Raw genomic sequence first — 57,671 nt, forward strand, 5'->3', positions numbered from 1 at the left:
ACGCGAAGCACGCGGCCCGCATCGACGAGCTCATCGCCACCTACGCGGTCGGCTGGACGCTCGACCGTATGCCCGTCGTCGACCGCAACATCCTGCGGCTCGGCACGTACGAGCTGGTGTGGGTGGACGGGACTCCCGATGCGGTGGTGATCGACGAGGCGGTGCAGCTCGCCAAGGAGTTCTCCACGGACGACTCCCCGTCCTTCGTGAACGGCCTGCTGGGCCGCTTCAAGGACCTGAAGCCGAGCCTGCGTCGCGACGCCGACGCCGAGGCCTGAGCCCGGGCTCGGGCCTCGGCCACGGCACAGCCACGAAGGCCCGCAGCGCATGCGCTGCGGGCCTTCGTGGTACGTGCATCCCCGCAGCCGGGCGTCGTGCCCGTGCCTCGCCGCACCGAGTGTCCGTCCTCGGGCTCCGGGCGGACCTGAGGCGTGCTTCACATGACGAGCGGGCCGGTGTCCCCGTCGTCGAAGGGCGGACGCGCCGGCGCGGCCGCCGGTTGGGCGGGGTGGCCGGGCGGGGCCTCCCGCCTCCGAAACGGCCGCGGGCCAGGGGCAGCATCGCTTCCCCCGGCCCGGCGGCACGTTTCTGCTGGTGTGGTGTCAGCTCTCCTCGTGCGCGACCGCACGACGTGCGTCCGCGTCCAGCACGCCCCAGCTGATCAGCTGCTCGGTGAGGACCGAGGGCGACTGGTCGTAGATGACGGCGAGCGTGCGCAGGTCGTCCTGGCGGATCGAGAGCACCTTGCCGTTGTAGTCTCCGCGCTGGCTCTGGATCGTCGCCGCGTAACGCTGCAGCGGACCGGCCTTCTCCGCGGGGACATGGGCGAGGCGCTCCAGGTCCAGAACGAGCTTGGGCGGCGGCTCAGCGGCACCGCCGGGCGTGGTGCCCGGGAGCAGCTCCTGAACCGGGACCCCGTAGAAGTCGGCCAGCTCGGCGAGGCGCTGCACGGTCACGGCACGGTCCCCGCGCTCGTACGACCCGACGACGACGGCCTTCCAGCGGCCCTGGGACTTCTCCTCCACCCCGTGGAGCGAGAGCCCCTGCTGGGTACGGATGGCGCGGAGCTTGGCCCCGAGCTGTTTTGCGTATTCGCTGGACATATAGCTCCCCGGACACTCTATCGACGTGCGGCTCCGCCGCGCGGCTGGTCACTCACTGTGAGGTTACGCAGCGTTACTTGGCTGCGTCAAGCCGAATGGTCCGTACGACTCTCCCGAGGGTGTGGCCAGGGGCCGGGCGGGACCCTGGTACCGTTGACGGCGCAAATCCGACGTCCTTTAAGGTCCGTCCCGTGAGGCGGAGAAGGAGGTCCGTTTCATATGGACACGCACAGCCCCGATGTCGCACGCCCTGTCCTTGAGGGCCCCGACATCGCGCGGGTACTGACCCGCATCGCCCACGAGATCGTCGAGCGCGCGAAGGGCGCCGAGGACGTGGTGCTCCTCGGCATCCCGACACGCGGGGTCTATCTTGCCCGCAGGCTCGCCGACAAGCTCGCGGAGATCACCGGCCGCACGATCCCGGTCGGCTCCCTCGACATCACCATGTACCGCGACGACCTGCGGCTCCGTCCCGCCCGCGCCCTCGCGCGCACGGACATTCCGGCCGACGGCATCGACGGCCGTCTGGTCGTCCTCGTCGACGACGTGCTCTTCTCCGGCCGCACCATCCGCGCCGCACTCGACGCGCTGAACGACATCGGCCGCCCGCGCGCCGTCCAGCTCGCGGTCCTCGTCGACCGCGGCCATCGTGAACTGCCCATTCGCGCCGACTACGTCGGCAAGAACCTCCCCACGTCGTTGCGGGAGACGGTCAAGGTCCTGCTCGCCGAGGAGGACGGTCGCGACACCGTGCTGCTCGGTGCGCGCGAGACCGCCCCGGCCGGCGAGCAGTAGCACCCGTACGGCCTTCCGAGGCAAGGCCCCGACCGAAGCCGCGACGCCCACAGGCGGAGGGCGGAGCCGGAGCCGAAGCCGAGGCCCGAACCGAAGCCCTACGGGACCGTGCCTGCACGCCCGCATGCCCCGCAAACCGCCACACATCGGAGCACACCCAGATGAAGCGCCACCTCATCTCGGCCGCCGACCTCACCCGCGACGACGCCATCCTCATCCTCGACACCGCCGAGGAGATGGCCCGGGTCGCCGACCGGCCGATCAAGAAGCTGCCCACCCTGCGCGGCCGTACCGTCGTCAATCTCTTCTTCGAGGACTCCACCCGCACCCGGATCTCCTTCGAGGCCGCCGCCAAGCGCCTCTCCGCCGACGTCATCAACTTCTCGGCCAAGGGTTCGTCCGTCTCCAAGGGAGAGTCCCTCAAGGACACCGCGCTCACCCTTGAGGCGATGGGCGCCGACGCCGTCGTGATCCGCCACCACGCCTCCGGCGCGCCCTACCGGCTCGCGAACTCCGGCTGGATCGACGGAGCCGTCGTCAACGCGGGCGACGGGACCCACGAGCACCCCACCCAGGCCCTGCTCGACGCCTTCACCATGCGCCGCCGCCTCGTCGGCCGGGACGCCGGCACCGGGCGCGACCTCGAAGGGCGCCGCATCACGATCGTCGGCGACATCCTGCACAGCCGCGTCGCCCGGTCCAACGTCCATCTGCTCACCACGCTCGGCGCCCACGTCACCCTGGTGGCCCCGCCCACCCTGGTGCCGGTCGGCGTCGAGACCTGGCCGTGCGACGTGTCGTACGGCCTCGACGACGTGCTGCCGAAATCCGACGCCGTGATGATGCTGCGTGTGCAGCGGGAGCGGATGAACGCCGCCTTCTTCCCGACCGAGCGCGAGTACTCGCGCCGCTACGGCCTGGACGGCGAACGGATGGCCCGGATGCCGGAGCACGCCGTCGTGATGCACCCCGGCCCGATGAACCGCGGCATGGAGATCACCGCCGAGGTCGCCGACTCCGACCGCTGCACCGCCGTCGAGCAGGTCGCCAACGGCGTCAGCATCCGCATGGCCGTCCTCTACCTGCTGCTCGGCGGAAACGAACCCGCCGTCACCAACTCGCGCACCGAGGAGAACCAGTAAAGATGAGCAAGATCCTGATTCGTGGCGCGAAGGTGCTCGGCGGCGACCCGCAGGACGTCCTGATCGACGGAGAGACCATCGCCCAGGTGGGTGTAAATCTCGAGGCCGGCGACGCCACCGTCGTCGGGGCCGAGGGCAAGATCCTGCTCCCCGGCCTCGTCGACCTGCACACCCATCTGCGCGAGCCGGGCCGCGAGGACTCCGAGACCGTCCTCACCGGTACGCGCGCGGCCGCGAGCGGCGGCTACACGGCCGTGTTCGCCATGGCCAACACCTTCCCCGTGGCCGACACCGCCGGCGTCGTCGAGCAGGTCTGGCGCCTCGGCAAGGAGCACGGCTACTGCGACGTCCAGCCCATCGGCGCCGTCACCGTCGGCCTGGAGGGCAAGAAGCTCGCCGAGCTCGGGGCCATGCACGACTCGGCCGCCGGGGTCACCGTCTTCTCCGACGACGGCAAGTGCGTCGACGACGCGGTGATCATGCGCCGCGCGCTGGAGTACGTGAAGGCCTTCGGCGGCGTCGTTGCCCAGCACGCGCAGGAGCCGCGGCTGACCGAGGGCGCCCAGATGAACGAGGGCATCGTCTCCGCGGAGCTGGGCCTCGGCGGCTGGCCCGCCGTCGCCGAGGAGTCGATCATCGCCCGCGACGTCCTTCTCGCCGAGCACGTGGGCTCCCGCGTCCACATCTGCCACCTGTCGACCGCCGGGTCCGTCGAGATCGTCCGCTGGGCCAAGTCCCGCGGGATCGACGTCACCGCCGAGGTCACCCCGCACCACCTCCTCCTCACCGACGAGCTGGTCCGTACGTACAACCCGGTCTACAAGGTCAACCCGCCGCTGCGTACCGAGCGCGACGTCATGGCGCTGCGCGAGGCGCTCGCCGACGGCACGATCGACATCGTCGCCACCGACCACGCCCCGCACCCGCACGAGGACAAGGACTGCGAGTGGGCCGCGGCCGCCATGGGCATGGTCGGCCTGGAGACCGCACTGTCCGTCGTCCAGCGGACGATGGTCGAGACAGGCCTGCTGACCTGGGAGGGCGTCGCCGACCGCATGTCCTTCGCGCCCGCGCGGATCGGCCGGGCCGAGGGCCACGGCCGTCCCGTCTCGGCTGGTGAGCCCGCCAACCTCACCCTGGTCGATCCGGCATACCGTGGAACCGTGGACCCCGCGGGCTTCGCCTCCCGCAGCCGCAACACCCCCTACGAGGGCCGCGAGCTGCCGGGGCGCGTCACCCACACCTTCCTGCGGGGCCGGGCGACGCTCATGGACGGGAAGCTGGCGTGACACCTGCACTGATCAACCTAGCCGCCGAGGCCTCGGAGAAGCAGTCGGCGGAGGTGACCGACTGGGCCGCCCGCCTCGGCTGGGTGGCCGGGCTGCTGCTCTTCATCGCCCTCGTCTACTGGCTGATGCGCCAGGGCTGGAAGTGGCGCGGCGAGCTCCAGTCGGGCCTGCCCGAACTGCCGTCCCGCCCGTCTCCCACCACCACCCTCGACGAAGGCGGCAAGCCGCCGCTGCCTGGTATGCACGACGCGCCGGGCGAGCCGAAGCTGAGCCTCACCGGCCGCTACCACGGCTCGACGACCGCCGGGCAGTGGCTCGACCGCATCGTCGCCCACGGCCTCGGCACCCGCAGCCGCGTCGAGCTGACGCTCACCGACGCAGGAGTCGACGTCGTACGCCCCGGGGCCACCGACTTCTTCATCCCGGCAGCGGCCCTGCGCGAGGCCCGCCTCGACAAGGGCATCGCCGGAAAGGTCCTCGCCGAGGGCGGACTGCTGATCGTCACCTGGGCGCACGGCGACCGGGAGATCGACTCCGGCTTCCGCTCCGACCACGCGGCCGAGCACGCCGCCTGGGTCGAGACCATCAACTCCATGATCACGACCGACTCGACGGAAGGCGCCGCACGATGACGACCTCCACCCGGGGAACCCGCGTTCCCGCCGTACTCGTCCTGGAGGACGGCCGTACCTTCCGCGGCCGCGCCTACGGGGCCGTGGGGGTGACCTTCGGCGAGGCCGTGTTCTCCACCGGCATGACCGGCTACCAGGAGACGCTCACCGACCCGTCGTACCACCGCCAGGTCGTCGTGATGACCGCCCCGCACGTCGGCAACACCGGTGTCAACGACGAGGACCCCGAGTCCTCCCGTATCTGGGTGTCCGGTTATGTCGTCCGCGACCCCGCGCGCGTCCCGTCCAACTGGCGTGCGAAGCGCACGCTGGACGAGGAGCTGAGGCACCAGGGCGTCGTCGGCATCAGTGGCGTCGACACCCGCGCCCTCACCCGCCATCTGCGTGAGCGCGGCGCCATGCGCGTCGGCATCTTCTCCGGCAACGCGCTGCCCGACGAGGGCACGATGCTGGCCGAGGTGCGCCAGTCGCCCGAGATGCAGGGCGCGGACCTGTCGGCGGAGGTCGCCACCAAGGAGGCGTACGTCGTCCCGGCCATCGGTGAGAAGAAGTTCACCGTCGCGGCCGTCGACCTCGGCATCAAGGGCATGACCCCGCACCGGATGGCCGAGCGCGGCATCGAGGTGCACGTCCTGCCCGCGACCGCCACCGCCGACGACGTCTACGCCGTCGGTCCCGACGGGGTCTTCTTCTCCAACGGTCCGGGCGACCCGGCCACCGCCGACGGCCCCGTCGCCGTCATGCAGGCCGTCCTGGAGCGCGGCACGCCGCTGTTCGGCATCTGCTTCGGCAACCAGATCCTCGGCCGGGCGCTCGGCTTCGGCACGTACAAGCTCAAGTACGGCCACCGCGGCATCAACCAGCCCGTGCAGGACCGTACGACCGGCAAGGTCGAGGTCACCGCGCACAACCACGGCTTCGCCGTCGACGCCCCGCTCGACTCGGTCTCCGAGACCCCCTACGGCCGCGCCGAGGTCTCCCACGTGTGCCTGAACGACAACGTGGTGGAGGGCCTCCGGCTCCTCGACCGGCCGGCCTTCAGCGTCCAGTACCACCCGGAGGCGGCCGCGGGCCCGCACGACGCCGCGTACCTGTTCGACCGCTTCGTTTCCCTGATGGAGGGCCAGCGTGCCTAAGCGCACCGATATCCAGTCCGTCCTGGTCATCGGCTCCGGCCCGATCGTCATCGGCCAGGCCGCCGAGTTCGACTACTCCGGAACCCAGGCCTGCCGGGTCCTCAAGTCCGAGGGCCTGCGCGTCATCCTGGTGAACTCCAACCCGGCGACGATCATGACCGACCCGGAGATCGCCGACGCCACGTACGTCGAGCCGATCACCCCCGAGTTCGTCGAGAAGATCATCGCCAAGGAGCGGCCCGACGCGCTCCTGCCCACCCTCGGCGGCCAGACGGCGCTCAACACCGCCATCTCCATGCACGAGCAGGGTGTGCTGGAGAAGTACGGCGTCGAGCTCATCGGCGCCAATGTCGAGGCCATCAACAAGGGGGAGGACCGCGACCTCTTCAAGGAGGTCGTCGAGGCGGTACGCCAGAAGATCGGCCACGGCGAGTCCGCCCGCTCGGTCATCTGCCACTCCATGGACGACGTCATCAAGGGCGTCGGTACCCTCGGCGGCTACCCCGTCGTCGTCCGCCCCTCCTTCACCATGGGCGGCGCCGGCTCCGGCTTCGCGCACGACGAGGAGGAGCTGCGCCGTATCGCGGGGCAGGGCCTGACGCTCTCCCCGACCACCGAGGTGCTCCTGGAGGAGTCCATCCTCGGCTGGAAGGAGTACGAGCTGGAGCTGATGCGCGACAAGCACGACAACGTCGTGGTCGTCTGCTCCATCGAGAACTTCGACCCGATGGGCGTGCACACCGGTGACTCGATCACCGTCGCCCCGGCCATGACGCTCACCGACCGCGAGTACCAGCGGCTGCGTGACATCGGTATCGCGATCATCCGCGAGGTCGGCGTCGACACCGGCGGGTGCAACATCCAGTTCGCGGTCGACCCGGACGACGGCCGGATCATCGTCATCGAGATGAACCCGCGCGTCTCGCGCTCCTCCGCGCTGGCGTCGAAGGCCACCGGCTTCCCGATCGCGAAGATTGCCGCGAAACTCGCCGTCGGCTACACGCTGGACGAGATCCCCAATGACATCACCGAGAAGACGCCGGCCTCGTTCGAGCCGACGCTCGACTACGTGGTCGTGAAGGCCCCGCGCTTCGCCTTCGAGAAGTTCCCGTCCGCCGACAACACCCTCACCACCACGATGAAGTCGGTCGGCGAGGCCATGGCCATCGGCCGCAACTTCACCGAGGCGCTGCAGAAGGCCCTGCGCTCCCTGGAGAAGAAGGGCTCGCAGTTCGACTTCACCGGCCCGGTCGGCGACAGGGACGAGCTGCTGCGCGAGTCCGCCCGCCCCACCGACGGCCGGATCAACACCGTCATGCAGGCCGTCCGCGCCGGAGCCACCCAGGAGGAGGTCTTCGACGCCACGAAGATCGACCCGTGGTTCGTGGACCAGCTCTTCCTCATCAAGGAGATCGCCGACGATCTCGCCGCCGCCGAGAAGCTCGACCCCGAGCTGCTCGCCGAAGCCAAGCGACACGGCTTCTCCGACGCCCAGATCGCCGCGATCCGGGGCCTGCGCGAGGACGTCGTCCGCGAGGTCCGGCACGCCCTCGGCGTCCGCCCGGTCTACAAGACGGTCGACACCTGCGCCGCCGAGTTCGCCGCGAACACCCCGTACTTCTACTCCTCGTACGACGAGGAGAGCGAGGTCGCCCCGCGCGAGAAGCCCGCGGTCATCATCCTGGGCTCCGGCCCGAACCGGATCGGCCAGGGCATCGAGTTCGACTACTCCTGCGTCCACGCCTCCTTCGCGCTCAGCGACGCGGGCTACGAGACCGTGATGGTCAACTGCAACCCCGAGACCGTCTCGACCGACTACGACACCTCCGACCGCCTGTACTTCGAGCCGCTGACGCTCGAGGACGTGCTGGAGATCGTCCACGCCGAGACGCTCGCCGGCCCGGTCGCCGGTGTCGTCGTCCAGCTCGGCGGCCAGACACCGCTGGGCCTGTCGCAGGCGCTCAAGGACAACGGCGTCCCCGTCGTGGGCACATCCCCCGAGGCGATCCACGCCGCCGAGGACCGCGGCGCCTTCGGCCGCGTCCTCGCCGACGCAGGCCTCCCGGCGCCCAAGCACGGCACCGCGACCACCTTCGCCGAGGCCAAGGCCATCGCCGACGAGATCGGCTACCCCGTCCTCGTACGCCCGTCGTACGTGCTCGGCGGCCGCGGCATGGAGATCGTGTACGAGGAGACCCGGCTCCGGACGTACATCGCCGAGTCCACCGAGATCAGCCCCGACCGGCCCGTCCTCGTCGACCGCTTCCTCGACGACGCGATCGAGATCGACGTCGACGCTCTCTACGACGGCACCGAGCTCTACCTCGGCGGCGTCATGGAGCACATCGAGGAGGCCGGCATCCACTCCGGCGACTCGGCCTGCGCCCTGCCCCCGATCACGCTCGGCGGCTTCGACATCAAGCGGCTGCGCGCCTCGACCGAGGCCATCGCACACGGGGTCGGGGTCCGCGGACTGATCAACATCCAGTTCGCGATGGCCGGCGACATCCTGTACGTGCTGGAGGCCAACCCGCGCGCCTCCCGCACCGTGCCCTTCACCTCGAAGGCGACCGCCGTGCCGCTCGCGAAGGCCGCCGCCAGGATCTCGCTCGGCGCCACCATCGCGGAGTTGCGCGAGGAGGGCCTCCTGCCCGCGTCCGGCGACGGCGGCACGCTGCCCATGGACGCCCCGATCTCCGTCAAGGAGGCCGTGATGCCGTGGAGCCGCTTCCGCGACATCCACGGACGCGGTGTCGACACCGTCCTCGGCCCGGAGATGCGGTCGACCGGCGAGGTCATGGGCATCGACTCGGTCTTCGGCACCGCGTACGCCAAGTCGCAGGCGGGGGCCTACGGTCCGCTGCCCACCAAGGGCCGCGCCTTCATCTCCGTCGCCAACCGCGACAAGCGCTCGATGATCTTCCCGGCGCGCGAGCTGGTCGCCCACGGCTTCGAGCTGCTCGCCACCTCCGGCACGGCCGAGGTCCTCAAGCGCAACGGCATCAACGCCACCGTCGTGCGCAAGCAGTCCGAGGGCGAGGGCCCGAACGGCGAGAAGACCATCGTCCAGCTGATCCACGACGGCCAGGTCGACCTCATCGTCAACACCCCGTACGGCACCGGCGGCCGCCTCGACGGCTACGACATCCGCACGGCGGCGGTGGCGCGGAGCGTCCCGTGCCTGACGACGGTCCAGGCGCTCGCCGCCGCGGTCCAGGGCATCGACGCACTCAACCACGGCGGAGTGGGCGTGCGTTCGCTCCAGGAACACGCGGAACACCTGACCGCGGCCCGCGACTAGCAGCCCACGAGGGGGACACCGGGAACGGTGTCCCCCTCGTGGGTCTGGGGGCGTCCCCCAGAAAACACAGCATGAGGACACCCATATGTACAAACTCTTCTTCAACCTCGTCTTCAGGCACATGGACCCGGAAGAGGCCCACTACCTGGCCTTCCGCTGGATCCGCCTCGCGGTCCGCATCCCCGTGCTGCGCACGCTCGTCGCCGCCGTGCTCGCGCCCCGCCACAAGGAGCTGCGCACCGAGGCGCTCGGCCTGCGCATGCACGGCCCGTTCGGCCTCGCGGCCGGCTTCGACAAGAACGCCGTCGCCATCGACGGCATGGCGATGCTCGGCTTCGACCACGTCGAGATCGGTACGGTCACGGCGCAGCCGCAACCGGGCAACCCCAAGAAGCGGCTCTTCCGCCTCGTACCGGACCGTGCGCTGATCAACCGCATGGGATTCAACAACGAGGGCTCCGCCGCGGTCGCGGCCCGGCTCGGGGCCCGCCGCGAGATCTTCAGGACGGTCGTCGGCGTCAACATCGGCAAGACCAAGGTCGTCCCGGAGGAGGAGGCCGTCCGCGACTACGTGGCCTCGACCGAGCGGCTCGCCCGCCACGCCGACTACCTCGTCGTCAACGTCTCCTCGCCGAACACACCCGGGCTGCGGAACCTCCAGGCCACGGAGGCGCTGCGGCCGCTGCTCGCCGCCGTGCGCGAGGCAGCCGACCGCAGTGTGTCCGGTCGCCGCGTCCCGCTCCTCGTCAAGATCGCGCCGGACCTGGCCGACGAGGACGTCGACGCCGTCGCCGACCTGGCCGTCGAACTGGGCCTCGACGGCATCATCGCGACCAACACCACGATCGCCCGCGAAGGGCTCGGCCTGAAGTCCGACCCGACGCTGATCAAGGAGACCGGCGGACTGTCCGGCGCCCCCGTCAAGGCGCGCTCGCTGGAGGTGCTGCGCCGCCTGTACGGCCGCGTCGGCGACCGCATCACACTCGTCGGCGTCGGCGGCATCGAGAACGCCGAGGACGCCTGGCAGCGCATCCTCGCCGGAGCCACGCTCGTCCAGGGCTACAGCGCCTTCGTCTACGAGGGCCCCTTCTACGCCCGCGCGATCCACCAGGGCCTCGCCGCGCGCCTGGCAGCCGGCCCGTACGCCACCCTCGCCGAGGCCGTCGGCGCCGAGGCCCCGAAGCCCCGGGCATGAGCGCGAACATCCACGGAGGAAACCTCATGAGCGACACTCCCGAGCCCTTCGGCGCGCGGCTGCGCCACGCGATGGACACGCGCGGGCCGCTCTGCGTCGGCATCGACCCGCACGCGTCGCTGCTCACCGCGTGGGGCCTGGACGACGACGTCGCGGGCCTGGAGCGCTTCACACGCACGGTCGTGGAGGCGCTCGCCGACCGCGTCGCCGTCCTCAAGCCGCAGTCGGCCTTCTTCGAGCGCTTCGGTTCGCGCGGTATCGCGGTCCTGGAGCAGGCCGTCGCGGAGGCACGGGCCGCCGGCGCCCTGGTGCTGATGGACGCCAAACGGGGCGACATCGGCTCGACCATGGGCGCGTACGCCGCGACCTACCTCGACCCGCGCAGCCCGCTGTTCTCCGACGCCGTCACCGTCAGCCCCTACCTGGGCTTCGGCTCGCTTCGGCCCGCCCTGGACGCCGCCGTGCTGGGCGGCTGCGGGGTGTTCGTTCTCGCGCTCACCTCCAACCCCGAGGGCGCCGAGGTGCAGCGGTCCACCGCGGCCGGGGGTGTCTCGCTCGCGCAGCTCATGCTGAACCACATGGCCGACGAGAACGCGGGTGCCTCGCCGATGGGCTCGGTGGGCGCCGTCGTCGGTGCGACGCTCGGTGACGCGGGCGTCGACCTCGACATCAACGGTCCGCTCCTCGCCCCGGGCATCGGTGCCCAGGGCGCGACCCCGGCGGACCTGCCGGGCGTCTTCGGTGCGGCGGTCGGGAACGTCGTACCGAGCGTGAGCCGCGGCGTGCTGCGGCACGGCCCGGACGTCGCGGCGCTGCGGGAGGCCGCGACGCGCTTCGCCGACGACGTGCGGGTGGCGGTCGCGGGGGTCCGGGGCGTCTCGGGCTGACCCTTAGGAAGGGGGCCCGGGGCAACTACTTGGGCCTCACACGGAACTTTTCTTGACAGAAACCCGGTCGGTATGTCTGGAATATCCAGGTCGGCCGATGCTGACCAGGACTTTTCCGCTGTTCTCGCTGACTGAAGCGGTCTCGGCCGCTAGTCTCCGTCGAGAGTCACCGATGCAATGCGTTGCATCGTTGCTCGCCTGGTGTGGGGCGACTAGGTTCCGCACCGGTCCGTATCCGACAGTTCGACATCCGAGGTGACGTAGGCGTGGCTCTTCCGCCCCTTACCCCTGAACAGCGCGCAGCCGCGCTCGAAAAGGCCGCCGCGGCTCGCCGGGAGCGGGCCGAGGTCAAGAATCGACTCAAGCACTCCGGCGCCTCCCTCCACGAGGTGATCAAGCAGGGCCAGGAGAACGACGTCATCGGCAAGATGAAGGTCTCCGCCCTGCTCGAGTCCCTCCCCGGCGTGGGCAAGGTCCGCGCCAAGCAGATCATGGAGCGGCTCGGCATCTCCGAGAGCCGCCGCGTGCGAGGACTCGGCTCCAACCAGATCGCCTCTCTCGAGCGCGAGTTCGGCAGCACCGGCGCCTGAGTCCGGGGCACTGCCGAGAAACTGGAATAATCGCTGCATGGCAGCAGAGGTACGTCCGCGGCTGACCGTGCTCTCCGGCCCCTCCGGGGTGGGCAAGAGCACGGTCGTCGCCCATATGCGCAAGGTCCACCCCGAGGTCTGGCTCTCGGTGTCGGCCACCACCCGAAAGCCGCGCCCCGGCGAGCGTCACGGCGTCCAGTACTTCTTCGTCACCGACGAGGAGTTCGACAAGCTGGTCGCCAACGGTGAGCTCCTGGAATGGGCAGAATTCGCGGGCAATCGCTACGGCACTCCCCGCCGAGCGGTTCTGGAGCGACTCGAGGCCGGGGAGCCGGTGCTGCTGGAGATCGACCTCCAGGGCGCGCGGCAGGTCAAGGAGTCCATGCCGGAGTCCCAGCTCGTCTTCCTGGCACCACCCAGCTGGGACGAGCTGGTCCGCCGGCTCACCGGTCGCGGCACCGAGGCACCCGACGTCATCGAACGCCGCCTCGAGGCCGCCAAGGTCGAACTCGCCGCCGAATCGGAGTTCGACATCACCCTGGTCAACACCTCCGTCGAGGACGTAGCACGTGAGCTGCTAGCCTTGATGGAAGTTGTTTGATCTTTTTCCCACCTTTCGGAAGGTAGAGCGTGTCCTCTTCCATCACCGCGCCCGAGGGCATCATCAACCCGCCGATCGACGAGCTGCTCGAGGCCACGGACTCGAAGTACAGCCTCGTGATCTACGCGGCCAAGCGCGCGCGTCAGATCAACGCGTACTACTCGCAGCTCGGCGAGGGTCTGCTCGAGTACGTCGGTCCGCTCGTTGACACCCACGTCCACGAGAAGCCGCTCTCGATCGCCCTGCGCGAGATCAATGCGGGTCTGCTGACCTCCGAGGCCATCGAGGGCCCGGCGCAGTAGTCGCCACAGCACGTCAGTCCAGGCCCGGTGGAGCGTCCGCCGGGCCTGTGGTGTGTCATGGATACCGAGTCGAGTGCGGGAGTGGTCGTTCGTGGACAAGCCGAAGGTCGTTCTGGGGGTCAGCGGTGGTATCGCCGCGTACAAGGCGTGCGAGCTGCTGCGGCGGCTGACCGAGTCGGGCCATGACGTGCGCGTCGTGCCGACCGCGTCCGCGCTGCATTTCGTCGGCGCCCCGACCTGGTCCGCCCTGTCCGGGCACCCGGTGTCCACCGAGGTCTGGACGGACGTCCACGAGGTCCCGCACGTACGGATCGGACAGGGCGCCGATCTCGTCGTCGTCGCCCCGGCCACCGCAGACATGCTCGCCAAGGCCGCGCACGGCCTCGCCGACGACCTCCTCACCAACACCCTGCTCACCGCCCGCTGCCCGGTCGTCTTCGCGCCCGCGATGCACACCGAGATGTGGGAGCACCCGGCCACCCAGGAGAACGTCGCGACGCTGCGCCGGCGCGGCGCCGTCGTCATCGAGCCCGCCGTCGGCCGGCTCACGGGCGTCGACACCGGCAAGGGGCGGCTGCCCGACCCGGGCGAGATCTTCGAGGTCTGCCGTCGCGTGCTGGCCCGCGGCGCCGCCGTGCCCGACCTGGCCGGCCGCCATGTCGTGATCAGCGCGGGCGGCACCCGCGAGCCGCTCGACCCGGTCCGCTATCTGGGCAACCGCTCCTCCGGCAAGCAGGGCTACGCGCTGGCGCGTACGGCCGCGGCCCGCGGCGCCCGGGTGACGCTGATCGAGGCCAACACCGGCATGGCCGACCCCGCCGGGGTCGACGTGGTCCGCGTCGGCACCGCCGTGCAGCTGCGCGAGGCCGTGCTCAAGGCGGCATCCGACGCCGACGCGGTGGTCATGGCCGCGGCCGTCGCGGACTTCCGGCCGGCGACGTACGCCGAAGGCAAGATCAAGAAGAAGGACGGCCAGGAGCCCGCGCCGATCGTTCTGGTGCGCAACCCGGACATCCTTGCCGAGATCTCCGCCGACCGGGCCCAGCCGGGACAGGTGATCGTCGGCTTCGCCGCCGAGACCGACGACGTCCTCGCCAACGGCCGCGACAAGCTCCGCCGCAAGGGCTGCGACCTGCTTGTCGTCAACGAGGTGGGGGAGCGCAAGACCTTCGGCTCCGAGGAGAACGAGGCGGTGGTCCTCGGGGCGGACGGCAGCGAGACGCCCGTGCCGTACGGCCCGAAGGAAGCCCTCGCGGACACCGTGTGGGACCTGGTCGCCCCCCGGCTGGCCTGAGGCCCGGTCGCGGGTGCGGCCCTGACGCTGCCGGTCCCGGGTGTGACACTGCGCGCACACGACGAGCCGGTCGGCGTCCGGGTGAATTCAGGACGAATCTCTCATTCACCCCGATGATGCCGCCACAATCCGCGGGGAACCGGCCATCAGGCCGCACAGGCACGTCGATCGGCGTACAGTCGCACGCTGTTTGCGCGCCCGTATCACTCCCACGGAGCGAGACGCGTGGTCCGACGGACGGAAGCGCCCGATAAACTGTCCTCGGAACGACGCGGGGCGCAGCCCCCCGGCCGGTCCGCCAATGATCAGCCAGCAGCCGCTGCAACCCCAGGGAGCGTTGTGTCCCGTCGCCTGTTCACCTCGGAGTCCGTGACCGAGGGTCACCCCGACAAGATTGCTGACCAGATCAGCGACACCATTCTCGACGCACTGCTGCGCGAGGACCCCGCGTCCCGCGTCGCCGTGGAGACCCTGATCACCACCGGTCTCGTGCATGTGGCCGGCGAGGTCACCACCAAGGCGTGGGCCGACATTCCCACGCTGGTGCGCAACAAGATCCTCGAGATCGGTTACGACTCCTCGAAGAAGGGCTTCGACGGCGCCTCCTGCGGCGTTTCGGTGTCCATCGGCTCCCAGTCGCCCGACATCGCCCAGGGTGTCGACACGGCCTACGAGTCGCGGGTCGAGGGTGCCGCCGCAGGCAGGGAAACGGATGAGCTCGACAGGCAGGGCGCCGGCGACCAGGGCCTGATGTTCGGGTACGCGTGCGACGAGACGCCCGAGCTGATGCCGCTGCCGATCTACGTGGCGCACCAGCTCTCCCGCCGCCTCTCCGAGGTCCGCAAGAACGGGACCATCCCGTACCTGCGCCCGGACGGAAAGACCCAGGTCACCATCGAGTACGACGGCGACAAGGCCGTCCGCCTCGACACGGTCGTGGTCTCCTCGCAGCATGCCTCCGACATCGACCTGGACTCGCTGCTCGCGCCCGACATCCGTGAGTTCGTCGTCGAGCACGTGCTGAAGCAGCTCGTCGAGGACGGCATCAAGCTCGACACCGAGGGCTACCGCCTGCTGGTCAACCCGACCGGACGCTTCGAGATCGGCGGCCCGATGGGCGACGCCGGCCTCACCGGCCGCAAGATCATCATCGACACCTACGGCGGTATGGCCCGCCACGGAGGCGGCGCCTTCTCCGGCAAGGACCCGTCCAAGGTCGACCGCTCCGCCGCCTACGCCATGCGCTGGGTCGCCAAGAACGTCGTGGCCGCGGGCCTCGCCTCGCGCTGCGAGGTCCAGGTCGCGTACGCGATCGGCAAGGCCGAGCCGGTCGGTCTCTTCGTCGAGACGTTCGGTACCGCCGCGGTCGACACCGAGAAGATCGAGAACGCCATCGCCCAGGTCTTCGACCTCCGCCCGGCCGCGATCATCCGCGACCTCGACCTGCTCCGCCCGATCTACGCCCAGACCGCGGCCTACGGCCACTTCGGCCGGGCGCTCCCCGACTTCACCTGGGAGCGCACGGACCGCGTGGACGCGCTGCGTGCGGCCGCCGGCCTGTAAGCGAGCACTGCTGCGTTCGAGGGCCCCCGACCGTCTCGGTCAGGGGCCCTCGTTCGTGCCGGCACGGCCACCGCGGATGCCCGCGAATGGCGTGGCGCCCCGCGGGAGCTTACGCCGACGCCCTCCCGGTGCGGGTGACGGATACATCTGGAGCGGGGCGTGCCCCGCTGTGAAGGGAATCTCGACTCCGCCGCCGCTGTGCTCTCGGGAGTCCACGCGCCGGAGCGCCCGGTGCGAAGGCGACGGTTACTTCGGGTGCCGGCCCTGTCCTCAGGCTCCCCCGGATTTCTTCCGGGGGACCTCCGAGCGGGCTGACCCTCGCGGGTGCGCATCCCGCCACCGGTCCTGCACCCGTGTGGCCGAGCGGCCCTGGGCACAGTGCACACCGTCACCGCTCCTGATCTCAGGCGCCCTCCGCGCAGCCTTCACTGTCAGTCCCTTCTGATAGGAAGGTGGCTGTGAGCAGCGACAACGAACGTTCCGAGCGGCCCGGCGACGGCCCGCCGGAGCAGCTTGCGCTCATCCGGGAAACCGTGCGGCAGGCGAAGGTGCCGCGGGCGAAGCCCCGGACGTGGCGGGGGGCCGCACTGGCGAAGGAACTGCCGGTGGCGAGGGTCGCGGTGAACAAGGGGGTGCTGCACCTCGACCAGTTCTTCGACTACGCCGTGCCCGAGGAGCTCGACGCGGACGCACAGCCCGGCGTGCGGGTGCGCGTGCGCTTCGGGGCGGGGGCACATCAGGTGCGTGACGGGCGGCGCGAGGGCGGGCGGCTGATCGACGGCTTCATCGTCGAGCGACGGGCCGAGTCGGACTACTCGGGGCCGCTGGCGGCGCTCGCCGACGTCGTCTCGCCCGAGCCCGTCCTCAGTCCCGAGCTGCTCGCCCTGACCAGGGCGGTCGCCGACCGGTACGCGGGGAGCCTCGCCGATGTGCTGCAGCTTGCGGTGCCGCCGCGCAGCGCACGGGCCGAGGCGAAGCCCTCGCCGGAGCCGCTGCCGCCGCCGGGTGCACCGGACGTGGGGACCTGGGAGCGGTACGGGCGGGGGGCCGGGTTTCTGGAGGCGTTGGCCGGCGGGGGTGCACCGCGGGCCGTGTGGACCGCGCTGCCCGGACCGCACTGGGCCGATGAGCTGGCCAGGGCCGTCGCGGCAACCTTGGCGTCCGGGCGGGGCGCGCTCGTCGTCGTGCCGGACGGGCGAGCCGTGGCGCGGGTCGACGCCGCCCTCACCCGGCTCGTCGGCGAGGGGCGACATGCGGTGCTGACCGCCGAGGCGGGACCGGAGAAGCGGTACCGGCAGTGGCTGGCGGTGCGGCGCGGGTCCGTGCGGGCCGTGGTCGGCACACGGGCGGCGATGTTCGCTCCCGTACGGGACCTCGGGCTCGTTGCGATATGGGACGACGGCGACGCCAGCCACAGCGAGCCGCACGCCCCCCTGCCGCACGCGCGCGAAGTGCTGCTGCTGCGCGCCGCGCACGACAGGTGCGGGTTCCTGCTGGGCGCGACGAGCTGCACGGTGGAGGCGGCCCAGCTCGTCGAGAGCGGCTGGGCGCAGCCGCTGGTCGCGGACCGGGGACAGGTGCGGCGGGCCGCGCCACTGGTACGCACCGTCGGAGACGGCGAGCTCGCCCGCGACGAGGCCGCGCGGGCCGCCCGGCTGCCGTCGTTGGCATGGCAGACCGTCCGCGACGGGCTGAAGTCCGGACCTGTGCTCGTCCAGGTGCCCCGGCGGGGGTATGTCCCCAGGCTGGCCTGCGAGCGATGCCGCACGCCCGCGCGCTGCGGACACTGTTCCGGGCCGCTGGAGGCGCCGGGCGAGCGCGATCTACGGTGCGGATGGTGCGGGCGGGACGCCGGCGGCTGGCACTGCGCGGAGTGCGGCGGCACCCGGCTGCGGGCCCAGGTGGTGGGCGCGCGGCGCACCGCGGAGGAACTGGGAAGGGCGTTTCCGGCGGTGCCGGTGCGCACGTCCGGGCGTGACCATGTCCTGGACACCGTGCCCGGCCGGCCGGCCCTGGTCGTCAGCACACCGGGCGCGGAACCGGTCGCCGAAGGCGGATACGCGGCGGCGCTGCTGCTCGACGGCTGGGCCATGCTCGGCAGGCCCGACCTGCGGTCTGGCGAGGAGGCACTGCGCCGATGGATGGACGCCGCCTCGCTGGTGCGGGGCCAGGAGGACGGCGGCACGGTCGTGGTCGTCGCCGAGCCGACACTCCGCCCCGTGCAGGCGCTCGTCCGCTGGGACCCCGTGGGCCACGCCCAGCGCGAGCTGGCCGAGCGCGCCGAGCTGGGCTTTCCGCCCGTGTCCCGGATGGCGGCCGTGACGGGTCCGGGCGAGGCGGTGGCCGCCTTTCTGGCGGCGGCGGAGCTGCCGGGGGACGCGGAGGTCCTGGGGCCGGTTCCATTGCCGCCGGTGGCTCCGGGGCGGCCGCGTCGGCCCGGCGACCCGCCGGCGGGGGAGTCGTGGGAGCGGGTGCTTCTGCGGGTGCCTCGGGGGAATGGAGCGGCGCTGGCGGCAGCCCTGAAGTCGGCCCGGGCCGCGCGGCTGGCGCGGGGCGGCGGGGACCCGGTACGCATTCGCGTGGACCCCCCGGACATCGGCTGACGCGGGTTTCTTCCGGGGGTGCGCGGTTGCCCGGTGCCGTGCGGTTGCCGTCGGGGTACGCTCCGGGGCTCGTGTCCTGAGCTGTCGGTCCTCACCGCGCGCTTCGCGAGCTGCGGGCGCCTTTACGTCCAGAACACGGCCCCTGTGCGTCCCCTACGTGGGGAACCGGGCGGGCTCGCGCCGGTGGTGTGTGGCCACCCACCGGGTCGCGGTCGGGGGGCGGCCGGGGCGGGGCCGTGCAGGGTCGCCCCCGCAGAAATCGGGCGGTGGTGCCGGGTGACGCCGTACCCACCGCACCGATTTCGAGGAGGCGAGCCCGGAGGGGTCCCGCACCATCACCCACCGACAGCAGCCGCACCAAGCCCGTCCGGGGTCCCCCCACGCCGCAGGGCACAGGGGGAGCTTGAGGACGGACACACCGGACGCCCGGCGGCACCGGCCACACCGCCCACCCCGCACCGCAGGAGGCACCCCGCGTCCCGCCGAAGGCACAAGCCCGCCCCGGCGCACCGAGTGGGTGCACCGGGGCGGGCGGGGTGGGGTCAGCCGTTGCGCGGGCCGGGGAAGGCGCTCGGGCGGACCTCCTCGCGGAAGGACTGGGCGGCCGCCGTCGGCTGCGGCGGCATCGAGCGCGCAGCGGGCACCGCGGGCACCGCAGGCGCGGCGGCGATCGCCTCGGCCGCCCCGGGCTGCGGCGTCGCCCGCCGCGACCCGTAACGGCGGTGCACGGCCTGCTTCGTGACACCCAGCGCCGAGCCCACCGCGTCCCACGAGAAGCCCAGCGAACGGTCGAAGTCCACCGCCGCGGTCACCAAGGTCTCGACGCTGTCCCGCAGTTCCTGCGCGAGGCGGACGGTCGGGGCCGGAGCCCTTCCGTAGACGACGAAGCCCGTGGACGGGCCGGAGCGACGCGGACGGTAGACGTTGCCCAACTGGGCCGTGAGCGTGCGCAGTGCGTCCACCTGCCGGCGGACCCGCTCGATGTCCCGCACCAACAGATGCAGACTCGCCCGGGCTTGGGCGTCGTGGGTTGCGTGGTCGGCCATGAACAAGCCTCTCGAACCGGCGATGAAAACGGTCGGGCCGCACCGGGGCTGCCCGCTTCGGTCAATCTCTCTTGACCAACGCTCCACCCTGCGTTGTGGTCACGGGGCACGGGTGCAAGGGCATATGCGCGGGGCGCACGTGCGTCCGTGCGCCCCCTGTCGGTTCGGCCAAATAGACTGGTACGTCGCGCGTCCACCCGGCACACAGAGCGAGGTATCTCCCGTGAAACTTGTCTTCGCAGGCACCCCCGAGGTCGCCGTACCCGCCCTGGATGCCCTGATCGCCTCCGACCGGCACGAGGTCGCGGCCGTCGTCACCCGCCCGGACGCCCCTGCCGGCCGCGGCAGGCGCCTGGTCGCCAGCCCGGTCGCGCAGCGTGCGGAGGAGGCCGGGATCGAGGTCCTCAAGCCCGTCAGGCCGCGAGACGAGGACTTCCTCGCACGGCTGCGCGAGATCGCCCCGGACTGCTGCCCGGTCGTCGCGTACGGCGCGCTGCTGCCCAGGGTCGCGCTGGACATTCCCGCCAAGGGCTGGGTCAACCTGCACTTCTCGTTGCTGCCCGCGTGGCGTGGTGCCGCGCCTGTGCAGCACGCGATCCTCGCCGGGGACGAGATGACCGGTGCCTCGACCTTCCAGATCGAGGAGGGGCTCGACTCCGGGCCGGTCTACGGCGTGATCACCGAGCACGTCCGGCCGACGGACACCAGCGGTGACCTGCTGACCCGGCTCGCGTTCGCGGGCTCGGGACTGCTCGCCGCGACGATGGACGGCATCGAGGACGGCACCCTCAAGGCCGTACCGCAGCCGACCGCGGGCGTCACACTCGCCCCGAAGCTCACCGTCGAGGCCGCGCAGGTGGACTGGCACGCGCCGGCTCTGCGCGTCGACCGGGTCGTGCGCGGCTGCACGCCTGCCCCCGGCGCGTGGACCGCCTTCCGCGGTGAGCGGCTGAAGCTGGTCAACGTCCACCTCCACCCGGACCGCGCGGAGCTCGCGCCCGGGGAGCTGATGGTCGGCAAGAACCATGTGTACGCGGGAACCGGTTCGCACGCCGTCGAGCTGCTCTGGGTGCAGCCGCAGGGCAAGAAGCCCATGCCCGCGGCGGACTGGGCCCGCGGGGTGCGGATCGCCCCCGGCGAGAAGCTGGGAGCCGCCGACGTAGGCTGAAGGCGTTCGACTCTTCTGAAACGCGGAGCACCTTTTGAGTGAGCAGAGCGGCCGTCGCCGTCCCCACAAGCCGTACCGTCGCCCGAAGAAGGACCCCGTGCGGATCCTCGCCTTCGACGCGCTGCGCGCGGTGGACGAGCGGGACGCGTACGCCAATCTCGTTCTGCCGCCGCTGCTGAAGAAGGCCCGCGAGCACGGTGACTTCGACAACCGGGACGCGGCACTGGCGACCGAGCTGGTGTACGGCACGCTGCGCCGGCAGGGGACCTACGACGCGATCATCGCCGCGTGCGTCGACCGGCCGCTGCGCGAGGTCGACCCGCCCGTGCTGGATGTGCTCGCGCTCGGTGCCCATCAGCTGCTCGGTACGCGTATCCCGACGCACGCGGCCGTCTCGGCGAGCGTGGAGCTGGCGCGGGTCGTGCTCGGTGACGGTCGGGCCAAGTTCGTCAACGCCGTGCTGCGCAAGATCTCGCAGCACGATCTCGACGGGTGGCTGGAGCGTGTCGCGCCGCCGTACGACGAGGACGCCGAGGACCACCTGGCCGTGGTGCACTCGCATCCGCGGTGGGTCGTCTCGGCGCTGTGGGACGCGCTGGGCGGCGGCCGGGCCGGGATCGAGGACCTGCTGGAGGCCGACAACGAGCGGCCCGAGGTGACGCTGGTCGCCAGGCCGGGGCGGGCCACGACGGACGAGCTGCTGGACCTGCTCGGCGAGGAGGCCGGGCTGCCGGGTCGCTGGTCGCCCTACGCGGTGCGGCTCACCGAGGGCGGCGAGCCCGGCGCGCTCGACCCCGTGCGCGAAGGGCGCGCGGGAGTGCAGGACGAGGGCAGTCAGCTCGTCGCGATAGCCCTTGCCAACGCCCCGCTCGACGGCCCCGACAAGCGCTGGCTCGACGGCTGCGCGGGCCCCGGCGGCAAGGCGGCCCTGCTCGGCGCCCTCGCCGCGGGACGCGGCGCCTCGCTGCTGGCGTCCGAGAAGCAGCCGCACCGCGCGCGCCTCGTCGAGCGCGCCCTGGCCGGCAACCCCGGCCCGTACCAGGTCATCGCCGCGGACGGCACCCGCCCGCCGTGGCGTCCCGGCTCCTTCGACCGGGTCCTCGTCGACGTGCCGTGCTCGGGCCTCGGCGCTCTGCGCCGCCGTCCCGAGGCCCGCTGGCGCCGCCGCCCCGAGGACCTCGACGGCTTCGCCCCGCTCCAGCGCGAGCTGCTGCGCGAGGCCCTTGCCGCGGTCCGTGTCGGCGGCGTCGTCGGATACGCGACGTGCTCGCCCCACCTCGCCGAGACCCACGTGGTCGTCGAGGACGTGCTCAAGGGCCGCGGGGGCGCCCCGGTGGACGCCGAGTGGATCGACGCGCGCTCCCTGATGCCGGGGGTACCGGCACTGGGCGACGGCCCGGACGTTCAGCTGTGGCCGCACCTGCACGGCACCGACGCGATGTATCTGGCGCTGCTGCGGCGCACCGGCTGACGCAGCAGACGCCGACGACCAGGGGCCGCACGAGGAGAAGGGCCGGCACCGCCCCGGCACCGGCTGGTGCCGTACCGGGCGAGCCGCCCGGTACGCGCTGCGACGTTCGCCGTGGGCGGGTGCCCGCGGACCGTCCGGCGGGCCGGTTCCTCGTGATGGTGGCGGCCTCCCGCGGCAGCCCGCGGTGCCTGCTCGGGGTCCTCCCGCGCAAGCCGGTGCCGCCGCATGGCAGTCTTGGCACATGGCCCAGATCAACCCCAGCATCCTGTCCGCCGACTTCGCCCGCCTCGCCGAGGAGGCGAAGGCCGTCGAAGGCGCCGACTGGCTCCACGTAGATGTCATGGACAACCACTTCGTGCCCAATCTGACGCTCGGCGTGCCGGTGGTGGAGTCGCTCAGTCGTGCGACCGACATCCCGCTGGACTGCCATCTGATGATCGAGAACCCGGACCGCTGGGCCCCCCAGTACGTCGAGGCCGGCGCCGGCTCCGTCACCTTCCACGTGGAGGCCGCGGCGGCGCCCGTGCGGCTGGCGCGCGAGATCCGGGCCAAGGGCGCGCGCGCCTCGATGGCGCTCAAGCCCGCCACACCCATCGAGCCGTTCGAGGACCTGCTCCCCGAGCTCGACATGCTGCTGATCATGACCGTGGAGCCGGGCTTCGGCGGCCAGGCGTTCCTCGACATCATGCTCCCGAAGATCCGCCGCACCCGGGAGCTGATCAGCAAGCACGGACTCGAGCTGTGGCTGCAGGTGGACGGAGGTGTCTCGGAGGAGACGATCGAGCAGTGTGCGGAGGCGGGCGCGGATGTCTTCGTCGCCGGCTCCGCGGTGTACGGGGCCGAGGATCCGGCCGAGGCGGTGCGCTCGCTGCGCGACATGGCGGCCGGCACCATCGCATCGGCCCCCTGGGCATGCGACCACTGAGCCACGCTTACATGAACGGGGCCCGACCGGGCTGATCGATCACCCCCGGATCTGACAGGATGACGGTTCCGGAGTGTGAACAGCAGTGAGGAGAGCGCGGTGTCTGCAATGTCGGCGGGACGACCAGCCCTGCGGATGGGACCCGCGGAGCTGGTGCAGGCGGCGGCCATGGCCCGCCGCTTCTATCTCGAGGGCAAATCCAAGATCCAGATCGCCGAGGAGTTCGGCGTCAGCCGCTTCAAGGTTGCGCGGGTCCTGGAGACCGCGCTCGAACGCGACCTCGTGCGGATCGAGATCCGCGTCCCCGCCGAGCTGGACGCGGAGCGCTCCGACGCGTTGCGTGCCCGCTACGGACTGCGGCACGCGGTGGTTGTCGAATCCCCGTCGGAGGCCGAGGACGAGTCCCCCGACCCGGAGAACCTCGGTGAGGTGGCCGCGGACCTCCTCGGCGAGTTGGTGAACGAGGGCGATGTGCTCGGCCTGGCGTGGGGCCGCTCGACGATCCACATGGCGGCCGCGCTGGACCGGCTGCCGCCGTGCACGGTCGTGCAGCTGACGGGTGTGTACGACGCCGGGACCGCCGAGCGTGGCTCGGTGGAGGCCGTGCGGCGCGCGGCCCAGGTCTCCGGCGGCGAGGCGCACCCGATCTACGCGCCGATGCTGCTGCCGGACCCGGCGACCGCCGCGGCGCTGCGCAACCAGACGGGCATCGCCCGCGCCTTCGAGTACTTCGACAAGGTGACCGTCGCGTGCGTGTCGATCGGCTCCTGGGAGCCGGGCATCTCGACGGTCCACGACATGCTCACGGACGAGGAGCGCGCGCACTACGCGTCGCTCGGCGTCGCCGCGGAGATGTCCGCGCATCTCTTCGACGCGGACGGCCGCCGCGTCGGCCGCGACCTCGGCGAACGCTGCATCACGGTCGAGGCGGACCGGCTGCGCCGGATCCCGGAGGTCGTCGCGATCGCCGGCGGCCAGCGCAAGGCGTCGGCGATCGGCGCCGTGCTGCGGTCGGGGCTGGTCACGAGCCTGGTGACGGACACGGCCGCGGCCGACTACCTCCTCACGGAGTCCCACCCGGGGCCGCGGCCGGCGCTGGAGCGCGCGGACCCGGACGACTGACGGAAGACCTGCCCCCTTCGACGCCGCGCATCCCACCACAGCCCGCCCCGGCACCCACCGGGTCGGGCTGAGTTCGTTCGGGCGCCCTCGTCAGGGGGCGGATCCCAGGCCGTACAGGCGCCGGGCGTTCTCCGCCGCGAGCAGGTGCGCCACGCGTTCGCCGTCCGGCGCCGACCAGGCTCCGGAAGCCGTCCAGGTGTCCAGGAGACGGGCGAGCGCCTCCTCGAAGACGCGGGCGCCGACGAGGTAGAGCTCCGGGAGCCCGTACGCGTCGCTCGAGTACAGCAGCTTGCCGAACGGGGTCAGCTCCAGCGCCTCGGCGAGCACGGCCCCGGCGCGGGCGCCCGTGTGGGAGAGGGCCAGGCCGACGTCCGCGTACACATGTGTGAACGCGTGGGCGAGGTAGGCGGCGTGCCGGTGGTACGGGTAGCCGTGCAGGAGCACCAGCGGGCAGCCGTACGGGGCGACGGCCCGGATGAAGTCCGTCAGGAGCAGGGGATCGCAGCGGTCGAGGCGGAGATCGGGGTCGCCGAAGCCGGTGTGGAGCTGCAGCGGCAGCCCCGTCCGCACCGCCGACCAGAGCAGATGGCGCAGCAGCACCGGGTCGTCGAGCCGCCCGCCCGGTGCGCGCGCGTCCAGCCAGCGCCCGGCCGCGGCACGGACCTCGTTGGGAGTCGGCGGATCGGGGGCCAGGCCGAGGCCGTGGCGGTACGCGGCGATCGACTTGAACCCGGCCGCGGTGCGGGCGGCCGCCGTGACGGCGTGGTCGAACACCTCGAGGAACAGCCCGGGGCCGTGGGCCGCGTCGGCCGTGTGCTCGGCCAGCGTCTCCAGCCGCACGATCGTGCGTGCCTCGCCGCCGCCGAGCTCCGCCAGATCGGCGGGCCCCGTGAGGTCGCCCGGCAGCCCGGTGTCGACGAGATACGTGCCCGTGCCGCTTGCCCGCAGCAGCCTCCGCGTCACCTCGTCGGTGCCCAGCTCACGGCGGCGCTCCAGGTACCGCCCCGGAGGGCAGTGCGCCTCCAGTCCGAGCAGCGGCGGGCACCAGCGGCGCACCGCGAAGCCCAGCTGTGTGTCGAAGAAGCTCGTACCGGGGGCGGCCGGGGCGTCCGACTCGGTCAGGTACGAGGCGAAGGTCTCCGCGTCCGGGCTCCGGCGCAGCACACCGTGGCAGTGGTGGTCGACGAGCGGCGGCAGCGCGAGCGTCATTCAGTACCGCCCGCGCGTCGTGTCGGCGATCTCCTGCGGGCTTTTGCCGGCGAACAGCTCGGCCTCGGCCCGGCGTACGGCCACGATCGCCTCGAACAGCGCATCGCCGAGCGCCTCGCGCAGAACGTCCGACCGGACGAAGTGCGCCAGTGCCTCCGGCAGCGACCGCGGCAGCCGCGCAGGCGCACCCCTGGGCCCGTCGTGGCCGTCGTCCGACCCTGCCGGGGCGGCTCCGGCGTCCGCGCCGCCCCGCGCCGGACCGCTGTCCTCCGCCGGCTCGTCCGCCCATGTCGCCGGATCGCCCGTCACCGGCTCCGGCAGCCGGGCACCCGCGGCGAGGCCGGCGAGGCCGGCCGCGATCACCGCGCCCGTCACCAGATACGGATTGGCCGCCGCGTCGAAGCACTTCACCTCGGCGTTGGCGCCCTCCGGGTCGTCCGGAGCACCCGCGATGAACCGGAGTGCGGCCTCGCGGTTCTCCAGCCCCCAGCACTGGAAGGCGCCCGCCCAGCGGGACGGTTCGAGGCGGAGGTAGCTCGCGGGGGAGGGGGCGCCGATCGCGAGGAGGGCCGGGAGGGCCTCCAGGACGCCCGCGAGAAACGCCTCGCTGTCGGAGGTCGTCCCGAAAGGCCCTCGACCGCCCCGGCACAGGTTCTGCCCGTCCCGCCACAGACTCAGGTGGAGGTGACCGCCGTTGCCGACGCCCCCCGCCTCCACCACGGGGCCGAACAGTGGGTTGAGCCCGTGCCGCAGGGAGACCGCCCGCACCGTCTCGCGCACGAGCACCGCGAGGTCCGCGGCGCCCACCGGATCGGACGGGGCCACCGAGACCTCGAACTGCCCGGCGGCGTACTCGGGATGGATCTGGAGCACCTCGACGCCCTGCGCGACCAGCGCGCGCACCACCTCGTCCAGGTAGTCGGAGAGCTCGACCATCCGGGCCATCCCGTACGCGGGCCCCGTGCACGCGGGCACGCCGTCCCGGTGCACGACCCACTCGGTCTCGAAGCCCATCCGCAGCCCGATGCCGTGGTCCGCGGCCCGCAGGGCCATCCTCCGCGCGAAGAGCCGCTGGCACGCGGCGTACGGCCGGCCCTGCTGGTCGTAGCGGTCGACCGGCGCCCAGGCCCAGCCCGGCTGCGCGGCGAGCACGGTGAGCCGATCGAGGTCCGGTACGAGCCTCAGGTCGCCGTCCGGGCCGCCGATGTGGCGGCTCGTGGTGATCGAGTCGTCCACCAGGTAGACGTCGAAGACGGGCGACATACCGACGCCGCGCGCCGCCGCCTGGGCCAGCCGGCCGACGGGCACGGCCTTCACCCGGGTGAGGCCCGCGTTGTCCACCCAGGTCAGGGCCGCCCCGTGGACGCCCTCCGCCCGGAGCCGCGCGGTCTCGAGCCCGGCGGGCCTGCGGGCCTCCTGGCGAGCCCGCAGGCGCTCCTGCGGCGGTGCGTGCTTTCTCGGGTCGCTGTGCTGCACGGGGCATTCCCTACCCGCCCCGCCCTCCACCTTCACCACCTTCACCGCGCGGTCGTGGCAGCATCGGCGCCATGCTGCACCGGCCGCTCCTCCGCCTCGCCCTGGCGCTGCTGGCCCTTCTGGGGCTCCTGTCGACCGGATGCTCGTCCGGCTCCGACGCGCTGAACCGGGCGCCCACCAAGGTCGTCGCACGGACCGCCCTCCCCACCGTCCGCGTCGCCGACCTGCCGCCCGAGGCCCGCGAGACGCTGCGCCTGATCGACCGGGGCGGACCGTTCCCGTACGAGAAGGACGGAGCCGTCTTCGGCAACTTCGAGGGGATCCTGCCGAAGCAGGGGCGGGGCCACTACCGGGAGTACACCGTCCGCACGCCCGGCGAGCGTGACCGCGGGGCCCGCCGCATTGTCACCGGGCAGAGCGGTGAGATCTACTACACCGACGATCACTACGCGACGTTCACGGAGGTGCTCCGATGAGGGACGGCCCCCTCGCGGCGCTGTTCGGTGTGACCGCCGGCCGCAACATCACCGTGCTCGACCTCCATGGGGTCACGGACAAGGCCGCCTTCATGGAGCGCTGTGCGAGCGACCTGGAGCTCCCCGCGTGGTTCGGACACAACTGGGACGCGCTCGCCGACTGCCTCACCGATCTGCCGGGGGACGAGGGCACGCTCGTCCTCGTCCTCCGCTGGCAGGAGTACGCCGGGGCCAGGCCCCGCGAGTGGGAGACCGCCCAGGAGGTCTTCGCGCAGGCGGTGGACACCATGCCGGGGCGACTCGCAGTGCTCGTGTCCCTTGGAGGATCCGACCAGAGGTCGTCGCCGGGTCCTGGATGATCGGCCCGGGCAGTTCATTCCCGGCGCCATGGGACAATGAAGTACGTGCGTTTTCCCCCGGATGAACTTCCGGGACCCCTCCGAATGACTGGGATGTTCAGCACGTGCGTTTCCTCAATGACATCAAGCCGCCGTACGACCTGACGTACGACGATGTGTTCATGGTGCCGAGTCGTTCGGCCGTGGGCTCCCGCCAGGGGGTCGACCTCTCCTCCCCCGACGGCACGGGCACCACCATCCCGCTGGTCGTCGCCAACATGACCGCGATCGCCGGCCGCCGGATGGCCGAGACCGTGGCCCGCCGCGGCAGCATGGTCGTCATCCCGCAGGACATCCCGATGGAGGTCGTCACCGACGTCATCTCCTGGGTGAAGACGCGCCACCTCGTGCTCGACACCCCGATCGTGCTCGCCCCGCACCAGACCGTCGCCGACGCGCTGTCCCTGCTGCCCAAGCGGGCGCACGGCGCCGGTGTCGTCGTCGACGAGGAGCAGCGCCCGGTCGGCATCGTCACCGAGCACGACCTGTCGGGCGTGGACCGCTTCACACAGCTGTCCGAGGTCATGTCCAAGGACCTGCTGCTCATCGACGCGGACATCGACCCGCGCGAGGCGTTCACGACTCTCGACAACGCCAACCGGAAGTTCGCCCCCGCGGTCGACCGGGACGGCAGGCTCGTGGGTGCCCTCACCCGCAAGGGCGCGCTGCGCGCCACGCTGTACACGCCGGCCACCGACGCGGGCGGCAAGCTGCGGATCGCCGCCGCCGTCGGTATCAACGGCGACGTGGCGGGCAAGGCCAAGCAGCTGCTCGACGCGGGCGTGGACACGCTCGTCATCGACACCGCGCACGGCCACCAGGAGTCGATGATCAACGCGATCAAGGTGGTGCGCGGGCTGGACCCGCAGGTGCCGATCGTCGCGGGCAACATCGTCGCCGCGGAGGGCGTCAAGGACCTCATCGACGCCGGCGCGGACATCATCAAGGTCGGTGTGGGCCCCGGCGCCATGTGCACCACCCGCATGATGACCGGCGTCGGCCGCCCGCAGTTCTCGGCCGTTCTGGAGTGCGCCGCCGAGGCGAAGAAGTACGGCAAGCACGTGTGGGCCGACGGCGGTGTCCGCCACCCGCGCGACGTCGCCATGGCCCTCGCCGCAGGCGCCTCCAACGTCATGATCGGCTCCTGGTTCGCGGGCACGTACGAGTCCCCGGGCGACCTCCAGCACACCGCTGACGGGCGTCCGTACAAGGAGTCGTTCGGCATGGCCTCCGCACGCGCCGTGCAGAACCGTACGAGCGAGGAGTCGGCGTACGACCGGGCCCGCAAGGGGCTCTTCGAGGAGGGCATCTCCCACTCGCGGATGTTCCTCGACCCGGCCCGCCCGGGCGTCGAGGACCTGATCGACTCGATCATCGCCGGCGTCCGCTCGTCCTGTACCTACGCGGGTGCCGGCTCGCTGGAGGAGTTCACCGAGAAGGCGATCGTCGGCATCCAGAGCGCCGCCGGTTACGCCGAGGGCAAGCCGCTGCACGCCAGCTGGAGCTAGTGGCGTCTGCAGGCCGCGGCCTCTGGGACACCGGTCCCGGGGGCCGCTGCCGTGTTCGGGCGAGCGGTGTTTTCGGCGAGCCGCGGGGTGCGGGGTTCGCGGGGGTCGGGCGGGCGGCCCTCCGGGCTCGGCTCCTCGAAATCGGTGGGTACGGCGTCATCCCGTACGGGGAGCCGATTTCCGCGGGGGGACCCTGCACGGCCCGCCCCGGCCGTCCCCCGGGTGCGGATCGTGGGCCGTTCGCCAATGGGTGATGGCCAATGGGTGATCGCCCCGCAGAGCGGAACCGGCCTCAAGGGCGCACGAAGCCCGCGGTGCGCAGGGCTTTCGCGACTGCCGAGGCCATCAGCGCGTGGCCCGCGTCGTTCGGATGGAGTCCGTCCGCCAGGTGGTCAGCCGTCAGCAGACCGCGGCCGGGGAGCAGCGCCAGCCGCCTGTCGCCCGCCGAGACGAGGTCCCGCGCCGCCGACTCCATCGCCGTGCGCAGCTCGGCGAGCGTGGCACCGCAGGCGTTGGACGTCGACTCGGCTGCGGGGTGCAGTACCGGGGACACGATGAGCAGGGGCGTGTCCGGGTGGCCCTGGCGCACGAGGGTGACGAAGGCGCGCACCGTCTCGTACAGCAGGGGAGCGGTGCACGGGATCCGGGACCAGCAGTTGGTGCCGAACGCGAGGGTCAGGACGTCGGCGGGGAGCGCCGAGAGGTGCTGCGCGGTGGGGAGTTCGCCACAGGCTCCGCCCGCATAGCCGAGATTGACGGTGTCCAGCCCGAGGGCCCGGCCGGCAGCCGCGGGCCAGGAGTGGGCAGGACGGGTCGACAACCAGCCCTCCGTGATCGAGTCGCCGTGCACGACCCAGCGCGGACGCACCGGCGCGGGAAGGATCGCGCCTCCCACCCCGCGCAGACCGAGGATCACGGGCGACTGCGACTCGGGCGGGTGGACGGTGAACGGCCCCTCGCCGGAGGGGAGTTCGACCGTGACCGTTGCGTCCTCGGCGGGCTCGGTGAACGTCTCGTGCACCCGGTGGTCGCCCTGCCAGAGCGAGAAGCAATGGGCGAGCTCGCGCAGCGCCTCCGCCGCGCCGGGTACCCGTGCGCGATAGTGCACCTGGACCGCCCGCGCCCCGTCCGGCGCGCGGAACTCCAGCCGTACGCCGATGGGCAGCGCGGCCCGCTCGCGGGTGTCCCACGGCAGTCGCCCCGCATCCCCGGGATCGGCCCGCACCACGCGCTCGCCGTCCCGCCAGGCCACTCCGCGCAGGAAGGGGCCGGGGTCGAGCCAGGACGTGTCCGCGCGAGGCGCGGTGCGGGGCGTCGTGTCGGGCGTCACGTCGGGCCTCCAACCGTCGGACACGGGAGCGGACACACGTTTCAACGGGCCGGACACCCGAAGGGCACACCACTGTCGCCCGGGCCGGGGGAGGCACCGTGCAGCAGAGCTGACGAAGTGTCAATGGAGACGAGGATTCCCGATGACTCCTGATACCGCACGGAGCGTTGCGCTGTGTGCGCAGGATCGCGTAGCTTGACTGACCCTACCGGTCGGTAACCACCGCTGGTCCGTCGTCCTGATGACCTGGGGAGTCCATGCGCCGGCGACTGCGCCGTCCCACGATCCGCGGGCGGATCGTGGCCCTCACCGTGTTGCCCGTCGTCGCGCTGATGACGCTGTGGAGCTTCGCGATGGTGTCGGTGACCGGCGATCTGCGAGCCCTGATCCGGCTGCAGGGCATCTACGAGGGCTTCGGCACCCCGGTCGACACGGCGGTCGGGCAGATCCAGATCGAGCGCAGGCTGGCCGCCGCGTACCTGGGGGAGAGGGAGCGCGGCGACTCCGGTCCGGGCGGTGCCACCGCGTATCTGGAGCAGCAGCGCTCGACCGACCGGGCCGTGCAGGCGATGCGCGACGCGATCGGCGACGAGCGCGGGCGCGAGGATCTCTCTGCGCGCCAGCGGGAGTCGCTGGACGCCATGGCGGACGCGGCCGCGCGGCTGGAATCCCTGCGGAAGCAGGTGCTCGACCGGACGCTCTCCTGGAGCAGGGCCGTCGACGCGTACACGGTGCTCGTCGAGCCGACCTTCGACGTACAGTCCTCGCTCACCGCGCTGCAGGCCGGACAGCTCGCGCGCGAGGCGCAGGTCGTGGTGGAGCTGGTACGGGTACGGGAGTTCGTGTCCCGCGAGGACGCGCTGGTCGCCGGTGCGCGGGCCGCGGGGAGGCTCAGCGACGGCCAGTACGACGCGCTCACGGCCGCGATCGAGGACCGGCGGGTCTTCCACCGCACGTACGTCCCCGATCTGCCGGCCGACTCGCGAGGGCTGTTCACGGACTTCGAGGAGGGCGCCGAGTACCGGGCGCTGATCTCCGGCGAGGACGCGCTGCTGCGCGCCGGGGCCTCCGGGGCGGGCGAGGCGATCGCCGCCGACTCCTGGCGGACGACGACGGACCGCGCGGTCAGGAAGTACATGCTGCTGTGCTCCGAGTCCGCGCTCAACGCGGCGGACCGGGGGCGTGCCTTCGCCTACCGCGAGATGGTCAAGGCCGCGGTGGTCGGCGGGGTCGGGTTCGTCGCCGTCGTGCTGTCCATCTGGCTCTCGGTGTCGGCCGGACGGCGCATCGCACGGCGCCTGGAGGAGCTGCGCGACGCGGCCGACCTGCTGGCGACTCGTCAGCTGCCCGATGTCATGGAGCGGCTCTCGGCGGGTGAGGGCGTCGACGCGGCTGCCGTGGCGCCGCCGCTCGACTTCGGCGACGACGAGCGCGGGGCCGACGAGATCGCGCAGGTCGGGCGGGCGCTCAACGCGGCGCGGCGGGCCGCTGTGGAGGCGGCGGTCAAGCAGGCGACGCTGCGGCGCGGTGTGTTCGCGGTGCTGCTGAACATCGCACGCCGCAACCAGGCACTGGTGCACCGGCAGGCGAAGCTGGTCGACACCCTGGAGCGCCGCACCAGCGACCCGGACACGCTGGAGGACCTCTTCCGCATCGACCATCTGACGACGCGGATGCGGCGCCACGCCGAGGGCCTGATCATCCTCTCCGGCGCGGCGCCGGGGCGCAGATGGCGGGGGCCGGTGCCGCTCGTCGACGTCGTGGCCGCGGCGGCCGGCGAGATCGAGGACTACACGAGGGTCGTCGTACCGCCGATGCCGGCTGTCGGGATCAGCGCCGACGCCGTCGCGGACGTGGTGCACCTCGTCGCCGAGCTCGTCGAGAACGCGGCGGTCTTCTCGCCGCCGCACACCCAGGTCACGATGCGCACGGGCGCCGCCCGCAACGGCTTCGTGCTCGAGATCGACGACCGCGGACTCGGCATGGACGGCGACGAACTCGCCCAGGCCCACCGCACGCTGGCCCGCCCCGGCGATTTCGACCCCGTGCAGGACGAGCGCCTCGGCCTCTACATCGTCGGCCGGCTCGCCGCCCGCCACGACATCACGGTGACCCTGACCCGTTCGCCGTACGGCGGTACGACCGCGGTCGTCCTGCTCCCGCACACCGTCACCACACCCGTGGAGCCCGAGCCCGCCCGTGAGCCGGCGCCGCCGTCCCACGAGCGTGCCCCGGAACCCACGGGCGCCGTGGTCCGGGCGCTGCCCACGCGCGTAGGGAAGACCACGCCGACGGTGTCCGCGACATCCGCGGCGCCCGAGGCGGCCGAGGCACCTCACGCGGCCCCGGCGACCGCCGCGGCCGGCGAAGGCGGACCAGGACGGGGTCCGCTGCCCAAGCGCGTACGGCAGGCGTCGCTCGCGGCTCCGCTGCGGGAGGCGCCGGGCGGCGCGGAGCCGGAGGAGCCCGCGCAGGACGTCGGTGCGGAGGAGATGCGGGCGATCTTCGGGGCGTTTCAGCGAGGGGTCCACCGGGGGCGCATGGGCGAACCGGCCGGACCGGAGAGTACGAGCGACGAAGGGCGGGGCCACGATGGGTGACCAGGGCAGTCGCGACGATCGCGAGCAGGAGTCGCCGGAGGGGGCGGAGCGGGCGGAGTCGCCGGAGCAGAGCGAGCGCAGCGAACACACCGAGCAGACCGCAGCGGGAGATCTCGGCTGGCTGCTCGACGAGCTGGTGGCCAGGACCGACCACGTCCGCCAGGCGGTGCTGCTGACCGCGGACGGGCTCGTCACCTGCGCGTCCCGCGGAATGCCCGAGCGCGACATCGAGCACCTGTCCGCCGTGTGCGCCGGGTTCCACAGCCTCGCCAAGGAGGCCGGGGCCTGCTTCGAGGCGGGGAAGGTCCGGCAGACCATGGTCATGCTCGAGGGCGCGTATCTCTTCATCACCCCCGCCGGCGACGGCAGCCGCCTCGCCGTGCTCTCCGACATCGAGACCGACGTCGGCCAGCTCGCGCACGAGATGACCCTGCTGGTCAGGCGCGTCGGCCGGCACATGACCGTACCCGCGCGCACGCTCTCCGAGGCCCCCGGCGCCTGACCCCGTGAGCGAGCACTGGTACGAGGACGAGACCGGGTCGATGGTGCGGCCGTACACCGTGACCCGGGGCCGGACCCGTCCCGCCGCCGAGCACCACATCGACCTGATGTCGCAGGTCATGGCCGTGGACGGGGATCGGTCCGAACCGCGGCTCGATCATGCCCGCAGCTCCCTGCTGGAGCTGGTGCGCCGCGGGGCACGCCCGGTCGCCGAGGTCGCGGCCGACGCCGACATGCCGCTCACCGTCGTCCGTGTCCTCCTCGTGGACCTCGTCGAGGCGGGGCTGATCAGGATCTGCGCGCCCCCCGCGCACCGGGGGCCGCACGACCCGTCACTGCTCCGTGAAATAGCTGACCGTCTTCGTGAGATCTGAACACTTTTGCGCCACGGTGCAATGTTCCTCTGCTGCCGCCGGAACCACGCAACGATCTTGTGCTGATGCGCAAGGCTCATGCATTACGAGCAGGAACGCGCATCTCGTAAGGTCCTTGCTGTAAGTGGAGTGGCGGGGACCGCCTTCTCGGCGAATCCCCGCGCTTCGGGCTGCTCTCAGCCATGCCCGCGCCCGGGTCCGCCGCGGTCGCCGCCTCACAGACAGGCAGCGATAAGGAGCCTCCCCAGTGTTGGACCACGGCGCAGCGCCACCCGTCACCCCCCAGCAGGACCCGAGCGGTCCCGCTGTCGGGCTCGGCAGCCGACTGATGCGGCGCAAGCCGGTCGAACAACTCGTCGCCGAAGGCGGCCAGGGCGAGGGCGGCAGCCTCCGCCGCTCGCTGTCCATGTGGCAGCTGACGATGATCAGCATCGGCGCCACCCTCGGCACCGGCATCTTCGTCGTGCTCGGCGAGGCCACCCCGCTCGCCGGCCCCGCCGTGGCGATCTCCTTCGTCGTCGCGGGCCTCACCGCCCTGTTCTCGGCCCTGTCGTACGCCGAGCTCGCCGGAGCCGTCCCGGTTTCCGGCTCCTCCTACTCGTACTCGTACGCGACCATGGGCGAGCTCATCGCCTGGGTCTGCGGCTGGTGCCTGGTGCTCGAGTACGGCGTCTCGGTCGCGGCAGTCGCCGTCGGCTGGGGCGAGTACCTCAACGAGCTGCTCGACGGCACGATAGGCGTGACCATCCCCGCGTCGGTGTCCGCACCGCTCGGCGAGGGCGGTTTCATCAACCTCTCCGCACTCGTCGTCGTGCTGCTCGCCATGGTCTTCCTGATGGGCGGCGCCAAGGAGAGCGCCCGCGTCAACACGATCATGGTCATGGTCAAGATCGTGACGCTGCTGCTCTTCATCGGCATCGGCTTCATGGGCATCAAGGCCGGCAACTACGCCCCGCTCGCGCCGCTCGGCGTCACCGGGATCAGCGCCGCCGCGGCCACCCTCTTCTTCTCGTACATCGGCTTCGACGCCGCCTCCACCGCCGGTGAAGAGGCCAAGAACCCGAAGAAGGACCTGCCGCGCGCGATCATGCTGTCGCTGCTCATCGTCACCGTCCTCTACTGCCTCGTCGCGCTGGTCGCCGTCGGCGCCATGCCGTGGCAGGACTTCGAGGGCACCGAGGCGGCGCTCGCCCAGATCATGAAGGACGTCACCGGTCAGAGCTTCTGGGGCGTCGTGCTCGCCGCGGGCGCGGTCGTCGCCATCGCCTCCGTCGTCTTCGCCGTGCTGTACGGCCAGACCCGCATCCTGTTCGCGATGTCCCGCGACGGCCTCGTGCCCAAGGTGTTCGCCAAGGTCAACCCGCGCACCGGCGCCCCGCGCGCCAACACCGTGATCGTCTCGGTCTTCTGCGGCGCGCTCGCGGCCTTCATCCCGCTGGGCGAGCTCGCCAACGCCACCAGCATCGGCACGCTCTTCGCGTTCGCCCTGGTCAACGTGGCCGTGATCATCCTGCGCCACAAGCGTCCGGACATGAACCGCACCTTCAAGGTGCTGCTCTTCCCGGTCACGCCGATCCTGGGCTTCGTCTTCTGCGCGTACATGATGTTCAGCCTTCCGTTCGCCACATGGATGTATTTCGGTGGCTGGATGGTTGCCGGGCTCGTGTTCTACTTCCTGTACGGCCTGCGCCGATCCCGACTGGCAACAGCAGAGAAGTGATCCACCCCCTGTGCGACTGAACGATCTCGACGAACGCATCGTGCACGCCCTCGCCGAGGACGCGCGTCGTTCCTACGCCGACATCGGCTCGCTCGTCGGTCTGTCCGCGCCCGCCGTGAAGCGGCGCGTGGACAGGCTGCGGGCGGAGGGAGTCATCACCGGCTTCACGGTCCGGGTGGACCCTGCAGCGATGGGCTGGGAGACCGAGGGCTACATCGAGATCCACGCACGCAGCAACACCTCGCCCGAGACCATCAGACGCGGCCTCGAGCGGTATCCGGAAGTCGCGTCCGCCTCCACCGTCACCGGCGAGGCGGATGCGATCGTCCAGGTCTTCGCCTCCGACATGCGCCACTTCGAGCGCGTTCTGGAGCGGATCGCGGGCGAGCCCTTCGTCGAGCGGACCAAGTCCGTGCTGGTGCTCTCCCCGCTGCTCAGGCGCTTCTCGTCGGGCTCGCCCGCCTGACCACCCGCCCCTGCCGGAACCGCGGCTCCGCCGCCCGGCCGGGGCGGATGCGTTCCCGGGCCGGGCAGGGTGCGTCCCCGGCCCCGGACGCAATGAATCACCGCCGGTCCCCGCATTCACGCAACGGATCGACACTCGGTCCGCAACGGTCGGGTCTTGTCCGGGCGGAACGCCGGAACGTACCGTTTTGACGTCGCCCTGACGCCCTCGCCCACCACTTTCCGAGGTAGGTCCATGCCGCCGCTGCGCACCGCCCTGCTCCAGAGCTCCGGGACCCCCGGCGACATCGTGAAGAACCTCGGGATCCTCGACGCGCACGCCGCCCGCGCAGCGGCTGCGGGCGCCGGTCTGCTGATCTGCCCCGAGATGTTCCTCACCGGGTACGCGATCGGCGCCGATGTGCCCCGCCTCGCCGAGCCCGCTAACGGCGCCTCTGCACAGGCCGTCGCCGAGATCGCCGTGCGCCACGGCATCGCCGTCCTCTACGGCTACCCCGAGCGCGGCACCGACGAGGACGCCGAGAAGGTGTACAACGCCGCGCAGCTGATCGGGCCCGACGGCGCCCGCCTCGCGAACTACCGCAAGACCCACCTCTTCGGCTGCTTCGAACGGGAGTGGTTCACGCCCGGCGACGAGCCCGTCGTCCAGGCCGAGCTCGGCGGCCTCCGCATCGGCCTGCTGATCTGCTACGACGTCGAGTTCCCGGAGAACGTACGGGCCCACGCCCTGGCCGGAACGGACCTGCTGGCGGTACCGACCGCGCTGATGAACCCCTTCCAGTTCGTCGCCGAGAAGCTCCTGCCGGTCCGCGCCTTCGAGAGCCAGATGTATGTGGGCTACGCCAACCGGACCGGCCCCGAGGGCGAGTTCGACTTCGCCGGCCTGAGCTGCCTCGCCGGACCCGACGGCATTGCCAGGGCCCGCGCCGGCCACGGCGAGGAGCTGGTCATCGGCGATGCCGACCCGGACTTCCTCGCCGCCTCGCGCGCCGACAACCCCTATCTGCGAGACCGCCGCCCCGGCCTGTACGGGCCGCTCGCCCGCTGAGACCTCTCGTCCCGTCAGACCAGGACCAGGAGCAAGACCCCATGACGTCCACGGTGCCCACCGCCGTCCCGCACTCCGACGCGCAGCCGCCCATCACCATGTTCGGGCCGGACTTCCCTTACGCGTACGACGACTTCCTCGCCCACCCGGCGGGCCTCGGCCAGATACCCGCGACCGAGCACGGCACCGAGGTCGCCGTCATCGGCGGCGGGCTCTCCGGCATCATCGCCGCGTACGAGCTGATGAAGATGGGCCTCAAGCCCGTCGTCTACGAAGCGGACCAGATCGGCGGCCGGCTCCGCACCGTCGGCTTCGACGGCTGCGACCCCTCGCTGACGGCCGAGATGGGCGCCATGCGCTTCCCGCCCTCGTCGACCGCGCTGCAGCACTACATCGACCTCGTGGGCCTGGAGACCAGGCCGTTCCCCAACCCTCTCGCCGAGACCACCCCTTCGACGGTCGTCGACCTCAAGGGCGAGTCGCACTACGCGGAGGGCATCGACGACCTCCCGCAGGTCTACCGCGACGTCATGAACGCGTGGAACGCCTGTCTGGAGGAGGGAGCGGACTTCACCGACATGAACCGCGCCATGCGGGAGCGCGACGTCCCCCGCATCCGCGAGATCTGGGCGAAGCTCGTCGAGAAGCTCGACAACCAGACCTTCTACGGCTTCCTCTGCGACTCCGAGGCATTCAAGTCCTTCCGGCACCGCGAGATCTTCGGCCAGGTCGGCTTCGGCACCGGCGGCTGGGACACCGACTTCCCCAACTCCATCCTGGAGATCCTGCGCGTCGTCTACACCGAGGCCGACGACCACCACCGCGGCATCGTCGGAGGCTCGCAGCAGCTGCCGCTGCGGCTGTGGGAGCGCGAGCCCGAGAAGATCGTCCACTGGGCGCAGGGCACCTCGCTCGCGAAGCTGCACGACGGCGATCCGCGGCCGGCCGTGACCCGGCTGCACCGCACCGCCGGCAACCGGATCACCGTCACGGACGCCACCGGCGACATCCGTACGTACCAGGCGGCGATCTTCACGGCGCAGTCCTGGATGCTGCTCTCCAAGATCGCGTGCGACGACTCGCTGTTCCCCATCGACCACTGGACGGCGATGGAGCGCACCCACTACATGGAGTCGTCCAAGCTGTTCGTGCCGGTGGACCGGCCGTTCTGGCTGGACAAGGCCGTCGACGACAAGGGAAATCCGACCGGCCGCGACGTCATGTCGATGACGCTGACCGACCGGATGACGCGTGGCACGTACCTCCTGGACGACGGCCCCGACAAGCCGGCCGTCATCTGCCTCTCGTACACGTGGTGCGACGACAGCCTCAAGTGGCTGCCGCTGTCCGCGAACGAGCGCATGGAGGTCATGCTCAAGTCGCTCGGCGAGATCTACCCGAAGGTCGACATCCGCAAGCACATCATCGGCAACCCCGTGACCGTGTCCTGGGAGAACGAGCCCTTCTTCATGGGCGCGTTCAAGGCCAACCTGCCGGGCCACTACCGCTACCAGCGGCGTCTGTTCACCCACTTCATGCAGGACCGGCTGCCCGCGGACAAGCGTGGCATCTTCCTCGCGGGAGACGACATCTCGTGGACGGCCGGCTGGGCCGAGGGCGCCGTGCAGACCGCGCTCAACGCGGTGTGGGGCGTGATGCACCACCTCGGCGGCGCCACCGACGGGAGCAACCCCGGTCCGGGCGACGTCTTCGACGAGATCGCCCCGGTGGAGCTCCCGGAGGACTGACTTCCTCGAGGCTCGGTTCCCCCGGGGCCGGTCCCGGGTCCATGGATGAACCCCCGCCGCCGACCGCGACCCGGTCGGCCCCGGGTGGTCGCGTCAGCCGCCGTCGGCCGGAAACCCCGGCCGACGGCGGCTCCGTTCGCGTCCCGGCGTGGCCTGAACCGGTCAGACGCCCATGGTCCGCACGCCCTCGTACACCGCCGCGGCCACGTCCTTGAGCTCCTCGGCGTCCCGCGTGGCGCCCTGCAGATCGACGAGGAACTCGTCCAGGCCAGGCGCCGCATGGGCCGCAAGGTCGTCGACGATCTGGTCCACACTGCCGTGGAACGGCTGACGGTCACCGCTCTCCAGCGGCTTCGCGCTGTACGCCGCATTGGCTCGGACGACGACCTCCAGGGGCCGATCGCGGCCGCGCTCGGCCGCCACGTCCTGGATCCTGCGCCAGTCGTCGGCCAGCTTCCGGGGGCCCGTCGCGACCGGCATCCATCCGTCCGCCCGGTCGACGAGCCGGCGCGTGGCCCGCGGACTCGACGCGGGCAGCAGGACGGGGATGGGACGCGCCGGCTTGGGGCCCACCAAGGAGGGTGCGACGGTCGTCAGCCCGCCCTCGTGGGCGACCGGGTCCGGCCCCCACACCGCGCGGCACACGTCCAGCAGCTCGTCGAGCACCGCCCCGCGCTTCTCGAACGGGGCGACGGCGGCCGCGGCGTACTCGTCGAGGGACCAGCCGGTGCCGAAGCCCGCGACGACCCGGCCGCCGCTCGCCGCGTCGAGCGTGGCGAGCGTGCGCGCCAGCTGGAAGGGGATGTGCAGCGGCGCGACCAGCACACTGGTGCCCAGCCTCGCCCGGCTCGTCGCGGCGGCGGCCAGGGTCAGCGACACCATCGGTTCGGCGACATGGCGGTACTGATCGGGCCAGGGGAGACCGGGGACGCCGTACAGCCCCTGGGTCGCGGGTTCGGGGAACAGTACCCGTTCGAACACCCACAGGCTTGCGTAGCCCATCTCCTCGGCCGCCCCGGCCACCGCGGGGATGTCTCGGCCGATGTCGTACTGCCTCATCTGCGGGAGTCCGAGTCCGAGCCGGATCGCCATGCGTACTCCTTCGCCTCAGTGCCAGGGAGTGAGCAGGCAACGCCCGACGAGCCCGACACCCGTGTCCAGCCTCTCGATGAACTCATCGGCCAGTCCGGGGAGCTCCTGGATACGCCAGAGCAGCCGGGCCGCCGACCAGGCCCCGTCCCGGGCCCGCTCCAGGCTCCAGGAGCCGAGCAGATGGGTGAGCGGATCGGCGACCTCCAGAAGATCGGGCCCCGGCATCAGATCCTCGCGGATGCGCTCCTCCAGCATCGTGAGGATGTCACCCACGCGGTCGAACTCCGCTTCGAGATCGGGTGGTTCGCAGCCGAGCGTACGACAGGTGTCCACCACGGCCAGTGCGAGGTCGTGCCCGATGTGCGCATTGATTCCGGCCATCGCGAACTGCAGCGGGCGTACGCCGGGATGGCGGCGGTACTGGAACAGTGGCCGCCAGCACGCGGGCGGCCGACCTCCCGCGGCGACTGTGCCGACGGCGGAGAGGTACCGCTCGGCGAAGAGAACGTCCAGCGTGACGGCCGCCCTCCGGTCGGGGAACTCGCCGCGGCCGATGCGCCGGCCGACTTCCTCCGTGACCGCCAGATACACCCGGTTGAAGACGGCCACCCCGTCCGTCGCCGGCCACTCGGAGCGGAGCGCCCGCATCCGCGCCACCACCGGGCCGACCGAAGGGCCGCCGGAATCGATCCGGGCCGCGGAGTCTGCTGTGAAATGGTCGATCTGCGCCATGGGGGCAGCGTCGCAGCCATAGGCTCGGGCAGGTGCCGCCCGGCCCGGTCCTTCCCCAGAACGGGGGAAGCACCGGCGCCGGGCGGCCACCAGTAGAGGCTCAGGGGGAGCTTCGGTGCGAGGGGGGAACGGGAACGTGTCAGGCGTACGCACACAGCGCCGGACGGAACGGACCGAGCGGCGCCGCGCAGCGCGCCAGGGCTTCATGGCCGTCGCGGCCTCGGCCGTCGTGGCCGTGGGCACGGTCGCCGGACTGGTGTCCGCGGCGGGCGGCGAGGACGCGCACGACACGGCGCGGCCGGAGGCGAGCAGTTCACCGCTGCCCCTTCCGCTGCCGGCCCGCCCCAGCCCGTCGCCCTCCTCATCCACGACCACGGCCACGCCGCCGTCGTCGCCCGCGGCAGCGCCGAAGGCGTCCGCGAAGTCCGCGCCGGGCCGGTCTGCCCGCAAGGGCACATCGACCACCGGCGCCCGGCTGTACCGCCATCCGCAGTCGCAGGTGCTCGACTGGGTACGGGCGCATCCCGGCGACCCGCGCAGACCGCTGATCGAGTCACGGATCGCCGACCAGCCGGCCGCGGTCTGGTACGCCGCCCACAACCCCGGCGAGATCGCCGGCAGGGTGCGCTCGGTCACGGCGGGCGCGGCGGCAGCGGGCCGCGTTCCGGTCCTCGTGCCGTACGCGATCCCCGACCGGGACTGCGGCGGCGCGTCCCAGGGCGGGGCGCCCGACCTCGCCGCGTACGACGACTGGATACGGGAGTTCGCAGAAGGACTCGGCAGCGGACCGGTCCTCGTGATTCTCGAACCCGACTCGATAGCCCTTGCCGACTGCCTCTCCGGCGGCGAACGGGCCGCGCGCTACGCCTCGCTCGCCCGTGCCGGACGCACGCTCAAGTCCGCGAACCCGCAGGCGAAGGTCTACTTCGACGCCGGCCACTCCGGCTGGCACTCCGCGACGAAACAGGCCGCCCAACTGCGCGCCGCGGGCGTCGCGGACAGCGGCGACGGCATCTTCACCAACGTGTCCAACTTCCACCGCACCGCCGACGAGGCACGGTACGCCCGCGAGGTGCTCGCCGCCCTCGGCGGCCCGGCGCACCTCGGCGCGGTCATCGACACCAGCCGCAACGGCAACGGGCCACCGGAGCCCGGGAACTGGTGCGACCCGGCGGGCCGGGCGCTCGGGCGGACGCCGACGACCGCGACAGGTGAGGCCCGGATCGACGCCTACCTGTGGATCAAACTGCCGGGGGAGTCGGACGGCTGCAAGGGCACGGCGGGCACCTTCACGCCCGGCTACGCCTACGACTTGGCGACCGGCTGACCACCGCCGCCCTCCTCCTCGTCGTACGTGGACGTGCCCGCGTCCAGCAACGGTTCCTGCGGCTTCATGTGCGCGGGCGCGAAGGCGCGCAGGAAGTGGTAGCCGGTGATGACGACGATGGTGCCGAGGGCGATCCCGCTGAGTTCGAAGGTGTCGGTGAACTTCAGGCTGACGCCGCCGACGCCGATGATGATGCCCGCCGCGGCCGGCACCAGGTTCAGCGGGTTGCGCAGATCCACCTTGGCGTTGATCCAGATCTGCGCGCCGAGCAGGCCGATCATCCCGTAGAGGATCACGGTGATTCCGCCCAGGACCCCGCCGGGGATCGCGGCGACGACGGCGCCGAACTTGGGGCAGAGCCCGAAGAGGAGCGCGAAGCCCGCGGCGGCCCAGTAGGCGGCCGTCGAGTACACCCGGGTGGCGGCCATGACGCCGATGTTCTCGGAGTACGTCGTGTTCGGCGGGCCGCCCACGGCGGTCGACAGCATCGACGCGGCGCCGTCGGCGGCGATGGCCGTGCCGAGTCTGTCGTCCAGCGGGTCACCGGTCATCTCGCCGACGGCCTTGACGTGGCCCGCGTTCTCGGCGATCAGGGCGATGACGACGGGCAGGGCGACCAGGATCGCCGACCACTCGAAGCTCGGGGCGTGGAAGCTCGGCAGACCGATCCAGTCGGCCTCGGCGACGCCGGAGAGGTCGAGGCGCCAGTGGTCGACCGCCTCGGCACCGCCCGTCGTCGAGTGGATCTTGCCGAAGACCCGGTCGAAGACCCAGGAGACGGCGTAGCCGAAGATCAGCCCGAGGAAGATGGCGATACGTGACCAGAAGCCGCGCAGACACACCACGGCCAGCCCCGTGAAGAGCATCACGAGCAGCGCGGTCCACTGGTCCTGCGGCCAGTAGGTGGCGGCCGTGACGGGCGCCAGGTTGAAGCCGATCAGCATCACCACGGCACCGGTCACGATGGGTGGCATCGTCGCGTGGATGATCCGCGCACCGAAGCGCTGCACGGCGAGGCCCGCGAGGAAGAGCGCCAGACCGACGACGAGGACCGCGCCGGTGACGGTGGCGCTGTCGCCGCCGGTGGCCCGGATCGTCGCGGCGACACCGACGAAGGAGAGCGAGCAGCCGAGATAGCTCGGGATCCGGCCGCGTGTCGCGAGCAGGAAGATGACGGTCGCGACGCCGGACATCATGATCGCGAGGTTGGGATCCAGGCCCATGAGCACCGGCGCCACGAACGACGCGCCGAACATGGCGACGACGTGCTGGGCGCCGAGGCCCGCGGTCCGCGGCCAGGAGAGGCGTTCGTCGGGGCGGACGACGGCTCCGGGGGCGGGTGTTCGTCCGTCGCCGTGCAGGCTCCAGCGCACGCCGAGGTTCATGCGGGCTCCACTTCCGAGGGTTCCTGGATCCCCGCAATGGTACGGGGAGCCTCAGGTTCCGCTTCCATTCGCGAACTGCGCGACCGCGGGGCGGGCAAGGTTGCGCGGGCGGGCATCTCGGTTGCGTACACGTGCGATTGCACCATGATCACAATCAGGGCGAGGGGGTCTCTGCCGATCTCCGGAGTGGGCGCGGGACATGAGTTTGAGCAGCGCACAACAACTCCGCCCGGAGCGCTGCGCGGTGAGCTGCGCGCGGGGGACGTTGTTCAGTGATTCAGAAGGAAGCGGCCCCATGCGCCGCATCACCGTCCGCCGCTCCGCCCTCGCCGCCTCCGCCGTATCGCCGGCCCTGCTCGTCGGCGCCTGCGGCTCCGGGGAACCGGCCGCGAAGGACGAGCCGAAGGGCGGCGCTTCGGCCGACGCGCCCGCCGAGCCGGCCGCGAAGGCTCTGTCCCGGGCCGAGCTGGACAAGCTGATCCTGGCCGAGGGCGACCTCAAGGACCACAAGCTCACCAAGCCCATTGCAGCGGACATCGCCGCGGCGAAGACCGTCACCAGCGACAAGGCCGAGTGCAAGCCCCGTCAGGCGCGCATCTCCGGCGACGCCGCGGCCACCCCGGACCTGGCGGGATCCGCGCCCCGCGCACTGCCCCGCAGCACCCCCGCCCCCAGCACCAGCCCGAACGCCAGCACGGTCACCAGCCCGAACGACACCACCAGCGACGTCAGATCCGCGATCCCCCCGATCGCGGACGGCGCGATCAGTCCCGAGGTGTAGGTGATCGTCGCGACACCCGCGATCGACTGGCTCGCGTTCGTGCCGGTGCGCCCCGCCGCGGCGAAGGCCAGCGGTACGACGACGGCGATGCCGAGCCCGATGCAGCCGAACCCCGCCATCGCGGCCACCGGGTGCGGCGCCAGCACGACCAGAACTCCGCCGGCTGTCGCGAGTGCGCCGCCGACGCGCACCGTACGCACCGGGCCGAAGCGGTCCACCACCCGGTCGCCCAGCAGCCGGGCCACGGTCATGGTCAGCGCGAACACCGTGGTGGACGCCGCCGCGAGCCCCGCCGACGTACCCAGCACGTCCCGCAGATACACCGCCGACCAGTCGAGGCTGGCACCCTCCGCGAACACCCCGCAGAACCCGATGGCGCCGATGACCACCGCGGAGCGCGGCGGCAGCGCGAACCGCGGCGGCGGCTCCTCGTCCGGCGTGCTGCGCAGGTCCAGGACACCCCGACAGGCCAGCAGACCCAGGGCGGTGAGCACGGCGGAGGCGGCGAAGTGGTGGATCCGGGCGTCACTGCCGAGGTGCGCGGCGAGGGTGCCGGCCGCCGAACCGACGAGGGCGCCGGCGCTCCACATGCCGTGCAGGCCGGACATGATCGAGCGGTCCAGGCGGTTCTCCACCTCGACGCCGAGAGCGTTCATCGCGACGTCGGACATGCCGGCCGTGGCGCCGAAGACGAACAACGTGGCGCTGAGGGCGTACACATTGGGCGCGAGCGCCGGGAGCGCGAGAGCGAGCGTCCACAGCGCGAGCAGCCCGCGCAGCGCGGTGCGCGCACCGAAGCGGTGACTGATCGTCCCGGCGAGCGGCATCGCGAGGGACGCACCGATCGCGGGGAACGCGAGCGCCAGACCGAGCTGACCCGCGCTGACCCCGGCATGGTCCTGGATCCAGGGCATGCGGGTGGCGAAGCTGCCGGTCACGGCACCGTGCACACAGAAGACGGCGGCCACGGCATACCGCGCCCGCCTGAGCCGCTGCGCGCTGTACGCGGTTTCGGTCGACATGCGAGGCAAACTATCAGGAACCCTGCCTGATAAATAGAATGGCAGCGCCGATCTGGAAGGATTCCCGGCATGCCCGCATCCCCGAGCACCGCACGGGCCATCAACGACCGGCTCGCCCTGCGACTGCTGCAGGACGAGGGCCCGTTGACGGCAGGTCAGCTGAAGACCCTGACCGGACTCTCCCGCCCGACGGTCGCCGACCTCGTCGAGCGGCTGCAGGGTTCGGGACTGGTGCAGGTCGTGGGCGAAGCCGGTGAACAGCGTCGAGGCCCCAACGCCAGGCTCTACGGCATCGTCGCCGACCGTGCGCATCTGGCGGCCCTCGACGTGCGGACCCAGGGCGTCTCGGTCGTGGTCGCCGACCTGCTCGGTGCCACGCTCGCCGACGCGACGCTCCCGATCGGTACCGACACCGGCACCGAACCCGCGGTCGAGCGGGCCGTCGCCCTCCTGGAGCGCACGGCGCGCACGGCGGGAGTGGCGCGGCTGCACAGCGTGGGCATCGGTGCGCCGGGGCTCATCGACCCCACGACGGGCGAGCTCCGTGACTCCACCAACCTGCCCGCCTGGCACCGCAGGCTCGTCGCCGACCTGCAGGAACGCCTGCCCGCCACCGTGCTCGTCGAGAACGAGACCAACCTCGCCGCCGTCGCCGAGCAGCGCCTCGGCGCCGCCCGCGACCGCGACACCTTCGTGCTGCTCTGGCTCGGCCAGGGCGTCGGCGCCGCGCTCGTCCTCGACGGCCGCCTCCGCCGCGGCGCATCGGGCGGCGCCGGCGAGATCGGCTTCCTGCCGGTCCCGGGCACGGCTGCCCTTCCCTCCGCCGACCGGTGCGAGGGGGGCTTCCACTCCCTCGCGGGCGGCGCCGCGGTGGCCCGACTCGCCGAGCGGTACGGGCTGCGGGAGGACGCCGAGTCGTCCGTGCGTGCGGCGGTCGCCGGGCTCGAGGACCGCTCCGGGGCGCCCGCTTCCGAGCCTGTCCTTGCCGCGGCACCTGCCGAGGCGTTCCTCGATGCGCTGGCGGAGCGCGTCGCGGTCGGTGTCGCCGCGGCCGTTGCCGTACTCGACCCGGGGTGCGTCGTACTCGGCGGCGAGATCGGGCACGCGGGCGGGGCCTCGCTCGCCACACGGGTCGAGCGGCGGCTGAACGCGATGTCTCCGCTCAGGACCGAGGTCCGCGCCGGTGAACTGGGCGGCGCCGGCGTGCTTCACGGCGCCCTGCTCACCGCCCGCGACGCGGCGCAGGACGACCTCTACACGACGGTCCGCGAGAGCGGCCGAGCGCCGAGCCCGGCGGACGGGGAACCTATGTCGCCGTGAGGGACCACTCGCGCAGGAAGTCCTCGAAGGTGCGCCTGCCCACGGCGTGGTCCGGGGCCAGGTTCCTGCCCTGCTGCAGGGCACGGAACGTCCGGCCAGGGATCCACAGCGGCACCAGCACGCGGCGGCGCCCGGTCGCCCGCAGATACAGCTGCGCCAGTTCCCGCAGCGTACGCACCTCGGGCCCGCCCATGTCCGCCACTCGGCCCGCCGGTGCACCCGTGGCAAGCTCCGTGAGCCGGTCGGCGACCTCGCCGGTCTCGATCGGCTGGATCCGGACTCCGGACGCCACCGGCATCATCGGCAGTTTCGACACACCTTGCAGGATCCGGAACACCAGGTCGTGGAACTGGGTCGTCCGCAGAACCGTCCAGCCGATCCCGGACCCTTCGATGATCTTCTCGACTCTGAGCTTCGTCGCGTAGTGGCCGAGCGGCACCAGATCCACCCCGACGATCGAGATGTAGACGAGGTGCCCGACGCCCGCCCGCTGCGCCGCCGCGACGAGATTGCCCGCGGCCTTCTCGTCCCCGCCGGTCTGCGTGGACGCACAGTGGACGACCACGTCCACACCGGCCAGCGCCGCGTCGAGCCCGGATCCGTCGCGCAGATCGAGGGGATACGCGGCCGAGTGCCGGCTCAGTACGCGGACGTCGTGGCCGCGCTCGCCGAGCCGGGCGACGACGTGCCTGCCCAGCGTTCCCGTACCGCCGGTCACCAGCATCGTGGTCATGAGGCCAGCCTGACAGACGAGGGACCGGCGCGCCGAGGCCCGCGCGGCGGCCGCCGACGTCCGCGTCCGGCGGTACGGGACCCGGCGGCGGCAAGGGCCGGGAACCGCCGCCGGGCGTTCTCGCGAGCGCACGCCGTGCCCGCCGGGCGTCAATAGAAAGGATTTCGGGGCGTGTTGGGCCTCTTGTGCACCCGTCGGCCGACTCCCTCCGGGAGTGACGCAGAGACTAAGAGGACTAGACCACTCCGGTCAATAGGTCTGGATCAATCCCGTGCCGGACGGTCACGACGGGCGGGTGACGACGACGGGATGCCACGTGTGACGACCCCGTCGCTGTCGGTTGTGAGCCAGCCCACACCTGTTCACCTGCATGGCTCACGGCAGGGCGTGGCACACTTGCCCTGTATCAGCAGCAGCGCACTCCGGGGTCGGTGTAATTCCGAACCGGCGGTTACAGTCCGCGACCCGTCCGCATCCAGCGGCCGGTTGACCAGGTGAAATTCCTGGACCGACGGTGAAAGTCCGGATGGGAGGCAGTGCGCGGCGGGCGGCCCTCGTGGTCCGTCGGCCGTCTGTGGCTGATCGTCCTCACGGGAGTTCCCGCGGGCGGTCGGTTGCTCCGGCTCGGCGTTCCGTGCGGCGCTGTTCCGCTTTCTCTGTCGTCGTCGACAGCCCCGGAGTCCGTGCCCGAAGAGGCAGGAGGACCCGGTGGCCACCGCAGTCGGGGACACCCCCAGGCGAAGCTCCGGCGGAGTGGACGCCATGCGCCGAGCCATTGAGCTCGCCGCCCGCGGACTCGGCTCCACCAGCCCCAACCCGGTCGTCGGGTGCGTCATCACCGACGCGTCCGGACAGCCTGTGGGTGAGGGGTTCCACCAGCGCGCCGGCGGCCCGCACGCCGAGATCCACGCCCTGCGCGCCGCGGGCGACCGCGCACGCGGCGGCACCGCATACGTCACCCTCGAACCCTGCAACCACACCGGCCGCACCGGCCCGTGCGCCCAGGCGCTCGTGGCCGCCGGGATCGCCCGGGTCGTCTACGCGGTCGCCGACCCGAACCCGCAGGCCACCGGCGGTGTCGACACCTTGCGGGCGGCCGGGATCGACGTCGAGGCCGGGCTGCTCGCGGACGAGGCCGAAGCCGGCAACATCGCCTGGCTCACCTCCGTCCGCGTCGGTCGCCCGTACGTGCTGTGGAAGTACGCCGCCACCCTCGACGGACGCATCGCAGCCGCCGACGGCACCAGCCGCTGGATCAGCTCCGCGGAGTCCCGCGCCGACGTCCACCGGCTGCGCGCCGAGGCCGACGCGGTCGTCGTCGGCTCCGGCACGGCCCGGGCCGACGACCCGCACCTCGCGGTCCGCGGCGTCGACGGCGCCGTACAGCCCCTGCGCGTCGTCGTCGACACCGACGCCACCGTCGTGAGGCCCGGCGCCCGCGTCCTCGACGACGCCGCGCCGACCCTGATCGCGGTCGCCGAGGACGCCGAGACCGACCTGCCCGACGTCGTGCGGCTCCCCAGGGACGGAGGCGGCCTCTCCGTACCCGCCCTGCTGGCCGCGCTGCACGAGCGCGGCGTCCGCTCCGTGCTCCTCGAAGGCGGCCCCACCCTCGCCGGGTCCTTCGTCTCCGCGGGAGCCGTCGACACCGTCGTCGGCTATCTCGCCCCCGTGCTCCTCGGGGAGGGCCGCGCGGCCCTCGCCGACGCCGGAATCACCACCATCACCGAAGCGTTGCGGCTCGATGTGACCGAGACGGTTCGCATCGGTCCCGACCTGCGCATCACCGCGGCCGTACAGCCCGTCCCCAAGGGAGCTTGAGTGTTCACCGGAATCGTCGAAGAGCTGGGTGAGGTCACCGCCGTGGAGGAACTCGGCGACTCCTCCCGCTTCCGCCTGCGTGGCCCCGTGGTCACCGAAGGGGCCAAGCACGGCGACTCCATCGCCGTGAACGGCGTCTGCCTCACCGTCGTCGACACCGCCGACGGCGAGTTCACGGCCGATGTGATGGCCGAGACACTGAAGCGCTCCAGCCTCGGGGCCCTCGACGTCGGCTCCCGGGTCAACCTGGAACGGCCCATGGTGGCCGACGGCCGCTTCGGCGGGCACATCGTGCAGGGCCACGTCGACGGCACGGGCACCGTCGTCGCCCGCACGCCGTCCGAGAACTGGGAGATCGTCAGGATCTCGCTCCCCGCGGAGCTCAGCCGGTACGTCGTCGAGAAGGGCTCCATCACCGTCGACGGAGTCAGCCTCACCGTCGTCGAGGCGGGCCGTGACTACTTCACCATGAGCCTCATCCCCACCACGCTCGCCCTGACCACGCTGGGCATCAAGCAGCCCGGCGACCCGGTCAACCTCGAGGTCGACGTCATCGCCAAGTACGTCGAGCGGCTGTTCGGCTCCGACGCCGAGGGGAGCGCCGAGTGAGCGCCGTCAGCTGGCTGAACTCCGAGGCGTTCACGGCCTTCGGACAGCACGTCATCTGGTCCGACATGATCGGCAACACCATCGGCCTGACCGCCCTCGCCCTCGGCTGGCGGCGCTCCATATGGACCTGGCCGGCCCAGTTCCTGGCCGGTGCCATCCTCTTCGTCGCCTTCGCCCCGCACCTGACCGGCAGTGCCGGCAAGCAGGTCGTCGTCATGGCCGTCGCCGCCTGGGGCTTCTGGCAGTGGAGCCGCGGCCGGCAGCAGGCCCAGGACGGCTCGATCGGCGTACGGTTCGCCACCTGGCGCGAGCGCGGGGTCATGGTGGCCGCGGCGGCCCTCGGCACCATCGCCGTTGCGACGCTCTTCACCGCGTACCCGAAGCTGTCGTGGGACCCGTGGCCCGACGCGTACATCTTCGTCGGCACGCTCGTGGCCATGTACGCCCAGGCCCGCGGCATGGTCGAGTTCTGGTTCGCCTGGCTGCTCGTCGACCTCGTCGGCGTTCCTCTGAACTTCGCCAACGGCTACGCCTTCTCCGGTTTCGTCTACGTGATCTACGGCGCGCTCGTCCTGTGGGGCATGCGCGACTGGTGGCTGCGCTCCCGGCGCAGCGCCGACCCCTCCCTGGAAGGAGCACCGGCATGACCGCCCGCCCGTCTCCCACCACCGCCCCGCCCGAGGATTCCCCGGAGCCGTCGGCCTGGGGGGACCCCCCTCGCACCGCCCCTTCGGCTCGCACCTGGTACCCGACGGACGACGACAGCGCCCGGGACTTCGCCCTCGACCCTGTCGAGCAGGCCATCCGTGACATCGCCGCCGGCCGTCCCGTCGTGGTCGTCGACGACGAGGACCGCGAGAACGAGGGCGACCTCGTCATCGCCGCCGAGAAGGCCACGCCCGAGATCGTCGCCTTCATGATGAGCGAGTGCCGCGGACTGATCTGCGCGCCCATGGAGAGCGACGAACTGGAGCGGCTGCGGCTGCCGCAGATGGTGGAGCACAACACCGAGTCGATGAGCACGGCCTTCACCGTCTCCGTCGACGCCGCTCCCCGGTACGGCGTGACCACCGGCATCTCCGCCGCCGACCGGGCCGCCACTCTCCAGCTGCTGGCGAGCGGCAGCGCCGAGCCGTCCGACTTCGTCCGTCCCGGGCATGTCTTCCCGCTGCGGGCCAAGCCCGGCGGTGTGCTCGTGCGGAACGGTCACACCGAGGCCGCCGTCGATCTCGCCCGGCTCGCCGGACTGCGCCCCGCGGGTGCGATCGTCGAGATCGCCGGCGAGGACGGTGTGATGCTCCGGCTGCCCGAGTTGATCCTGTTCGCGCGCAAGCACGGCCTTACGATCATCTCCATCGAAGACCTCATCGCGTACCGCCGCAGCTCCGAGCCCACCGTCCGCCGCGAGGCCGAGGTCAACCTGCCCACGGCGCAGGGCGCGTTCACGGCGTACGGCTACCGCTCCACCGTCGACGGCGTCGAGCACGTCGCGCTCGTCCACGGCGACATCGGCGACGGCGAGGACGTCCTGGTCAGGGTCCACTCCGAGTGCCTGACCGGCGACATCTTCCACTCGCTGCGGTGCGACTGCGGCCCCCAGCTGCAGGCCTCCATGGAGCGTGTCACCGAGGCAGGCCGCGGCGTGGTCGTCTATCTCCGCGGTCACGAGGGCCGCGGCATCGGCCTGCTGTCCAAGCTGCGGGCGTACGAGCTCCAGGAGCGCGGGCGCGACACGCTCGACGCGAACCTGGAACTCGGCCTGCCTGCCGACGCCCGCGACTACGCCGCCGGCGCGCAGATCCTCGACGACCTCGGTGTGCGCAGCCTCCGGCTGATGACCAACAACCCCGACAAGATCACCGCGCTGGTGCGGCACGGCCTGAAGGTCGAAGGCCGCGAGCCGATGCCGGTGCAGGCGGGCGAACACAACCTCCGGTATCTGCGCACCAAGCGGGACCGAATGGGGCACGACCTGCCCTGGCTGGACGGCACCACCGCCTCCACCTGCGGCAACCAGTAAGACGCAAGACGAGTGACAACAGCATTTCGAGGAGAAACGTGAGCGGCAAGGGCGCACCCGAACTGTCCGTACGCAACTGCGGAGACCTCCGCGTGGCCGTCATCGCGGCCCAGTGGCACGAGAAGATCATGGACGGTCTCGTCGACGGCGCCCTGCGCGCCCTGCACGAGCTCGGCATCGACGAGCCGACCCTGCTGCGGGTCCCCGGCAGCTTCGAGCTTCCCGTCGTCGCCAAGGTCCTCGCCGACCGCGGCTACGACGCGATCGTCGCGCTCGGCGTCGTCATCCGTGGTGGCACGCCCCACTTCGAGTACGTGTGCCAGGGCGTCACCCACGGCCTCACGCAGGTCTCCATCGACACGGGCGTTCCCGTCGGCTTCGGCGTACTGACCTGCGACACCGAGGAGCAGGCCCTCGACCGGGCCGGCCTGGAGGGCTCGAACGAGGACAAGGGACACGAGGCGGTCACCGCCGCCGTGGCCACCGCGACCACGCTGCGTTCAGTATCCGAACCCTGGCGCTGAGGAGAGCCCACTTCCGCGTAGGGTGTGACCACCATGTCCAAGAAGACGTTCGAGGAGCTCTTCGTCGAGCTCCAGCACAAGGCCGCCAACGGCGATCCCGCCACCTCCCGCACCGCCGAACTCGTGGACAAGGGCGTCCATGCCATCGGCAAGAAGGTCGTCGAGGAGGCCGCAGAGGTCTGGATGGCCGCCGAGTACGAGGGCAAGGAAGCCGCTGCCGAGGAGATCTCGCAGCTGCTCTACCACGTACAGGTGATGATGGTCGCCCGGGGCATCTCCCTGGATGACGTCTACGCCCATCTCTGAGCACACTGCTCAGACCGGTTCACACAGGTTCACACTCTCCCGAAACCCAGAGCGAAGGAAGCCCACCTCATGCTGCGCATCGCCGTCCCCAACAAGGGTTCACTGTCAGGACCTGCGGGGGAGATGCTCCATGAGGCGGGCTACCTCCAGCGCAAGGACTCCAAGGAGCTCGTGCTGGTCGACCCGGACAACGAGGTCGAGTTCTTCTATCTCCGCCCCCGTGACATCGCGATCTACGTCAGCTCGGGCCGCCTCGACATCGGCATCACCGGCCGCGACCTGCTCCTCGACTCCGGCGCCAACGCCGAGGAGATCCTCCAGCTCGGCTTCGCCCGCTCCACCTTCCGCTACGCCACCAAGCCCGGCACCGCCTCCGGCGTCGAGGACTTCGGCGGGCTGACGATCGCCACCTCCTACGAGGGCATCGTCGCCAAGCACCTCGCGGACAAGGGCATCGACGCATCGGTCGTCCACCTCGACGGCGCCGTCGAGACCGCGATCGAGCTGGGCGTCGCCCAGGTCATCGCCGATGTCGTGGAGACCGGCACCAGCCTGCGCAACGCCGGCCTCGGCATCATCGGCGATCCGATCCTCACCTCCGAGGCCGTCGTCATCCGCCGCACCGGTGCGAAGGCCGACGACCCCAAGGTCCAGCAGTTCCTGCGCCGTCTCCAGGGCGTCCTGGTGGCCCGCAGCTACGTGATGATGGACTACGACTGCCGTGTCGAGAACCTGGAGGAGGCCGTCGCCCTCACCCCGGGCCTGGAGTCGCCGACCGTCTCCCCGCTGCACAACGAGGGCTGGGTCGCCGTCCGTGCGATGGTCCCGGCGAAGGAAGCACAGCGGATCATGGACGATCTCTACGAGCTCGGCGCCCGCGCGATCCTGACCACGGCGATCCACGCCTGCCGTCTCTGAGAGCGAACCGGTTCAATGTCTGTCGAACAACAGGAACTCCCCGCCCTCCCCGTGACGTTCAGGCCGACCCGCACCAGGGTCGTCCTGCTGTCCGTCGGGACGGTGATGTTCGCCGTGATCACCGCAGTCGCCTTTGCGCTGGAGAAGCTCACGACGGGCGAGCGGATCAGCTTCGTCCTCACCGCGCTGCTCTTCTTCGGCGTACTGGCCCTGCTCGGCCGCCCCAAGGTCGTCGCCGACGAGCAGGGCGTCACTGTCGTCAACCTGACCCGCAGCCGTCGGCTCGAGTGGGCGGAGATCATCCGTGTCAACCTCCGTTCGGGTGACCCCTGGGTCTTCCTCGATCTGAGTGACGGAACGAGCCTGCCGGTCCTCGGTATCCAGCCGGGAATCGCCCGGCAGCACGCCGTCCGCGACGCACGGGCGCTGCGCGCCCTCGCGGAATCCCGCGGCACGGGCACCGACAACGGCTGAGCCCCTGCCCAGTGGGGCGAGGTCGTGATTACTCTGGAGGCGGAGGCGCCGAGTGCGCCTCCGCCTCACACCTGCGTGGCCGACGACGGCCCGTGAGGCACCTGCGAACCGAGGAGTGACAACCCCCGGCAATGGACGGATCGTCCGGTAGTACCTGCGCCGCCCCCTCACTGGAGGCGGCGGCATGATCATCCCGCTACTGCTGCTCTGTGCGGCATTCCTTCTCATCCTCGCCAACGGTTTCTTCGTGGCCGCCGAGTTCGGCCTCGTCACCGTGGAGCGCGCGGACGCCGAGCGCGCCGCCGCCGAGGGCGACCTCCGCGCGAGAAGCGTCGTACGAGCCCTGCGTGAGCTGTCGTTCCAGTTGTCCGGCACCCAGCTCGGCATCACCATCACCTCCCTCGTCGTCGGCATGCTCGCCGAGCCGGCGCTCGCCCGGTTGCTCGACGGACCGCTGACGGCTGCAGGGATACCCGACGGGATCGTCCCCGGTGTCGCGGTCGTGATCGGCATGCTGCTCGCGTCCGCCGTCCAGATGGTGGTCGGCGAGCTCGTCCCCAAGAACTGGGCGGTGTCGCGGCCGATGCAGGTCGCCCGTTTCGTGGCCGGTCCGCAGCACGGCTTCGCGACCGTCTTCCGGCCCGTGATCGCGCTGCTCAACGCCGTCGCCAACCGTCTCGTGCGGGCGTTCGGCGTAGAGCCGGCCGTGGAGCTGGCATCCGCCCGCACCCCCGGCGAACTGGTCTCCCTCGCCCGCCATTCGGCCCGCGCCGGTGCGCTGGAGCAGGACACGGCCGATCTGTTCGTACGGACCCTGTCTCTGGGCCATCTCACCGCCCAGCACGTCATGACCCCGCGGGTGAAGATGAGCGCGCTCCAGTCCGACGCGACCGCGGCGGACGTCCTCAACCTGACCCGCGCCACCGGCCTGTCACGCTTCCCCGTCTACCGGGACCGCATCGACGAGGTCGTCGGCATGGTCCATCTGAAGGACGCGCTGGCCGTGCAGGCGCACCAGCGACAGCGCACCCCGGTCGGCCGCATCGCCGTGCCCCCGCTGCTGGTCCCCGAGACCCTTCCGGTGCGGCAGTTGCTGGAGTGGCTGCGCAGCGAGCAGCCCATCGCCGTCGTCGTCGACGAGTACGGCGGCACGGCAGGCGTCGTCACCCTGGAGGACATCGTCGAGGAACTCGTCGGCGAGGTCCGCGACGAGCACGACGCCGAGGGCGACGGAGCGCCCGAGCTGGCCCCCGTCGCCCCCGAGGACGGCCATCCCGCCTGGGAGGCCGACGGCAGCTGCCGGGTCCTCACGCTGCGGCGGATAGGCCTCGAGGTGCCGGACGGTCCTTACGAGACCGTCGCCGGGCTCGTCGCCGATCTGCTCGGCCGGATCCCGGCCCCGGGCGACAGGGCGGAGCTGCCCGGCTGGCGGCTGTCCGTGCGCCAGGTGGACCGCTACCGGGCGGAACGCGTCAAGCTCGTGCGTACGTCAGATGTCGTGGAGGGCGTCCGATGAGCGTCCTCCAACTGCTGTTCGCGCTGCTGCTCGTGCTCGCGAACGGCTTCTTCGTCGGCGCCGAGTTCGCCCTCGTGTCGGTACGGCGCAGCCAGATCGAGCCCCTCGCGGCAGAAGGGTCCTCGCGGGCCCGGCAGGTTCTGTTCGGGCTGGAGAACCTGCCGCAGATGATGGCCGCCGCGCAGTTCGGCATCACCGTCTGCTCGCTGACGCTCGGCGCGGTGGCCGAGCCGACCGTGGCCCACCTCCTGGAGCCGGTATTCCACGCCGTTCACGTCCCCGAGGCGCTGATCCATCCGCTCGGCTATGTCATCGCCCTCGCCGTCGTCGTCTTCCTCCATCTCGTCATCGGCGAGATGCTCCCGAAGAACCTGGCCATGGCCGCCCCGGAGAAGACCGCGCTGTGGCTCAGCCCGGGGCTCGTCGGGTTCGCCCGGCTGTGCCGCCCGGTGACGGTGGGGCTCGGTGCGTGTGCCCGGCTGGTCCTGAGGCTGTTCCGGGTGGAGCCGAAGGACGAGGTCGAGGCGGTCTTCACCAGTGACCAGCTGGGCCAGCTGGTGGAGGACGCGGGCCAGGCGGGTCTGCTCGACCGTGAGTCGCAGGACCGGCTCGAGGACGCGCTGGAGCTGGGCAGCCGCCCGGTGACGGACGTCCTCATCGCCCGCTCGGCCCTGGTGACCGTGCCGCCGTCGGTGACCCCCCACCAGATCGAGGAGCTGACCGTATGCACGGGCTACTCCCGTTTCCCGGTGCGCGGCGAGGGCGGCGGACCGTTCATGGGCTACCTCCACGTCAAGGACGTCCTTGACCTGGAGGACTGCGAGCGGGCCGTGCCGCAGCACATCTGGCGGCCGATGGCCACGCTGCGGGCCGAGCTGCCGCTGGACGACGCCCTCACCGTGATGCGCCGAGCGGCCACGCATCTGGCCCAGGTCGCCGACGCGTCGGGGCGGGTGCTGGGCCTCGTCGCCCTGGAGGACGTGCTGGAGATGCTGGTCGGCGAGGTCCGGGACCCGGCCCACCGGGCCCCTGCACCGGCACCACGGCGGGCCGAGGAACCGGTGCAGGTCCAGCCTCTGAGCCCGTCCGGCGTGTGAGGACGGACACGCGGGCCCGCCGAACGCGGGCTTCACGGCGGTCGGGAGTCGACCCCCGACCGCCGTGTCACACCGCGGGGTCCTGAGGGTCGCGGTCCACCGGGCCGCGACCCGACAGGACCTCTCCGTACGCCTGCATCAGATCGGCGAGCCGCAGCGTCGCCAGGTCCTCACGGGTCGGTGTGCCGGCATACCCGGAGAGCCGCAGGTCCCGGTAGGCGCAGCTCTTCTCGTACAGGGTGCGCAGAAAGCGGCCGTTGCCCAGCTCGTCGATCCAGCCCTGGTCCACCACGTGGCCGCTGATCGAGCGCAGCTCGTCCAGGGCCTCCTCGTCCCACAGGTCGCCGTTCGCCGCGGCGAGCACCTCGCCGATCGCGGTGAGCTCCAGGGGACGGTACGAGGGGAAGTCGACCCGGGTCGTGAAGCGGGAGGAAAGCCCGGGATTGGCGGCGAGCAGCCGGTCCATGCCCTCCGGATAGCCGGCCAGGATGACCACGAGGTGGTCGCGGTTGTCCTCGGCGCGCTTCAGCAGCACCTGCAGGGCCTCGTCGCCGTACGCGTCGCCCTTGCTGTAGCCCGTGTTGGACAAGGAGTACGCCTCGTCCACGAAGAGCACCCCGCCGAGCGCCGAGTCGATCAGCTCGTTCGCCTTCACCGCCGTCTGGCCGAGGAACTCCCCGACCAGGTCGGACCGCTGCGCCTCCACCAGATGGTCGCCGCCGAGCAGCCCGAGGGCGTAGAAGACGCGGCCGAGGATGCGTGCCACGGTCGTCTTGCCGGTGCCGGAGGGACCGGAGAAGACGAAGTGGCGTTTCGGGGGCTGCACCGGCAGCCCTTGGTTCGCCCGCAGCCGGGCCATGTTCAGCTGCGCGGACAGCGCCTTCACCTGCCGCTTCACCGGTTCCAGTCCCACCATCCGCTCCAGCTCCGCCAGTGCGTCGGCGAGCAGCACCGGGTCGGTGGAGCCCGCCGGGTA

The 57,671-nt window shown here is 71.7% G+C and carries 52 protein-coding genes and 1 riboswitch (2 of these 53 cut by a window edge); of the genes, 41 read left to right on the forward strand and 11 right to left on the reverse strand.

Features of this window, described 5'->3' with window-relative positions:
- Positions 1-278 carry the 3' portion of a transcription antitermination factor NusB gene (nusB, locus tag ABT078_RS05960; RefSeq protein WP_351224237.1) on the forward strand. 166 nt of this gene lie to the left of the window's left edge, so the window shows 278 of its 444 coding nt (coding positions 167-444); its start codon lies off the left edge, out of view; it ends in the stop codon at positions 276-278.
- Between the two features lie 324 nt (positions 279-602).
- Here nusB and bldD read toward each other — a convergent pair whose 3' ends face one another.
- Positions 603-1,103, reverse strand: a complete 501-nt coding sequence (gene bldD, locus ABT078_RS05965) for a transcriptional regulator BldD (RefSeq protein ID WP_030607052.1) — start codon at positions 1,101-1,103, stop codon at positions 603-605.
- 219 nt (positions 1,104-1,322) lie between these two features.
- Here bldD and pyrR point away from each other — a divergent pair, with 219 nt between their 5' ends.
- From pyrR to ABT078_RS06035, 14 genes are all read left to right on the forward strand, one after another.
- Positions 1,323-1,898, forward strand: coding sequence for a bifunctional pyr operon transcriptional regulator/uracil phosphoribosyltransferase PyrR (gene pyrR, locus ABT078_RS05970; protein ID WP_351224239.1), 576 nt, complete (start codon positions 1,323-1,325; stop codon positions 1,896-1,898).
- A 161-nt stretch (positions 1,899-2,059) separates the two neighbouring features.
- A complete protein-coding gene (locus ABT078_RS05975) occupies positions 2,060-3,040 on the forward strand; it encodes an aspartate carbamoyltransferase catalytic subunit (RefSeq protein ID WP_351224241.1) in 981 nt (326 codons plus the stop codon).
- 2 nt (positions 3,041-3,042) lie between these two features.
- Complete coding sequence (locus ABT078_RS05980; protein WP_351224243.1) at positions 3,043-4,329, forward strand: dihydroorotase; 1,287 nt, start codon at positions 3,043-3,045, stop codon at positions 4,327-4,329.
- Positions 4,326-4,961 (forward strand): PH-like domain-containing protein, encoded by a 636-nt coding sequence (locus ABT078_RS05985; RefSeq protein ID WP_351224245.1) that lies wholly within the window; start codon positions 4,326-4,328, stop codon positions 4,959-4,961. Before ABT078_RS05980 ends, ABT078_RS05985 begins: the two co-directional genes overlap by 4 nt.
- Entirely contained in the window at positions 4,958-6,097 is a 1,140-nt protein-coding gene (gene carA, locus ABT078_RS05990; protein WP_351224247.1) for a glutamine-hydrolyzing carbamoyl-phosphate synthase small subunit, read from the forward strand. The genes ABT078_RS05985 and carA overlap by 4 nt, the downstream gene beginning before the upstream one ends.
- Positions 6,090-9,398 (forward strand): carbamoyl-phosphate synthase large subunit, encoded by a 3,309-nt coding sequence (gene carB, locus ABT078_RS05995; RefSeq protein ID WP_351224249.1) that lies wholly within the window; start codon positions 6,090-6,092, stop codon positions 9,396-9,398. The genes carA and carB overlap by 8 nt, the downstream gene beginning before the upstream one ends.
- An 85-nt stretch (positions 9,399-9,483) precedes the next feature.
- Positions 9,484-10,593 (forward strand): quinone-dependent dihydroorotate dehydrogenase, encoded by a 1,110-nt coding sequence (locus ABT078_RS06000; RefSeq protein WP_351224251.1) that lies wholly within the window; start codon positions 9,484-9,486, stop codon positions 10,591-10,593.
- A gap of 26 nt (positions 10,594-10,619) precedes the next feature.
- On the forward strand, positions 10,620-11,480 hold the full coding sequence (gene pyrF / locus ABT078_RS06005) for an orotidine-5'-phosphate decarboxylase (protein WP_351224253.1): 861 nt from the start codon (positions 10,620-10,622) through the stop codon (positions 11,478-11,480).
- 266 nt (positions 11,481-11,746) lie between these two features.
- A complete protein-coding gene (locus tag ABT078_RS06010; RefSeq protein ID WP_026246651.1) occupies positions 11,747-12,070 on the forward strand; it encodes an integration host factor in 324 nt (107 codons plus the stop codon).
- 37 nt (positions 12,071-12,107) lie between these two features.
- Positions 12,108-12,671 (forward strand): guanylate kinase, encoded by a 564-nt coding sequence (gmk, locus tag ABT078_RS06015; RefSeq protein ID WP_351224255.1) that lies wholly within the window; start codon positions 12,108-12,110, stop codon positions 12,669-12,671.
- A gap of 29 nt (positions 12,672-12,700) precedes the next feature.
- Positions 12,701-12,973 (forward strand): DNA-directed RNA polymerase subunit omega, encoded by a 273-nt coding sequence (gene rpoZ, locus ABT078_RS06020; protein ID WP_005319902.1) that lies wholly within the window; start codon positions 12,701-12,703, stop codon positions 12,971-12,973.
- 91 nt (positions 12,974-13,064) lie between these two features.
- Positions 13,065-14,267: a bifunctional phosphopantothenoylcysteine decarboxylase/phosphopantothenate--cysteine ligase CoaBC gene (gene coaBC / locus ABT078_RS06025; RefSeq protein ID WP_351224257.1), complete on the forward strand. Its 1,203-nt coding sequence runs from the start codon at positions 13,065-13,067 to the stop codon at positions 14,265-14,267.
- A 339-nt stretch (positions 14,268-14,606) separates the two neighbouring features.
- Positions 14,607-15,830 (forward strand): methionine adenosyltransferase, encoded by a 1,224-nt coding sequence (gene metK, locus ABT078_RS06030; RefSeq protein ID WP_351224259.1) that lies wholly within the window; start codon positions 14,607-14,609, stop codon positions 15,828-15,830.
- 458 nt (positions 15,831-16,288) lie between these two features.
- Positions 16,289-18,433: a primosomal protein N' gene (locus ABT078_RS06035; RefSeq protein WP_351224261.1), complete on the forward strand. Its 2,145-nt coding sequence runs from the start codon at positions 16,289-16,291 to the stop codon at positions 18,431-18,433.
- Positions 18,434-18,975: 542 nt separating this feature from the next.
- On the opposite strand, the gene ABT078_RS06040 is transcribed toward ABT078_RS06035, so the two are convergent.
- Positions 18,976-19,479 carry a hypothetical protein gene (locus tag ABT078_RS06040; protein WP_351224263.1) on the reverse strand — a complete coding sequence of 168 codons (504 nt, stop codon included), beginning with the start codon at positions 19,477-19,479 and terminating at the stop codon, positions 18,976-18,978.
- 223 nt (positions 19,480-19,702) lie between these two features.
- Here ABT078_RS06040 and fmt point away from each other — a divergent pair, with 223 nt between their 5' ends.
- The 4 genes from fmt (at position 19,703) to ABT078_RS06060 (ending at position 24,165) form a co-directional block, all read left to right on the forward strand.
- Complete coding sequence (gene fmt, locus ABT078_RS06045; RefSeq protein WP_351224265.1) at positions 19,703-20,647, forward strand: methionyl-tRNA formyltransferase; 945 nt, start codon at positions 19,703-19,705, stop codon at positions 20,645-20,647.
- Positions 20,648-20,681: 34 nt separating this feature from the next.
- On the forward strand, positions 20,682-22,118 hold the full coding sequence (locus ABT078_RS06050; protein ID WP_351224267.1) for an RsmB/NOP family class I SAM-dependent RNA methyltransferase: 1,437 nt from the start codon (positions 20,682-20,684) through the stop codon (positions 22,116-22,118).
- Positions 22,119-22,359: 241 nt separating this feature from the next.
- The gene (gene rpe, locus ABT078_RS06055) at positions 22,360-23,043 is read left to right on the forward strand and encodes a ribulose-phosphate 3-epimerase (RefSeq protein ID WP_351224269.1); all 684 of its coding nucleotides are present in this window, start codon (positions 22,360-22,362) and stop codon (positions 23,041-23,043) included.
- Positions 23,044-23,118: 75 nt separating this feature from the next.
- A complete protein-coding gene (locus ABT078_RS06060; protein WP_351224271.1) occupies positions 23,119-24,165 on the forward strand; it encodes a sugar-binding transcriptional regulator in 1,047 nt (348 codons plus the stop codon).
- 90 nt (positions 24,166-24,255) lie between these two features.
- On the opposite strand, the gene ABT078_RS06065 is transcribed toward ABT078_RS06060, so the two are convergent.
- A complete protein-coding gene (locus tag ABT078_RS06065) occupies positions 24,256-25,374 on the reverse strand; it encodes an amidohydrolase family protein (protein WP_351224273.1) in 1,119 nt (372 codons plus the stop codon).
- On the reverse strand, positions 25,375-26,850 hold the full coding sequence (locus ABT078_RS06070) for a type I glutamate--ammonia ligase (RefSeq protein ID WP_502981165.1): 1,476 nt from the start codon (positions 26,848-26,850) through the stop codon (positions 25,375-25,377).
- Between the two features lie 71 nt (positions 26,851-26,921).
- Here ABT078_RS06070 and ABT078_RS06075 point away from each other — a divergent pair, with 71 nt between their 5' ends.
- From ABT078_RS06075 to ABT078_RS06085, 3 genes are all read left to right on the forward strand, one after another.
- On the forward strand, positions 26,922-27,326 hold the full coding sequence (locus tag ABT078_RS06075; protein ID WP_351224275.1) for a guanyl-specific ribonuclease: 405 nt from the start codon (positions 26,922-26,924) through the stop codon (positions 27,324-27,326).
- Positions 27,323-27,685: a barstar family protein gene (locus tag ABT078_RS06080; protein ID WP_351224277.1), complete on the forward strand. Its 363-nt coding sequence runs from the start codon at positions 27,323-27,325 to the stop codon at positions 27,683-27,685. The genes ABT078_RS06075 and ABT078_RS06080 overlap by 4 nt, the downstream gene beginning before the upstream one ends.
- A gap of 104 nt (positions 27,686-27,789) precedes the next feature.
- Entirely contained in the window at positions 27,790-29,232 is a 1,443-nt protein-coding gene (locus tag ABT078_RS06085; RefSeq protein ID WP_351224279.1) for a GuaB1 family IMP dehydrogenase-related protein, read from the forward strand.
- A gap of 292 nt (positions 29,233-29,524) precedes the next feature.
- Here the strand turns inward: ABT078_RS06085 and ABT078_RS06090 are convergent, their stop codons facing one another.
- Entirely contained in the window at positions 29,525-30,562 is a 1,038-nt protein-coding gene (locus ABT078_RS06090; protein WP_351224281.1) for a GDSL-type esterase/lipase family protein, read from the reverse strand.
- A gap of 257 nt (positions 30,563-30,819) precedes the next feature.
- On the opposite strand from ABT078_RS06090, the gene ABT078_RS06095 reads away from it, so the two are divergent.
- From ABT078_RS06095 to ABT078_RS06125, 7 genes are all read left to right on the forward strand, one after another.
- A complete protein-coding gene (locus tag ABT078_RS06095; protein WP_351224283.1) occupies positions 30,820-33,162 on the forward strand; it encodes a sensor histidine kinase in 2,343 nt (780 codons plus the stop codon).
- Entirely contained in the window at positions 33,155-33,664 is a 510-nt protein-coding gene (locus tag ABT078_RS06100; RefSeq protein ID WP_351224285.1) for a roadblock/LC7 domain-containing protein, read from the forward strand. Before ABT078_RS06095 ends, ABT078_RS06100 begins: the two co-directional genes overlap by 8 nt.
- A 4-nt stretch (positions 33,665-33,668) precedes the next feature.
- Positions 33,669-34,037 (forward strand): DUF742 domain-containing protein, encoded by a 369-nt coding sequence (locus ABT078_RS06105; protein WP_351224287.1) that lies wholly within the window; start codon positions 33,669-33,671, stop codon positions 34,035-34,037.
- Between the two features lie 247 nt (positions 34,038-34,284).
- Positions 34,285-35,757: an amino acid permease gene (locus ABT078_RS06110; protein ID WP_351224289.1), complete on the forward strand. Its 1,473-nt coding sequence runs from the start codon at positions 34,285-34,287 to the stop codon at positions 35,755-35,757.
- A 10-nt stretch (positions 35,758-35,767) separates the two neighbouring features.
- Complete coding sequence (locus tag ABT078_RS06115) at positions 35,768-36,223, forward strand: Lrp/AsnC family transcriptional regulator (RefSeq protein WP_351224291.1); 456 nt, start codon at positions 35,768-35,770, stop codon at positions 36,221-36,223.
- 234 nt (positions 36,224-36,457) lie between these two features.
- A complete protein-coding gene (locus ABT078_RS06120) occupies positions 36,458-37,270 on the forward strand; it encodes a carbon-nitrogen hydrolase family protein (protein WP_351224293.1) in 813 nt (270 codons plus the stop codon).
- A 41-nt stretch (positions 37,271-37,311) separates the two neighbouring features.
- Entirely contained in the window at positions 37,312-39,018 is a 1,707-nt protein-coding gene (locus ABT078_RS06125; protein WP_351224295.1) for a flavin monoamine oxidase family protein, read from the forward strand.
- A 162-nt stretch (positions 39,019-39,180) separates the two neighbouring features.
- On the opposite strand, the gene ABT078_RS06130 is transcribed toward ABT078_RS06125, so the two are convergent.
- Both ABT078_RS06130 and ABT078_RS06135 read right to left on the reverse strand, forming a co-directional pair.
- Complete coding sequence (locus ABT078_RS06130; RefSeq protein ID WP_351224297.1) at positions 39,181-40,110, reverse strand: LLM class F420-dependent oxidoreductase; 930 nt, start codon at positions 40,108-40,110, stop codon at positions 39,181-39,183.
- Between the two features lie 15 nt (positions 40,111-40,125).
- Complete coding sequence (locus ABT078_RS06135; RefSeq protein ID WP_351224299.1) at positions 40,126-40,842, reverse strand: DUF5995 family protein; 717 nt, start codon at positions 40,840-40,842, stop codon at positions 40,126-40,128.
- Positions 40,843-40,978: 136 nt separating this feature from the next.
- On the opposite strand from ABT078_RS06135, the gene ABT078_RS06140 reads away from it, so the two are divergent.
- A complete protein-coding gene (locus ABT078_RS06140) occupies positions 40,979-42,169 on the forward strand; it encodes a glycoside hydrolase family 6 protein (RefSeq protein ID WP_351224301.1) in 1,191 nt (396 codons plus the stop codon).
- On the opposite strand, the gene ABT078_RS06145 is transcribed toward ABT078_RS06140, so the two are convergent.
- The gene (locus ABT078_RS06145) at positions 42,148-43,554 is read right to left on the reverse strand and encodes a uracil-xanthine permease family protein (protein WP_351224303.1); all 1,407 of its coding nucleotides are present in this window, start codon (positions 43,552-43,554) and stop codon (positions 42,148-42,150) included. The two genes, ABT078_RS06140 and ABT078_RS06145, sit on opposite strands and share 22 nt — an antisense overlap.
- 585 nt (positions 43,555-44,139) lie before the next feature.
- Positions 44,140-45,357, reverse strand: coding sequence for an MFS transporter (locus tag ABT078_RS06150; RefSeq protein ID WP_351224305.1), 1,218 nt, complete (start codon positions 45,355-45,357; stop codon positions 44,140-44,142).
- Between the two features lie 69 nt (positions 45,358-45,426).
- Here ABT078_RS06150 and ABT078_RS06155 point away from each other — a divergent pair, with 69 nt between their 5' ends.
- Positions 45,427-46,677: an ROK family transcriptional regulator gene (locus ABT078_RS06155; protein ID WP_351224307.1), complete on the forward strand. Its 1,251-nt coding sequence runs from the start codon at positions 45,427-45,429 to the stop codon at positions 46,675-46,677.
- On the opposite strand, the gene ABT078_RS06160 is transcribed toward ABT078_RS06155, so the two are convergent.
- Entirely contained in the window at positions 46,664-47,410 is a 747-nt protein-coding gene (locus ABT078_RS06160; RefSeq protein WP_351224309.1) for an SDR family oxidoreductase, read from the reverse strand. The two genes, ABT078_RS06155 and ABT078_RS06160, sit on opposite strands and share 14 nt — an antisense overlap.
- A gap of 413 nt (positions 47,411-47,823) precedes the next feature.
- Positions 47,824-47,954: riboswitch (FMN riboswitch) on the forward strand.
- A gap of 218 nt (positions 47,955-48,172) precedes the next feature.
- On the opposite strand from ABT078_RS06160, the gene ribD reads away from it, so the two are divergent.
- From ribD to ABT078_RS06210, 10 genes are all read left to right on the forward strand, one after another.
- Positions 48,173-49,231 (forward strand): bifunctional diaminohydroxyphosphoribosylaminopyrimidine deaminase/5-amino-6-(5-phosphoribosylamino)uracil reductase RibD, encoded by a 1,059-nt coding sequence (gene ribD / locus ABT078_RS06165; protein WP_351224420.1) that lies wholly within the window; start codon positions 48,173-48,175, stop codon positions 49,229-49,231.
- A complete protein-coding gene (locus ABT078_RS06170) occupies positions 49,232-49,840 on the forward strand; it encodes a riboflavin synthase (protein ID WP_351224311.1) in 609 nt (202 codons plus the stop codon).
- Positions 49,837-50,487: a nicotinamide mononucleotide transporter family protein gene (locus ABT078_RS06175; protein WP_351224313.1), complete on the forward strand. Its 651-nt coding sequence runs from the start codon at positions 49,837-49,839 to the stop codon at positions 50,485-50,487. Before ABT078_RS06170 ends, ABT078_RS06175 begins: the two co-directional genes overlap by 4 nt.
- The gene (locus ABT078_RS06180; protein WP_351224315.1) at positions 50,484-51,860 is read left to right on the forward strand and encodes a bifunctional 3,4-dihydroxy-2-butanone-4-phosphate synthase/GTP cyclohydrolase II; all 1,377 of its coding nucleotides are present in this window, start codon (positions 50,484-50,486) and stop codon (positions 51,858-51,860) included. Before ABT078_RS06175 ends, ABT078_RS06180 begins: the two co-directional genes overlap by 4 nt.
- Before the next feature lie 38 nt (positions 51,861-51,898).
- A complete protein-coding gene (gene ribH / locus ABT078_RS06185; RefSeq protein WP_351224317.1) occupies positions 51,899-52,384 on the forward strand; it encodes a 6,7-dimethyl-8-ribityllumazine synthase in 486 nt (161 codons plus the stop codon).
- A 33-nt stretch (positions 52,385-52,417) separates the two neighbouring features.
- Positions 52,418-52,690: a phosphoribosyl-ATP diphosphatase gene (locus ABT078_RS06190; RefSeq protein ID WP_351224319.1), complete on the forward strand. Its 273-nt coding sequence runs from the start codon at positions 52,418-52,420 to the stop codon at positions 52,688-52,690.
- Between the two features lie 69 nt (positions 52,691-52,759).
- Entirely contained in the window at positions 52,760-53,608 is an 849-nt protein-coding gene (hisG, locus tag ABT078_RS06195; protein WP_351224321.1) for an ATP phosphoribosyltransferase, read from the forward strand.
- Between the two features lie 15 nt (positions 53,609-53,623).
- On the forward strand, positions 53,624-54,082 hold the full coding sequence (locus ABT078_RS06200; protein ID WP_351224323.1) for a PH domain-containing protein: 459 nt from the start codon (positions 53,624-53,626) through the stop codon (positions 54,080-54,082).
- Between the two features lie 184 nt (positions 54,083-54,266).
- The gene (locus ABT078_RS06205) at positions 54,267-55,598 is read left to right on the forward strand and encodes a hemolysin family protein (RefSeq protein WP_351224325.1); all 1,332 of its coding nucleotides are present in this window, start codon (positions 54,267-54,269) and stop codon (positions 55,596-55,598) included.
- Positions 55,595-56,695, forward strand: a complete 1,101-nt coding sequence (locus ABT078_RS06210) for a hemolysin family protein (protein WP_351224327.1) — start codon at positions 55,595-55,597, stop codon at positions 56,693-56,695. The genes ABT078_RS06205 and ABT078_RS06210 overlap by 4 nt, the downstream gene beginning before the upstream one ends.
- Positions 56,696-56,762: 67 nt before the next feature.
- Here the strand turns inward: ABT078_RS06210 and ABT078_RS06215 are convergent, their stop codons facing one another.
- A protein-coding gene (locus ABT078_RS06215; RefSeq protein WP_351224422.1) for an AAA family ATPase crosses the window boundary here: on the reverse strand, positions 56,763-57,671 show its 3' portion. 990 nt of this gene lie beyond the right edge of the window; 909 of the gene's 1,899 nt are visible here — the last part of the coding sequence; its start codon lies beyond the right edge, outside the window — the gene reads right to left on this strand; its stop codon occupies positions 56,763-56,765.

The organism is Streptomyces sp. NPDC002133 (assembly GCF_040296405.1).
In the GTDB taxonomy this organism is placed as follows: Bacteria; Actinomycetota; Actinomycetes; order Streptomycetales; family Streptomycetaceae; genus Streptomyces.

Bases quoted from the DNA above. Each gene is read 5' to 3' on its own strand.
- bldD (WP_030607052.1), bottom strand. From the start codon at position 1,103: ATGTCCAGCGAATACGCAAAACAGCTCGGGGCCAAGCTCCGCGCCATC.
- pyrR (WP_351224239.1), top strand. From the start codon at position 1,323: ATGGACACGCACAGCCCCGATGTCGCACGCCCTGTCCTTGAGGGCCCC.
- ABT078_RS05975 (WP_351224241.1), top strand. From the start codon at position 2,060: ATGAAGCGCCACCTCATCTCGGCCGCCGACCTCACCCGCGACGACGCC.
- ABT078_RS05980 (WP_351224243.1), top strand. From the start codon at position 3,043: ATGAGCAAGATCCTGATTCGTGGCGCGAAGGTGCTCGGCGGCGACCCG.
- carA (WP_351224247.1), top strand. From the start codon at position 4,958: ATGACGACCTCCACCCGGGGAACCCGCGTTCCCGCCGTACTCGTCCTG.
- ABT078_RS06000 (WP_351224251.1), top strand. From the start codon at position 9,484: ATGTACAAACTCTTCTTCAACCTCGTCTTCAGGCACATGGACCCGGAA.
- pyrF (WP_351224253.1), top strand. From the start codon at position 10,620: ATGAGCGACACTCCCGAGCCCTTCGGCGCGCGGCTGCGCCACGCGATG.
- gmk (WP_351224255.1), top strand. From the start codon at position 12,108: ATGGCAGCAGAGGTACGTCCGCGGCTGACCGTGCTCTCCGGCCCCTCC.
- ABT078_RS06040 (WP_351224263.1), bottom strand. From the start codon at position 19,479: ATGGCCGACCACGCAACCCACGACGCCCAAGCCCGGGCGAGTCTGCAT.
- rpe (WP_351224269.1), top strand. From the start codon at position 22,360: ATGGCCCAGATCAACCCCAGCATCCTGTCCGCCGACTTCGCCCGCCTC.
- ABT078_RS06065 (WP_351224273.1), bottom strand. From the start codon at position 25,374: ATGACGCTCGCGCTGCCGCCGCTCGTCGACCACCACTGCCACGGTGTG.
- ABT078_RS06075 (WP_351224275.1), top strand. From the start codon at position 26,922: ATGCTGCACCGGCCGCTCCTCCGCCTCGCCCTGGCGCTGCTGGCCCTT.
- ABT078_RS06080 (WP_351224277.1), top strand. From the start codon at position 27,323: ATGAGGGACGGCCCCCTCGCGGCGCTGTTCGGTGTGACCGCCGGCCGC.
- ABT078_RS06095 (WP_351224283.1), top strand. From the start codon at position 30,820: ATGCGCCGGCGACTGCGCCGTCCCACGATCCGCGGGCGGATCGTGGCC.
- ABT078_RS06100 (WP_351224285.1), top strand. From the start codon at position 33,155: ATGGGTGACCAGGGCAGTCGCGACGATCGCGAGCAGGAGTCGCCGGAG.
- ABT078_RS06120 (WP_351224293.1), top strand. From the start codon at position 36,458: ATGCCGCCGCTGCGCACCGCCCTGCTCCAGAGCTCCGGGACCCCCGGC.
- ABT078_RS06125 (WP_351224295.1), top strand. From the start codon at position 37,312: ATGACGTCCACGGTGCCCACCGCCGTCCCGCACTCCGACGCGCAGCCG.
- ABT078_RS06130 (WP_351224297.1), bottom strand. From the start codon at position 40,110: ATGGCGATCCGGCTCGGACTCGGACTCCCGCAGATGAGGCAGTACGAC.
- ABT078_RS06135 (WP_351224299.1), bottom strand. From the start codon at position 40,842: ATGGCGCAGATCGACCATTTCACAGCAGACTCCGCGGCCCGGATCGAT.
- ABT078_RS06145 (WP_351224303.1), bottom strand. From the start codon at position 43,554: ATGAACCTCGGCGTGCGCTGGAGCCTGCACGGCGACGGACGAACACCC.
- ABT078_RS06150 (WP_351224305.1), bottom strand. From the start codon at position 45,357: ATGTCGACCGAAACCGCGTACAGCGCGCAGCGGCTCAGGCGGGCGCGG.
- ABT078_RS06155 (WP_351224307.1), top strand. From the start codon at position 45,427: ATGCCCGCATCCCCGAGCACCGCACGGGCCATCAACGACCGGCTCGCC.
- ABT078_RS06160 (WP_351224309.1), bottom strand. From the start codon at position 47,410: ATGACCACGATGCTGGTGACCGGCGGTACGGGAACGCTGGGCAGGCAC.
- ribD (WP_351224420.1), top strand. From the start codon at position 48,173: ATGCGCCGAGCCATTGAGCTCGCCGCCCGCGGACTCGGCTCCACCAGC.
- ABT078_RS06180 (WP_351224315.1), top strand. From the start codon at position 50,484: ATGACCGCCCGCCCGTCTCCCACCACCGCCCCGCCCGAGGATTCCCCG.
- ABT078_RS06190 (WP_351224319.1), top strand. From the start codon at position 52,418: ATGTCCAAGAAGACGTTCGAGGAGCTCTTCGTCGAGCTCCAGCACAAG.
- hisG (WP_351224321.1), top strand. From the start codon at position 52,760: ATGCTGCGCATCGCCGTCCCCAACAAGGGTTCACTGTCAGGACCTGCG.
- ABT078_RS06200 (WP_351224323.1), top strand. From the start codon at position 53,624: ATGTCTGTCGAACAACAGGAACTCCCCGCCCTCCCCGTGACGTTCAGG.
- ABT078_RS06205 (WP_351224325.1), top strand. From the start codon at position 54,267: ATGATCATCCCGCTACTGCTGCTCTGTGCGGCATTCCTTCTCATCCTC.
- ABT078_RS06210 (WP_351224327.1), top strand. From the start codon at position 55,595: ATGAGCGTCCTCCAACTGCTGTTCGCGCTGCTGCTCGTGCTCGCGAAC.